This window comes from Streptomyces caeni (genome assembly GCF_042678285.1).
In the GTDB taxonomy this organism is placed as follows: domain Bacteria; phylum Actinomycetota; class Actinomycetes; order Streptomycetales; family Streptomycetaceae; genus Streptomyces; species Streptomyces caeni.
In genome coordinates this window covers 1-43,166 of the sequence record NZ_JBHUDX010000070.1, presented here as the reverse complement: position 1 = coordinate 43,166, position 43,166 = coordinate 1, and the positions used below count along the sequence as shown (strand labels likewise).

The 43,166-nt window shown below is 71.2% G+C and carries 36 protein-coding genes; 11 read left to right on the top strand and 25 right to left on the bottom strand.

Annotation, left to right across the window (positions count from 1 at the left end; translation table 11 throughout):
* Positions 1–293: 293 nt before the first annotated feature.
* From ACFSL4_RS24030 to ACFSL4_RS37705, 4 genes are all read left to right on the top strand, one after another.
* Positions 294–1,874, top strand: coding sequence for an oxidoreductase (locus tag ACFSL4_RS24030; RefSeq protein WP_381086604.1), 1,581 nt, complete (start codon positions 294–296; stop codon positions 1,872–1,874).
* A 280-nt stretch (positions 1,875–2,154) separates the two neighbouring features.
* Complete coding sequence (locus ACFSL4_RS24025; RefSeq protein ID WP_381086601.1) at positions 2,155–2,895, top strand: LON peptidase substrate-binding domain-containing protein; 741 nt, start codon at positions 2,155–2,157, stop codon at positions 2,893–2,895.
* A 25-nt stretch (positions 2,896–2,920) separates the two neighbouring features.
* Positions 2,921–3,421, top strand: a complete 501-nt coding sequence (gene ybaK, locus ACFSL4_RS24020; RefSeq protein ID WP_381086599.1) for a Cys-tRNA(Pro) deacylase — start codon at positions 2,921–2,923, stop codon at positions 3,419–3,421.
* A 65-nt stretch (positions 3,422–3,486) separates the two neighbouring features.
* Positions 3,487–3,561 carry a hypothetical protein gene (locus ACFSL4_RS37705; RefSeq protein ID WP_465269763.1) on the top strand — a complete coding sequence of 25 codons (75 nt, stop codon included), beginning with the start codon at positions 3,487–3,489 and terminating at the stop codon, positions 3,559–3,561.
* A gap of 177 nt (positions 3,562–3,738) precedes the next feature.
* Here ACFSL4_RS37705 and ACFSL4_RS24015 read toward each other — a convergent pair whose 3' ends face one another.
* The 4 genes from ACFSL4_RS24015 to ACFSL4_RS24000 all read right to left on the bottom strand — a co-directional run bounded on the left by ACFSL4_RS24015 (position 3,739) and on the right by ACFSL4_RS24000 (position 7,748).
* Positions 3,739–4,428, bottom strand: coding sequence for an AAA family ATPase (locus ACFSL4_RS24015; protein ID WP_381086596.1), 690 nt, complete (start codon positions 4,426–4,428; stop codon positions 3,739–3,741).
* Between the two features lie 34 nt (positions 4,429–4,462).
* Complete coding sequence (locus ACFSL4_RS24010) at positions 4,463–5,278, bottom strand: ABC transporter permease (RefSeq protein ID WP_381086593.1); 816 nt, start codon at positions 5,276–5,278, stop codon at positions 4,463–4,465.
* A gap of 91 nt (positions 5,279–5,369) precedes the next feature.
* Positions 5,370–6,386 (bottom strand): ABC transporter ATP-binding protein, encoded by a 1,017-nt coding sequence (locus tag ACFSL4_RS24005; RefSeq protein ID WP_381086590.1) that lies wholly within the window; start codon positions 6,384–6,386, stop codon positions 5,370–5,372.
* Between the two features lie 150 nt (positions 6,387–6,536).
* Positions 6,537–7,748 carry an NYN domain-containing protein gene (locus tag ACFSL4_RS24000; RefSeq protein ID WP_381086588.1) on the bottom strand — a complete coding sequence of 404 codons (1,212 nt, stop codon included), beginning with the start codon at positions 7,746–7,748 and terminating at the stop codon, positions 6,537–6,539.
* Between the two features lie 225 nt (positions 7,749–7,973).
* Here ACFSL4_RS24000 and ACFSL4_RS23995 point away from each other — a divergent pair, with 225 nt between their 5' ends.
* Complete coding sequence (locus ACFSL4_RS23995; RefSeq protein ID WP_381086585.1) at positions 7,974–8,171, top strand: hypothetical protein; 198 nt, start codon at positions 7,974–7,976, stop codon at positions 8,169–8,171.
* Positions 8,172–8,241: 70 nt separating this feature from the next.
* On the opposite strand, the gene dnaE is transcribed toward ACFSL4_RS23995, so the two are convergent.
* Positions 8,242–11,778, bottom strand: a complete 3,537-nt coding sequence (dnaE, locus tag ACFSL4_RS23990) for a DNA polymerase III subunit alpha (RefSeq protein WP_381086582.1) — start codon at positions 11,776–11,778, stop codon at positions 8,242–8,244.
* Between the two features lie 370 nt (positions 11,779–12,148).
* On the opposite strand from dnaE, the gene ACFSL4_RS23985 reads away from it, so the two are divergent.
* The 4 genes from ACFSL4_RS23985 (at position 12,149) to ACFSL4_RS23970 (ending at position 16,905) form a co-directional block, all read left to right on the top strand.
* Entirely contained in the window at positions 12,149–13,474 is a 1,326-nt protein-coding gene (locus tag ACFSL4_RS23985) for a DUF2252 domain-containing protein (protein ID WP_381086579.1), read from the top strand.
* Positions 13,475–13,566: 92 nt separating this feature from the next.
* A complete protein-coding gene (locus tag ACFSL4_RS23980) occupies positions 13,567–14,253 on the top strand; it encodes a hypothetical protein (RefSeq protein ID WP_381086576.1) in 687 nt (228 codons plus the stop codon).
* Between the two features lie 74 nt (positions 14,254–14,327).
* Positions 14,328–15,140 carry a DsbA family protein gene (locus ACFSL4_RS23975; protein WP_381086573.1) on the top strand — a complete coding sequence of 271 codons (813 nt, stop codon included), beginning with the start codon at positions 14,328–14,330 and terminating at the stop codon, positions 15,138–15,140.
* A 103-nt stretch (positions 15,141–15,243) separates the two neighbouring features.
* The gene (locus ACFSL4_RS23970) at positions 15,244–16,905 is read left to right on the top strand and encodes an alkaline phosphatase D family protein (RefSeq protein ID WP_381086570.1); all 1,662 of its coding nucleotides are present in this window, start codon (positions 15,244–15,246) and stop codon (positions 16,903–16,905) included.
* 7 nt (positions 16,906–16,912) lie between these two features.
* Here the strand turns inward: ACFSL4_RS23970 and ACFSL4_RS23965 are convergent, their stop codons facing one another.
* On the bottom strand, positions 16,913–17,482 hold the full coding sequence (locus tag ACFSL4_RS23965; protein ID WP_381086567.1) for a dienelactone hydrolase family protein: 570 nt from the start codon (positions 17,480–17,482) through the stop codon (positions 16,913–16,915).
* Positions 17,483–17,593: 111 nt separating this feature from the next.
* Here ACFSL4_RS23965 and ACFSL4_RS23960 point away from each other — a divergent pair, with 111 nt between their 5' ends.
* A complete protein-coding gene (locus tag ACFSL4_RS23960) occupies positions 17,594–18,703 on the top strand; it encodes a mechanosensitive ion channel family protein (RefSeq protein WP_381086564.1) in 1,110 nt (369 codons plus the stop codon).
* A gap of 10 nt (positions 18,704–18,713) precedes the next feature.
* Here ACFSL4_RS23960 and ACFSL4_RS23955 read toward each other — a convergent pair whose 3' ends face one another.
* The 5 genes from ACFSL4_RS23955 to ACFSL4_RS23935 form a co-directional block, all read right to left on the bottom strand.
* On the bottom strand, positions 18,714–19,451 hold the full coding sequence (locus ACFSL4_RS23955; protein WP_381086562.1) for an SDR family NAD(P)-dependent oxidoreductase: 738 nt from the start codon (positions 19,449–19,451) through the stop codon (positions 18,714–18,716).
* 73 nt (positions 19,452–19,524) lie between these two features.
* The gene (locus ACFSL4_RS23950) at positions 19,525–19,992 is read right to left on the bottom strand and encodes a GNAT family N-acetyltransferase (protein WP_381086559.1); all 468 of its coding nucleotides are present in this window, start codon (positions 19,990–19,992) and stop codon (positions 19,525–19,527) included.
* A complete protein-coding gene (locus tag ACFSL4_RS23945) occupies positions 19,989–20,933 on the bottom strand; it encodes an RluA family pseudouridine synthase (RefSeq protein ID WP_381086556.1) in 945 nt (314 codons plus the stop codon). Before ACFSL4_RS23945 ends, ACFSL4_RS23950 begins: the two co-directional genes overlap by 4 nt.
* Before the next feature lie 51 nt (positions 20,934–20,984).
* On the bottom strand, positions 20,985–21,605 hold the full coding sequence (lspA, locus tag ACFSL4_RS23940) for a signal peptidase II (RefSeq protein WP_381086553.1): 621 nt from the start codon (positions 21,603–21,605) through the stop codon (positions 20,985–20,987).
* Positions 21,606–21,686: 81 nt separating this feature from the next.
* Complete coding sequence (locus ACFSL4_RS23935) at positions 21,687–22,916, bottom strand: TraR/DksA C4-type zinc finger protein (RefSeq protein ID WP_381086550.1); 1,230 nt, start codon at positions 22,914–22,916, stop codon at positions 21,687–21,689.
* Between the two features lie 622 nt (positions 22,917–23,538).
* Between ACFSL4_RS23935 and ileS the strand changes: the two genes are divergently transcribed.
* Positions 23,539–26,676, top strand: a complete 3,138-nt coding sequence (gene ileS / locus ACFSL4_RS23930; RefSeq protein WP_381086547.1) for an isoleucine--tRNA ligase — start codon at positions 23,539–23,541, stop codon at positions 26,674–26,676.
* 197 nt (positions 26,677–26,873) lie between these two features.
* Here ileS and ACFSL4_RS23925 read toward each other — a convergent pair whose 3' ends face one another.
* From ACFSL4_RS23925 to ACFSL4_RS23860, 14 genes are all read right to left on the bottom strand, one after another.
* Positions 26,874–28,064 (bottom strand): DivIVA domain-containing protein, encoded by a 1,191-nt coding sequence (locus ACFSL4_RS23925; protein ID WP_381086544.1) that lies wholly within the window; start codon positions 28,062–28,064, stop codon positions 26,874–26,876.
* Positions 28,065–28,116: 52 nt separating this feature from the next.
* Positions 28,117–28,407: a YggT family protein gene (locus ACFSL4_RS23920; protein WP_381086541.1), complete on the bottom strand. Its 291-nt coding sequence runs from the start codon at positions 28,405–28,407 to the stop codon at positions 28,117–28,119.
* A 50-nt stretch (positions 28,408–28,457) separates the two neighbouring features.
* The gene (locus tag ACFSL4_RS23915) at positions 28,458–29,099 is read right to left on the bottom strand and encodes a cell division protein SepF (protein WP_381086538.1); all 642 of its coding nucleotides are present in this window, start codon (positions 29,097–29,099) and stop codon (positions 28,458–28,460) included.
* A gap of 129 nt (positions 29,100–29,228) precedes the next feature.
* Positions 29,229–29,948 carry a YggS family pyridoxal phosphate-dependent enzyme gene (locus ACFSL4_RS23910; RefSeq protein ID WP_381086536.1) on the bottom strand — a complete coding sequence of 240 codons (720 nt, stop codon included), beginning with the start codon at positions 29,946–29,948 and terminating at the stop codon, positions 29,229–29,231.
* Positions 29,949–29,954: 6 nt separating this feature from the next.
* On the bottom strand, positions 29,955–30,683 hold the full coding sequence (gene pgeF, locus ACFSL4_RS23905) for a peptidoglycan editing factor PgeF (protein ID WP_381086533.1): 729 nt from the start codon (positions 30,681–30,683) through the stop codon (positions 29,955–29,957).
* Positions 30,680–31,864, bottom strand: a complete 1,185-nt coding sequence (ftsZ, locus tag ACFSL4_RS23900; protein WP_381086531.1) for a cell division protein FtsZ — start codon at positions 31,862–31,864, stop codon at positions 30,680–30,682. Before ftsZ ends, pgeF begins: the two co-directional genes overlap by 4 nt.
* A 279-nt stretch (positions 31,865–32,143) precedes the next feature.
* Positions 32,144–32,929 carry a cell division protein FtsQ/DivIB gene (locus ACFSL4_RS23895; RefSeq protein WP_381086528.1) on the bottom strand — a complete coding sequence of 262 codons (786 nt, stop codon included), beginning with the start codon at positions 32,927–32,929 and terminating at the stop codon, positions 32,144–32,146.
* 139 nt (positions 32,930–33,068) lie between these two features.
* A complete protein-coding gene (gene murG, locus ACFSL4_RS23890; protein WP_381086525.1) occupies positions 33,069–34,163 on the bottom strand; it encodes an undecaprenyldiphospho-muramoylpentapeptide beta-N-acetylglucosaminyltransferase in 1,095 nt (364 codons plus the stop codon).
* Between the two features lie 6 nt (positions 34,164–34,169).
* Entirely contained in the window at positions 34,170–35,519 is a 1,350-nt protein-coding gene (gene ftsW / locus ACFSL4_RS23885; protein ID WP_381086522.1) for a putative lipid II flippase FtsW, read from the bottom strand.
* Positions 35,520–35,654: 135 nt separating this feature from the next.
* Positions 35,655–37,079 (bottom strand): UDP-N-acetylmuramoyl-L-alanine--D-glutamate ligase, encoded by a 1,425-nt coding sequence (gene murD, locus ACFSL4_RS23880; RefSeq protein ID WP_381086519.1) that lies wholly within the window; start codon positions 37,077–37,079, stop codon positions 35,655–35,657.
* Positions 37,061–38,134, bottom strand: coding sequence for a phospho-N-acetylmuramoyl-pentapeptide-transferase (gene mraY / locus ACFSL4_RS23875; protein WP_381086516.1), 1,074 nt, complete (start codon positions 38,132–38,134; stop codon positions 37,061–37,063). The genes murD and mraY overlap by 19 nt, the downstream gene beginning before the upstream one ends.
* The gene (locus ACFSL4_RS23870) at positions 38,131–39,561 is read right to left on the bottom strand and encodes a UDP-N-acetylmuramoyl-tripeptide--D-alanyl-D-alanine ligase (protein WP_381086513.1); all 1,431 of its coding nucleotides are present in this window, start codon (positions 39,559–39,561) and stop codon (positions 38,131–38,133) included. Before ACFSL4_RS23870 ends, mraY begins: the two co-directional genes overlap by 4 nt.
* 4 nt (positions 39,562–39,565) lie before the next feature.
* Entirely contained in the window at positions 39,566–41,086 is a 1,521-nt protein-coding gene (locus tag ACFSL4_RS23865; RefSeq protein WP_381086606.1) for a UDP-N-acetylmuramoyl-L-alanyl-D-glutamate--2,6-diaminopimelate ligase, read from the bottom strand.
* Positions 41,087–41,305: 219 nt separating this feature from the next.
* A partial coding sequence (locus ACFSL4_RS23860) for a peptidoglycan D,D-transpeptidase FtsI family protein (RefSeq protein WP_381086510.1) occupies positions 41,306–43,166 on the bottom strand: 1,861 nt, incomplete at its 5' end.

The following is a 43,166-nucleotide window of genomic DNA, read 5'->3' as shown; positions in this document are numbered from 1 at the left end:
GGACCCTTACGGGCGCCCCCGGGGCCGTCCCTGCGCGGCGGCTGGGCGGGCGCCTCGCGAACCGCCGGGGGCCCGCGGCGGGTGGTGCGCGGCGGGTGACGGCCCGCGGCGGGTGACGCGCCTGGGTGCCGGCCCGCGGCGGGTGGTGCGCGGCGGGTGCCGGCGCACGGTGGCCGGATCCGGTGGCTGATACCGGACCCGGAAGATCACCTTCACCGGTAGCGTTCGGGCCGTCACTCAGCGGGCATGACGGTCGTACGAACCCGCGAGTAGCCGGGGAGGGAGGAAGAGCCGTGACCGAGGGTGCCGCCTTCCGCGCCGGAGACCTGCCGGAGGAACTGACCGCCGCCGAGGCCGGGATGTGGCAGGCGTTCCGCAGCGGCAGCCCGTACGACCTGCGCAGCGGGGACGCCTCCGTGGACGATCCGCACGGCGGGCATCCCTGGGGTCCCGAGCGCAGCGTGCGGGCGCGGATCGTGGCGTGGGTGCTGCTGGACGGGCCGCCCGCGCTGGCGGGGCGCGTCTCGTCGCTGAAACTGGCCGGTGTGCAGATCACCGGCACGCTGGATCTGGCCGGCGGCACGATCGTGCCGTACATGGAGCTGAGGGGCTGCCGGTTCGAGCAGGAGATCCTGCTGCCGGAGGCCCACCTCACGACCCTACGGCTGGTGGACTGCTCCGTGCCGCGGCTGGAGGCGGCGCGCGTGCACACCGAGGGCGATCTGCATCTCCCGCGCTGTCGCTTCCACAACGGGGTACGGCTCACCGACGCCCACATCGGCACGGACCTGCTGCTCAACCAGGCCGTCGTCTACCGGGACCGGCGCGGCCGTTCGATCACCGCGGACGGGATGACGGTCGGCCAGGACCTGCAGGCCGAGATGCTGGAGTCGCACGGCGAGCTGAGCCTGCGCGGCGCCAAGGTCGGGGTCTCACTGAGCCTTCGCGGCGCCCGGCTGAACAACCCCTACACCCGGCTGGCTCTCAACGCGCCGCAGATGACGGTCGAGCGGACGCTGTACCTGACGCCGGCGGGCCTCGGCAATCCGTTGCTGACCAGCGGCACCACGCCCGCGCGTGGCACGCGGGTGCAGCGGTTCGAGTGCCGGGGCGGAATCCGGCTGGACGACGGGCGGTTCGGGGACGCGGTCGACCTGGAGCAGGCCCGGTTCGTGCTCGACGAGGACCACGAACTGTCCCTGCGCCGGGTCCAGACCCCCGAGCTGCGTTTCCTGTGCGAGCGGCCCGAGCGCGGCAAGGTGACCCTTTCGGGCGCGCGCGTCGTGAACCTGGTCGACCGGTGGGCGAGCTGGCCGGGCCTCGGCGACCTGCACATGGGAGGCTTCGGCTACGAGAACCTCGTCCCCCAGGACGCCTTCCCGCTCGCCCGGCGTCTGGAGTGGGTCGCGGCGGCGACCGCCGAGTACAACCCGGAGCCGTACGAGCGCCTCGCGGCCGTGCTGCGCAGCTCCGGGGAGGACGAGGACGCGCGCGAGGTGCTGCTCGCCAAACAGCGGCGGCGCCGGGAGACACTGCCGCTCGCGGCGAAGCTGTGGGGCTACGCGCAGGACTGGACCGTCGCCTACGGGTACCGGCCCGGCCGTGCGGCGGTGTGGATGGCGGTGCTCTGGGCGGCGGCGTCGATCGCGCTCTCGCATGCGAGCCATCCGCCGGTCAACAAGGACGCGCATCCGCCGTGGAACCCCTCGCTGCTCGCCCTGGACCTGCTGCTGCCGGTCATCGATCTCGGCCAGGCCGGCCAGTGGCAGCTGAGCGGGGGCTGGCAGTGGCTGTCGGCGGTGGTGATCCTGCTGGGGTGGATCCTGGCGACCACGGTCGCGGCGGGGGCGACGAGACTGCTGCGGCGCGGCTGACGCGGAGGTCCGCAACCTCCTCGCGTACGTCCTGGTAGAACTGGAGCGCCGACAAGGCCCGTTGACGCAACTGCGGATGACCGTGGATGACCGGACGGTATGCCACGCCGTTCTCCTGGGACCGGATCCCGGACGGTCCGCTCGGCGTGTTCTTGACCGTGCGGGGCGGCGTGCGGCGAAACGCGGTGTCGCCCGGACCGCCGCCTTCCGTGCGGCTTCTTCTCCCCCGCGGGGGGCAGGCCGGACGCGTGCGCTCCCGCTCCCATTAGGCTTTCCCGTCGTGACCACCGTCCGGCTCCCGCTCTTCCCGCTGAACTCGGTGCTGTTCCCGGGGCTCGTGCTCCCGCTGAACGTCTTCGAGGAGCGCTATCGCGCCCTGATGCGCGACCTGCTGAAGATCCCCGAGGACGAATCGCGCCGCTTCGCCGTCGTGGCCATCCGCGACGGCCACGAGGTGGCGCCGAGCGCGCCGGGGATGCCGGACCCGACGGCCCTGCCCGCGCGCGGCCCCGCGGCGGGCTTCGGACCCGACCCGGCCGAGGCGTTCCACACGGTGGGGTGCATCGCGGACGCGGCGACGATCCGGGAGCGGGCCGACGGCTCGTTCGAGGTCCTGGCGACGGGCACGACACGCGTCCGGCTGCTGTCCGTGGACGCGTCGGGCGCGTATCTGACGGCCGAGCTGGAGGAGCTGCCGGAGCAGCAGGGCGACGAGGCCGGCGCGCTCGCCGAGGGGGTGCTGCGGGCGTTCCGCCAGTACCAGAAGCGGCTGGCGGGCGCGCGGGAGAGATCCCTGTCGACGGGCGCGGAGCTGCCGGACGAACCGGCCGTGGTGTCGTACCTGGTCGCGGCCGCGGTCATGCTGGACACGCCGACGAAGCAGCGGCTGCTGCAGGCCCCGGACACCGCCTCCCGCCTGCGTGACGAGCTGAAACTGCTTCGCTCGGAGACGGCGATCATCCGTAGTCTGCCGTCGTTGCCCGCGTCGGACCTGACGCGGGCTCCGACGAGCCTGAACTGAAGCGCGACGTGTGGGGAACGGCCGGATGGCGAAGAAATCGAAGAAGCAGCAGCCGGGCGGTACGCCGGCGACGGTGGCGCTGACGGCGGCCGGGGTGGGGTTCACGGTCCACTCCTACGACCACGATCCGTCGCACCCTTCCTACGGCGAGGAGGCGGCGGAGGCGATGGGGGTGTCCCCGGAACGGGTCTTCAAGACCCTGGTGGCGGACGTGGACGGCGCGCTGGTGGTCGGGGTGGTCCCGGTGGCGGGCTCGCTGGATCTGAAGGCGCTGGCGACAGCGGTGGGCGGGAAGCGGGCGGCGATGGCGGACCCGGCGCTCGCCGAACGCACCACGGGATATGTGCGCGGCGGCATCTCCCCGCTCGGCCAGCGCAGGAAGCTGCGTACGGTCCTGGACGCGTCGGCGTCGTCGCACGGCACGGTCTGCGTCTCGGCGGGCCGCCGGGGCCTGGAGGTGGAAGTGGCCCCCGAGGACCTGGCGAAGCTGACGGACGCGACGCTGGCCCCGATCGCCCGCGCCTGAGCACTGCGACGACCGCCCGCGCCTGAGCACTCGACGAACGGCCCATCCTCGGCTAATACGGAAATATGTCGAAGAGGACGCGCAAGCGCAAATGGCGCATGAAGAAGGGCCACGCGAACCACGGCCACCGTCCGGCGTAACCACGCCCCTCACCTCGGCGCCGGGCAGCCTCGCACCGGCCGTTCCGGCTGTTCCGGCTGTTCCGGCTGTTCCGGCTGTTCCGGCTGTTCCGGCTGTTCCGGCTGTTCCGGCGCTCAAGGAGGTCTCCGAGGGGCACGCGCGAACGGGCCTGCGCGGGTACCCGTGCGGGGCCGGTCCTACGCCGGTGGCGCCGCCGGCCCGCCGTAGGGGGTCGCGTAGGGGTCCGGATCCCGGGGCCCGAACAGCGCCGTCAGCCCGAGGTGCATCACCAGTGCGGCCACCGACCACGCGAGCAGCGCCCCCTTCGCCCCGAGCCTCAGCGGCGCGGGGAACGTCACCCCCTTGCCCACGGCCTGTGCGTGCGCGATCACATCCTGTGTGGGACCCAGCCACACGCCCACACGCCACGCGAGCAGTGACCCGAGCACCCCGCCCAGGGCGAGCGCCACCACCAGCGGCACCCCGCCCCGCCTGCGCACCAGGAAGACGACCAGCGCACTGAGCACACCGAACCCGAGCGCGAGCAGGGTGAACGTTCCGTCCACCCCGATGGCCTGCTCCCCCTCGGTGTCCTTCAGATACACGACCCAGTTCTTGTCGACCAGGTCGCCCACCAGCGGCACATGGGGGGCCAGCCGCGACCACAGCACGCCGAGCAGCACCCCGGCGAGGGCCACGCCCACCGTGATCACGGCCGCCTCGCGCACCTCGGTCTTCATGCCGGGCCCGTCCGCCCCGTACACGGCGGTGGCACCGTGCGGGGCGGGTCCCATCACCGACGGGGCGGGCACGGATTCCCACGCGGGGTGCGCGGAGCGCGGGGAGGGTTCCTGCGGCGGCGGAGGCGGAGTCAACGGAGCGGTCACCTTCACATCCTGCCAGTCGTGTCCATCGGCCGCGTCATCGCACGGCGGCCCGGCGGTAGGCCCAGGTCGCCAGGGTCAGCGAGGCCACCCCGACGACGGCGCAGACGGCCAGGTCACCGAGGACCAGTGTCCAGTCCGGATGCCCCCCGAAGGTCCGCGCAAACGCCTCGACGCCGTACGTCGACGGCAGTAGGTCCCGTACGACCTGCACGGCCTCCGGCATCCGGTGCGCCGGCAGCACCCCCAGCAGCAGCGCCGCCGACATACCCAACTGTCCTAGCAGCGTAGCCAGTTCGGGTCGCGGCGCAAGTAGTCCGAGCGCGGCGCCGAGCCCGGACAGCGCGGCCCCGGAGAGCGGGATCACCGCGGCCAGCACCCAGAGGTGGGCGAGGGGCAGCCCGAAGATCACACACCCGAAGACGGCGGTCACCACGGTGCCGGGCACGGTGAAGGACGCGTAGGCCCCCGCCGCCCCCAGCACCACCGCGGCCGCCGGCACCGGGAGGGTGGCGTAGTGGTCGAGTCCGCCGCTGCCCCGCAGCTGGCCGAAGTACTGGGCGAGCAGGTTCAGGCCGACATAGGCGACCACCAGCACCGAGGACCCGGAGACCACGGACCAGGCGTCACCGCCGCCGTCCACGACCCCGCGCATCATGATCATGATCCCGATCGACTGGAACGTCGCCACGAACAGCAGCGGGATCCGCGCGACCCGGGCCCGGGACAGCTGTGCCCGGTACACCGCGGCCAACGACGGCCACAGCCGCGCCCGGGGGCCCAGCGCGGCGGTGTCCCCGGCGCCGCCCTCCGCCCCGGCGCCGCGCAGAACCTCGGCGGGTACGACACTCACGTCGCGCTGCTCCTCTTCGCTCCTGCCGCCACCGCGTCCCCGTCGGACACGGCGCCCCCTGCGCACCCTAGGGGCGCCCCGGCGCGCGCGCTCATGCCTTCACCAGCCCCTGCGCACTGCCGCCGAGTTCCAGATAGACATCCTCAAGGCTCGGCGTGGCCAGTGTGAAGTCGTCGAGGGCGGCGAAGGCGGCGCCCCCGGTCACGGTGGCGACGGCCGCGCGTGCCTCCTCGGGCGCCATCCGCAGCGACCAGCGGCGTCCTGACTCGGCGGCGCGGGCGCGCAGGGCCGCCACCTCGGGCACCTCCAGCGGAGCCCGCTCGCGCCACACGAGTTCGACGCGCACCTCGCCCGCGACCCGCTCCTTGAGTCCGGCCGGGGTGTCACAGGCGATGACGCGGCCCCGGTCGAGGACCGCGACCCGGTCGAGGACGGTCTCCGCCTCGATGACGTTGTGGGTGACCAGCAGGACGGTCGTCCCGCGCTCGGCCCGCCGCCGGTCCACGGCGGCCCACACGGCCCGCCGGGCCACGGGATCCATCCCGGTGGTCGGCTCATCGAGCACGAGCAGCGGCCGCTCCCCCACCAGGGCCGCGGCGAAGCAGGCGAGCCTGCGCTGACCGCCGGAGAGCCTCTTGAGCGGCCGCGAGGCGATCGGCGCGAGCCCGAGTTCGTCGAGGACTGCGTCCCGCTCCTGGCGGGCCTGCCGCAGGCCGAGCCCGCGCAGCCGCCCGGTCGTCTCGGCTGCGAGCGAGACGGTCAGCTCGTCGAGCGCGGTGGACTCCTGGCCGAGGTAGGCGAGGATGCGGGCGGCCCGCTCGGGATGGCGCACGATGTCGTGGCCGAGGATCGCGACGCTGCCGCGGTCGGGCCGCATCAGCCCCGTCAGCTGCCGGACGAAGGTGGACTTCCCGGCGCCGTTCGGCCCGAGCAGCCCGAAGATCTCCCCGCGCCGGATGTCCAGGCGCACGTCGTCGGTGGCCCGCACCTCGGGCGTCCCGGGCGCGCCGCGCCTGCCTCGCACCGCCGGGTAGTTCTTGGTCAGCCCGCGCACGGCGCATACGACATCTCTGCCCTGCGGATCTGCCGGTGCGGTGCGCGTGTTCACAAGGGACGAGGGTACGTGGTGCCGCGCCGAAAGCCACGCTCGGGTCGGCCCGTGCGGGCGAATCCGCCGCCCGGCGCCGCCGCGCGCGCCGGAACGCGGCCGCGGCGCCTTACCCGGCCTCCCGCGTGCCCCTGCCTCCCGCTCCCCGGCCTACTCCGCGGCGGAGGCGTGCTCCGTGACCGTCCGCTGGTCGATCTCACGCCAGAATCCCGCCCGGATCGCGTACCGGTCGTGCTCGTCGATCTGGTCGTCCTTGTGCGCGAGCAGCCCGAAACGCGCCGCGTACCGCAGCAGTTCCCCGTCGATGCGGTGCGGCACCCGCGGGTACATGCCCGACAGCTTCTGCAGATGCGACTGGTCGGCGAGCCGCCCGATCCAGCGCCGCGCGAACACCTGCCCCACCTCGTACGGATCGCCGCCGACCGTGGTGATGTCCTCCTCCCGGTCGGCCCAGCGCTGTTCGGCGGTGGTCAGCTGCGCCAGCGTCGGCAGCGAGGCGGCCTCCGGCGGCTCGGCGGCGACCGGGCGGTCCACCCAGCCCTTGTCGGACGACCACCTCAGCGTCGCCCCGGCGGGCTGCTGCACGGCCTGGGTCCCGGGCGCCCGCAGCGCCGCCAGGTCCTTCGGCGTCGGTACGCCCTTGGAGGGCGGCAGCCGTTCCTGGCCGCCGTTGTGCGCGGTGGCCGCCGAGACGTGCTCCGGCCGGGCGGCGTCCCGGCCCGCCGCCGCGAGCGCGGACTCGGGCAGCGGTGCCGACAGGATCGCCGCGATCTCCGGCCGAGGGGCCGGCGGGGGCGCGCAGACCCCGCCCAGGTCCTTGGCCCGGACGGCCCGGGTGATCCATGCCCGGTCGAGCACTCGCCGCTCGTCGGCCTCGGCGACCAGGTCCTCGGACTGGTTGTAGTCGCCGTCCGCGGCCTGCACGGCCCACAGGTGCACGGCGACCCCGTGCTCCTTCGCGGCCATCATGCCCGGCAGCAGATCCCCGTCCCCCGTGACGAGCACGACGTCCGAGCAGGCGCGGTTGCGGGCCAGCTCGGTCAGCTCGGCGTGCATCGCGGCGTCCACGCCCTTCTGCGCCCACCGCCCGTCGCTGCGGGTCAGGGCGCCCAGGCGCACGGTCACCCGCGGCATCACGCGCAGCCTGCGGTGTTCCGGCTGTGGTACGCGGTCGGGGGCACCGTCGAACCAGTAGATGCGCAGCAGAGGCCGCTCCGTGTCGGACTCGGCGCGCTCCCGCAGCCCCTGGATGAGGGCGGCGTGATCGACGGTGATCCGGGACCTGGAGGGCTCTCCTGCGAGCAGGCTGGCGGCAGCCCCGAGCAGATACCCGGCGTCCACCAGGACGATGCAGCGGTCCACGCGATCCACCCTCTTTCCGGGAGGTTTGCTTCGGGCTTCTTTCGAGTCTGCCCGACCACGGGGAGGTTAACGGCCCGAACTCGATCTTCGGCGTGGCGTATCGGGGCGCGACCCCCCCGACGAGCCTTGTCACGGACGGTAATTGTTCGACATGCAGCTGTGCTCGGCCTGTGTGAATCTGGATCCGGCCCTGGCCCCTAGATCCCCCACAGGAGGCAGATCACCATGGCCAAGAACAAGAACCGCAAGCAGGCCGGCCCGCAGAACCGCTCCTCGCAGGCCACGCAGGCCCCCCACGCCGCGCACGCCCAGGAGCAGGCCCAGGTGTCCGTGGCGGAGGCACAGCCGGCTCCGGCCGCTCACGCCCAGGGCAGCCCCGCGGCTGCTGCCCGTAAGCAGCAGAAGCGCTTCGGCCACAACTGAGGCCCTCGGCGGACTTCGAGGGGCGCACCCGTGACCGGGTGCGCCCCTCGCGTGCGTGTCACACCGGTGATCAGCCCGCCAGGCAGGACGGACCGAGCAGCACCTTCAAGTCGCCGTAGAGCGCCGGGTCCGGCTTCACCCGGTGCCGGTCCAGTCGCAGTACGGTCGTCTTGCGCGGTCCCTGGAGCTTGATGCGCACCTCGCTGTCGCCCTTGTGCTGGCTGAGGATCTCGCCGAGCCGGCTCACCATCGGCGGGGTCACCTTCACCACCGGGATGGTGAGCACCACGGGCGCGTTGGCACCTGCGGTCGACAGGTCGGGGACCGTCAGCTCCATCGCGACCAGCCGCGGCACGTCCTCGCGCTTGTCGAGGCGGCCCTTGACGAACACCACGGCGTCCTCGACGAGTTGGGTGGACACCAGCTGGTAGGTGGCCGGGAAGAACATGCACTCGATCGAGCCGGCGAGGTCCTCGACCGTGGCGATGGCCCACGCGTTGCCCTGCTTGGTCATCTTGCGCTGCAGGCCCGAGATGATACCGCCGATGGTGACGACCGCGCCGTCCGCGTGCTCGCCCCCCGTGAGCTGGGCGATGCCCGCGTCGGCCTTGTCGGACAGCACGTGCTCCAGGCCGAAGAGCGGGTGGTCGGAGACGTACAGGCCGAGCATCTCCCGCTCCTGGGCGAGCAGATAGGCCTTGTCCCATTCCTCGTCGGTGAAGGTGACGTCGAGACCGAAGCCCGGCTCGGCGCTGTCCTCCTCCGCGCCGCCGAAGAGGTCGAACTGCCCCTCGGCCTCCTTGCGCTTGACCGCGACCACGTTGTCGATCATCGGTTCGTACTGCGCGGTGAGGCCCTTGCGGGTGTGCCCCATCGAGTCGAAGGCGCCCGCCTTGATCAGGGATTCGGTGGTGCGCTTGTTGCAGACCACCGCCTCGACCTTGTCGAGGTAGTCCGGGAAGGACGCGTACTTCCCCTTGGACTTGCGGGTCTTGATGATCGACTCGACGACGTTGGTGCCGACGTTGCGGACGGCGGAGAGGCCGAAGAGGATCACGTCGTCGCCCTGCGCGGCGAAGTTCGACTCCGACTCGTTGACGTTGGGCGGGAGCACCCTGATGCCCATGCGGCGGCACTCGTTGAGGTAGACGGCCGACTTGTCCTTGTCGTCCTTGACGGAGGTGAGCAGCGCGGCCATGTACTCGGCGGGGTGGTTCGCCTTCAGGTAGGCGGTCCAGTACGAGACCAGGCCGTACGCGGCGGAGTGGGCCTTGTTGAAGGCGTAGCCGGCGAACGGGACCAGCACGTCCCACAGGGCCTGGACGGCCTCGTCACTGTAGCCGTTCTTGCGGGCGCCCTCCTGGAAGATGGTGAAGTTCTTCGCCAGTTCCTCGGGCTTCTTCTTGCCCATCACGCGGCGGAGGATGTCGGCCTCGCCGAGCGAGTAGCCGGCGATGATCTGGGCGGCCTTCTGCACCTGCTCCTGGTAGACGATCAGGCCGTAGGTGACGTCCAGGACCTCCTTGAGCGGCGCCTCCAACTCCGGGTGGATGGGCGTGATCTCCTGCTGCCCGTTCTTGCGCAGCGCGTAGTTGGTGTGGGAGTTCATGCCCATGGGGCCCGGGCGGTACAGGGCCGACACGGCGGAGATGTCCTCGAAGTTGTCCGGCTTCATCAGCCGCAGCAGCGAGCGCATGGGGCCGCCGTCGAACTGGAAGACGCCGAGCGTGTCGCCACGCTGGAGCAGTTCGAAGGTCGTGGGGTCGTCCAGCGGGAGCCCCAGCAGGTCGATGTCGACGCCCTTGTTGGACTTCACCATCTTGACGGCGTCGTCCATGATCGTCAGGTTGCGCAGGCCGAGGAAGTCCATCTTCAGCAGGCCGAGCGACTCACAGCTCGGGTAGTCCCACTGGGTGATGGTCACGCCGTCGGTGTGGCGGACCCAGACGGGCACGTGCTCGGTGATGGTCTCGCTGGACATGATCACGCCGGCGGCGTGCACGCCCATCTGCCGGACCAGGCCCTCCACGCCGCGCGCGGTGTCGATGACCTTCTTCACGTCCGGCTCGTTCTCGTACATCCCGCGGACCTCGCCCGCCTCCGAGTAGCGGGGGTGGCTCGGGTCGGTGATGCCGGACAGCGGGATGCCCTTGCCGAGGACGTCGGCGGGCATGGCCTTGGTGATGCGGTCGCCCATCGCGTACGGGTAGCCCAGCACGCGCGCGGAGTCCTTGATCGCGTTCTTGGCCTTGATGGTGCCGTAGGTGCCGATCATGGCGACCTTGTCGGCGCCGTATTTCTCGGTCACGTACCTGATCACCTCGACGCGCCTGCGCTCGTCGAAGTCGATGTCGACGTCGGGCATCGAGATGCGCTCGGGATTGAGGAACCGCTCGAAGATCAGGCCGTGCGGGATCGGGTCGAGGTCGGTGATGCCGAGCGCGTAGGCGACGATCGAGCCGGCGGCGGAACCCCGTCCGGGGCCGACGGCGATGCCGTTCTTCTTGGCCCACATGATGAAGTCGGCGACCACGAGGAAGTAGCCCGGGAACCCCATCTGGATGATGACGTCCATCTCGTACTCGGCCTGCTTCTGGCGGTCCTCGGGGACGCCGCCCGGGTAGCGGCGCTCCATGCCCCGGCGGACCTCCTCCTGGAACCAGGTGACCTCGGTGTAGCCCTCGGGGATGTCGAACTTCGGCATGAGGTCGCGCTTCTCGAACATGCCCGTGGTGTCGACCTGCTCCGCCACCAGGAGGGTGTTGCGGCAGCCCTCCTGCCAGGCGTCCGAGGAGTCGATGGCGTACATCTCCTCCGTGGACTTCAGGTAGTAGCCGGTGCCGTCGAACTTGAAACGGTCCGGGTCGGAGAGGTTCTTGCCGGTCTGGATGCACAGCAGGGCGTCGTGGGCGCCCGCCTCGTGCGCGTACGTGTAGTGGGAGTCGTTCGTGACCAGCGGGGGGATGCCGAGCTTCCGGCCGATCTCCAGCAGACCGTCACGGACCCGGTGCTCGATGTCGATGCCGTGGTCCATCAGCTCCAGGAAGTAGCGGTCCCTGCCGAAGATGTCCTGGTAGTCGGCGGCCGCCTTGAGGGCCTCGTCGAACTGGCCGAGCCGCAGCCGGGTCTGCACCTCGCCGGAGGGGCAGCCGGTGGAGGCGATCAGCCCCTCGGACCACTGGGCGATGGTCTCCTTGTCCATGCGCGGCCACTTCTGCAGCCAGCCCTCGGCGTACGCGTCCGAGGAGAGCCGGAAGAGGTTGTGCAGGCCCGTCCTGTTCACCGCCCAGATCGTCTTGTGGGTGTAGCCGCCGGAACCGGAGACGTCGTCCCGCTTCTGGTGCGGCTGGCCCCACGTGATCTTGCGCTTGTTGCGCCGCGACTCCGGGGCGACGTACGCCTCGATGCCGATGATCGGAGTGATCCCGGCCTTCTTCGCAGAGTGGAAGAAGTCGTAGGCCCCGTGGAGGTTGCCGTGGTCGGACATGGCGATGTGCGTCATGCCCATCTCGTTGCACGCGTTGAACATGTCCTTCAGCCGCGCGGCACCGTCCAGCAGGGAGTACTGGGTGTGGACGTGCAGGTGCGTGAACGGCGGCTTCGACACGGTTTCGGCCTCCAAATGGGCGGTCGGGTGACGCGCGGGGGGACGGACGTCGACGGGGCCCGACGGGCTGCGGACAGTCTGGGGGACAGCGTCGAAGTCTATGCCCCGGCACTGACACCGCAGGCGCATACTGTGGCGCGAACGCCCCGACGGGGGCGGCGGTCGGGTGACGCACGGGCCGCTTCCACGCGTACCTTCGTCCGGGGGACGCGGTCCGCGCACCCGTGCCCTCGCGCGACGGACACGGGTGCCGGCATCCGTGTCCGCGAGCGGGGAGCGAGGGCACTCCCGCGTACCGTCGTCCGTTGGAAGGGAACGGGCGCTCCGTCCCCACACACCACGCACCACCTGCACCTGGAGGCACCCAGCGATGTCGGTTCCGCAGCTCAGCGCCGAGCAACGCGGCGAGGAGATCCTCGCCGTCTTCGACACCGCCTTCGGCGAGCTGCTCGCCGCCGACCCGGCCGCGTTCCGCGTGAAGTTCCGCAAGATGGCGGCCTCCGCCTTCGCGTTCTACCGGGGCACGGCGTGCCTCTTCTACCACGACCTCGACACCGAGAAGCGGGGCGGTCCCTACCTGGACGACCGCACGTCCCGCGTGTGGATCCACGGCGACCTGCACGCCGAGAACTTCGGCACCTACATGGACTCCACGGGCCGTCTGATCTTCAACGTGAACGACTTCGACGAGGCGTACGTCGGCCCCTTCACCTGGGACCTGAAGCGCTTCGCCGCCTCCATGGCGCTGATCGGGTACGCGAAGGCGCTGAGCGACGAGCAGATCACCGAGCTGGTCAGGGTCTACGCGGCGGCCTACCGGGAGCGCGTGCACGCCCTGGCGACCGGCGCCAAGAGCGACGAGGTGCCGCCCTTCACCCTGGACACCGCGCAGGGCCCGCTGCTGGACGCGCTGCGCGACGCCCGCTCGCTGACCCGCTTCGGGCTGCTGGACTCGATGACGGAGATCCGCGACTTCGAGCGCCGCTTCGCACCGGGCGGCGGCGCCATCGAACTGGACGCGGCCACCCGCTACAAGGTGCTCGCCGCCTTCGACGGCTATCTGGAGACGCTGCCCGAGTCCTCCCTGGCCCGCCCGGACTCCTACCGGGTCAAGGACGTGGTCGGCCGCCGCGGCATCGGCATCGGCTCGGCGGGACTGCCGTCGTACAACATCCTTCTCGAGGGCCACAGCGACGCCCTGGAGAACGACGTGGTGATCTACATCAAGCAGGCCCAGACCCCGGCCGCCTCCCGGCACATCACGGACCCGGTGATCCGCGACTACTTCCGGCACGAGGGCCACCGCACGGTGATCTCCCAGCGTGCCCTGCAGGCACACGCCGACCCGTGGCTGGGGTGGACGGAACTGGACGGCGCGGGCCAGCTGGTGGCCGAGGTGTCGCCGTACGCGGTGGACCTGGACTGGGGCGAGATCGACGACCCGGAGGAGATCGCGGCGGTCGTCGCCGACCTGGGCCGGGCCACGGCCACGATGCACGGGGCGGCGGACGACCAGTCCGGCGAGTCCCTGGTGCCCTTCTCCACGGAGCGGGCCATCGACGCGGCGATCGCGGCCGACGAGTCCGGCTTCGAGGACCTGCTGGTGGACTTCGCGCACGGGTACGGGGCACGCGCGCGCGGCGACCACCAGATCTTCCTGGACCTGTTCCGCAACGGCCGGATCCCCGGTCTGTGAGCCGCCCGGGCCGCTCCCCCACAACGCTCCCGTAACGCATGGCCCCCCTTTAGGGGGCCCTTACGGGAGCGCGTGGGACACTCTCCCCTGCTATGGACATATCCGGGACCCAGCTCAGAGCCGTACGGGCGGCGCTGTTCACGGCGATGGTCGTGACGCTCAGCACCGCCTCGCACGTGCTGCTGTCCGAGGTCCCCCTCCCGATGGGCACGGTGGCGGCGATCGCCGCCACCGTCTTCGTCGTCGCGTACGCGCTGGCGGGCCGCGAGCGTGGCTGCGGGAAGATCGCCGGCCTGCTGGTTCCGCTGGAACTGACCGCGGACACCGTGTTCACCACGGGCCAGCACGCCTGCTACGGACAGGCGGGCGGCCCGGTCACCGGCCCGCTGCGCTCGGTCGGCCTGGACGTCCTGTGCAGCGGCGGCAGCGTCGGCACCCCGCTCAGCCGGGTCACCGGCCCCGGCACCGACCGGGTCGCGGCGCTCCTCGCCCATGCCGACCCTGCGACTGCCTGGCTGCTGCTCGCCGCCCACGTGGGCGTGGGCCTCCTCGCGGCGGCCTGGCTACGCCGGGGCGAGCGGGCGCTGGCCCAGTTGCTGGGCGCCGTGGTCGCGACCACCTTCCGGCCGCTGCTGATCGCGGTCGCGGCGGTGACGGTGCGGCTCGCCCCCGTCCGCCGGGCGCCGCGTCCGGTACGGCACGTCACCACGACCCGTACCCGTCTGTTCGTGCACTCCCTGGGGCGGCGGGGGCCGCCGCGCTCGGCCGCCTTCGCCTGAAGCACCCGAGCACCAAAAGCCCCCATGTACACCCCGCGTACCGCACGTACGCGCATCCCCATGGAGATCACCCAATGAGCAAGCGGAACAGCCAGGCGGCGAAGACGGCGGCCCGTGAGCGGCTGCGCCTGGAGCGCGAGCGGCAGGCCAAGCGCGACAAGGTCAAGCGGCAGCTGGTCGTCGTCGGCGCGATCGTGGCCGTCCTCGCCGCCGCCGGCGGCATCGGCTATGCCGTCGTGCAGAACAACAAGCCCGGTTACTGGGAGGCCGCGAAGGACGACAAGCTCGTCAAGCCGGCCAACACGACCGGCGCGAACGGCACCACCGTCGTCATCGGCAAGAGCAGTGCCAAGAAGACCCTGGTCATGTACGAGGACCCGCGCTGCCCGATCTGCGCCCAGTTCGAGCAGTCTCTCGGCGAGACCATCAAGAAGGACGTCGACACCGGCAAGTTCAAGCTGCAGTACGTCGGCGCGTCGTTCATCGACAGCAACACGCAGGGCGAGGGCTCGAAGAACGCGCTGAGCGCGATGGGCGCCGCGCTGAACGTCAGCCCCGAGGCGTTCCTGGAGTACAAGGCCGCGCTCTACTCGGCGAAGTGGCACCCTGAGGAGACCGATGACAAGTTCAAGGACGACAGCTACCTGATCAAGGTCGCGGACACCGTGCCGGCCCTGAAGGGCAACGCGGCGTTCCGTAAGGCCGTGCAGGACGGCACCTACGACAAGTGGGCGCTGGAGATGTCCGCCCAGTTCAACAAGAGCGGGGTGCAGGGCACGCCGACCCTGAAGATGGACGGCAAGACGATCACCGGGTCCGACGGCCAGAACGCGCCGATGACGGTGGCCGAGTTCGGCACGGCGATCGACAAGGCGCTCAAGGCCTGACCCGGCGGCGGCCGGGAATACCGGGCGACCCGCGGCCGAAGAGCGGGCGAACTTTCCGCGTTCGCCCGCTCTTAGCGTGTACGCGTCAGTAATCTGATCGGCCGTGACCAGTCGATACAGATCATCCGAGAGCGCGGACACCCTCTTCCCGCGCCGTCGTACGGTCGTCAAGGCCGCCGCCGCCACCGCGGTCCTCGGCGCCCCGCTCGCGGCCGCCCTCCCGGCCCGCGCCGCCACCGACACCCCCGCCTTCCTGCACGGCGTCGCCTCTGGAGACCCGCTGCCCGACGGCGTCCTGCTGTGGACGCGGGTGACACCCACCGCCGAGGCCGTACCCGGTTCCGGGACGGGGCCGGACACCGAGGTGAGGTGGACCGTCGCCAGGGACAGGGCCCTGACGGACGTCGTCGCCACCGGGTCCCTCACCGCGACCGCCGCCTCCGACCACACCGTCAAGGCGGACATACGGGGCCTGGAGCCGGCCACCGACTACTGGTTCCGCTTCTCCGCCGGCGGCACCGACTCCCCGGTCGCCCGCACCCGCACGGCCCCGGCCGCCGACGCGGCCGTCACCGGCCTGCGGTTCGGCGTCGTCTCCTGTGCCAACTGGGAGGCGGGCTACTTCGCGTCGTACCGCCATCTCGCGGCCCGCGGCGATCTGGACGCCTGGCTGCACCTCGGCGACTACATCTACGAGTACGGGACCGGCGACTACGGGACGCGCGGCACCGTCGTACGACCGCACGCACCGGCCCACGAGATCCTCACACTGGCCGACTACCGCACCCGGCACGGACGGTACAAGACGGACCCCGACCTGCAGGCCCTGCACGCGAAGGCGCCGGTCATCGCGATCTGGGACGACCACGAGTTCGCCAACGACACCTGGTCGGGCGGCGCCCAGAACCACACCGAGGGCGCGGAGGGAAGCTGGTCCGCGCGCCAGGCCGCGGCACGGCAGGCGTACTTCGAGTGGATGCCGGTCCGCCCGGCGATCGAGGGCACCACCTACCGCCGGCTGCGCTTCGGCAAGCTCGCCGATCTCTCCCTGCTGGACCTGCGCTCCTTCCGCTCGCAGCAGGCGTCCCTGGGCAGCGGGTCGGTCGACGACCCAAACCGCACGATCACCGGCCGCGCCCAACTCGACTGGCTGAAGGCGGGCTTGAAGGCGTCCGACACCTCCTGGAGGCTGGTCGGCAACTCGGTGATGATCTCGCCCTTCGTCATCGGCTCGCTCACCGCCGATCTGCTGGGGCCGCTGGCCGAGCTGCTGGGCCTGCCGCAGGGCGGCCTCGCCGTCAACACCGACCAGTGGGACGGCTACACCGACGACCGCCGGGAACTGCTGGCCCATCTGCGCTCCAACGCCATCCGCAACACCGTCTTCCTCACCGGGGACATCCATATGGCCTGGGCCAACGACGTGCCGGTGGACGCCGGGACGTACCCGCTCTCCGCGTCGGCCGCCACCGAGTTCGTGGTCACCTCGGTGACCTCGGACAACCTCGACGACATCGTCGAGGTCCCCGAGGGCACGGTCTCTGCGCTGGCCTCGCCGCTCATCCGCGCCGCCAACCGGCACGTCCACTGGGTGGACACCGACCGCCACGGCTACGGCGTCCTGGACATCACCGCCGACCGCGCGCAGATGGACTACTACGTGCTGTCCGACCGCACGGACCCGAACGCGACCTCCGCCTGGGCCCGTTCGTACCGCACGCGCAGCGGCACGCAGAAGGTGGAGCGGACGTACAGCCCGGTGTAGCCGCCGACTACAGACTGTCGAGGAAGCCGAGCGCCACCCGCCAGGTGGCCTCGGCCGCCTCCTCGTCGTAGTCCGGCAGGCCCGGGTCGGTGTAGAGGTGGCCGGCGCCCGCGTACCGGTAGATCTCCACCTCCGCGCCCGCCCGGCCCATCTGCAGGTACCAGGCGCTCAGCCAGTCGTCCGGCTCGAACGGATCCGGCTCGGCCACGTGCAGCTGGACCGGCAGCCCGTCCGCCGAGGCGTTCGCCGCGATGTCCGACGTGCCGTGCAGCAGCAGGAGTCCGCGGGCCCTCTTGTCACCGAGCGCCAGGGTCTGCGCGATGGCCGCGCCGAGCGAGAACCCCGCGTACACCAGCCCTCGCTCCGAGTAGGGCGCGGCGGCCAGGACGGCCCGTCTGAGCAGCTCGTCCTTGCCCGTCTCGTCCTTGAAGGCCATGCCCTCCTCGACCGTCTCGAAGGTGCGCCCGTCGAACAGGTCGGGGGTCCACACCCCATGTCCGGCGGCCCGGAGCCGGTCGGCGGCGGCCCGGACAGCGGGCCGCAGACCGTACGTCGAGTGGAAGAGCATGATGTCCATGAGGCCATGGTGCCAGCCGTCGCCGACAACGCCGGACGGACGACGCAGCGGGTTCCGGGGCGGATCCGGGCCGTGCGTTCATCATGCCGTCGGCTGGTTACGTTCCAGGGCATGGAGAACGTACTGCGCCCGGTGATCGTCGTCGGCGGCTCGGTCGCGCTCACCCTGCTCATGGGATGGGCCACGGACCTTCTGCTGCGCAAGGCGAACGGCACGCACCCCGAGACGCCCCTGTGGGGCCTGCTCCGGCGCGGCCGCATCCCCTACCAGTTCCTGCTGTGCGCGGCCCTGCTGAGAGGCTCGTACGACCAGGCGGAGCTTCTCCAGGCGCACCGGACCGGGGTGGGACGGGCCCTGACGCTGGTGCTGATCGGTGCCGCCGCCTGGCTGGTGGTCCGTATCGCGGCCGCGGTCGTCGAGACGACGTACACCCGTTACGCCCGCGCCCACCACGATCCGGCCCGGGTCCGGCGTGTGCGCACCCAGGTGACGCTGATCATGCGGGTGGTGGCGGCGGTCGTCGGCGTGGTGGCGGTCGCCGCCATGCTGCTGACGTTCCCGGCGATGCGGGCGGCCGGAGCCTCGCTGCTGGCCTCCGCCGGCATCCTCGGCATCGTCGCCGGTGTCGCCGCCCAGTCCACGCTGTCCAATCTCTTCGCCGGGCTGCAGATCGCGTTCGGCGACATGGTCCGGCTCGGCGACACGGTCGTCGTGGACGGCGAGTGGGGCACCGTCGACGAGATCACGCTGACGTTCCTCACGGTGCGCACCTGGGACGAGCGCCGGATCACCATGCCGGTGTCGTACTTCACCTCGAAGCCGTTCGAGAACTGGTCCCGCGGCGGCGCCCAGATGACGGGCATCGTCTACTTCCACGTCGACCACTCCGCGCCCGTGGAGGCCATGCGCGACAGGCTCCGCGACATCCTGCGCGCGTGCCCCGCGTGGGACGGCCGCGCCTACGGCCTCCAGGTCACCGACTCGACGCCCACCACCATGGAGGTGCGGGCGCTGGTGACCGCCAAGGACGCGAACGACATCTGGACGGTGCGCGTCACGGTCCGCGAGCGGATGATCCGCTGGCTGACCGACGAACACCCCTACGCGCTGCCGCGGGTCAACACGGCCGACGCGGTCCGGCCGCCCCGCGTGGACGGCCGCACACGGCACGACGGAGCGGCGCGCAGGACGCACGAACCGCCGCGGACCGGCCGGGGCTGAGCCGCGGCCGTCAGTGCCCCCGCTCCGCCCCGCCGTTGACCTGGATCACCTGCGCGGTGATGTGACGGGCGCCGGGGGACGCCAGCCAGTGCAGGGTCTGGGCGATGTCACCGGGCGTACCGGCCCGGCCGGTCGACGTCTCCGCGACGAGCCGCTCGCGTCGCGCCGGGTCCATGGCGTCGCCGAAGAACTCGGTGTCCTCCACGTAGCCGGGCGCGACCACGTTCACCGTGACGCCCCTCGGCCCCAACTGCCGGGCGAGATCGAACGCGTACGGGTGCAGCGCGGCCTTGGCCGCGGCGTAGGCGCCGCTGCCGGACCCGCGGTAGGCGGCGATGGAACTGATGAACAGCACGCGCCCGCCGGGCGAGGCGAGCCGTTCCCGCAGCGCCTCCGTGAGCAGGGCCGCGGTGAGCACGTTCAGCCGGAAGTTGACGGTCCAGGTGTGCGCGACGGCTTCGAGCGGGTCGTCGGTGGCGGCGGGCTCCAGGTTCCCGGCGCCGCCCGCGCTGTTGACGAGGACATCCACGGTCCCGAACTCCTCCGCCACGAACCGGGCGGCCCCGCGCACCGCGCGAGGGTCGCTCAGGTCCGCCGCGTAGGTCAGTGCCCCTGGCACCCCGGCCTTCTCCAGCACCTCCGCCCGCCGCCCGAGGAGCATCACCCGGTCACCGTCCGCGGCGAAGGCCCGTGCGGCCGCCAGCCCGATTCCCGTACCACCGCCGCTGATCACCACGTTGCGTGCCATGGCCCGATCGTACAAAGGCGGATGACCGCCCGCCCGGCGCCCACCGCGGATGTCGGCCGCGCACCGCGCCGGCCTACAGGGGGCGGCGCATCGCCCGGTGCGGTATGCCGGCGTCCGGGAACTTTGGTCCGTAGGTCTGGTAGCCCAGCCGCTCGTAGAACCCGAGCGCGTGCGTCTGCGCATGCAGGTCCACCGCCGCCAGCCCACGCACGCGTGCCGCGTCCTCGATCGCCGCCACCAGCGCCGCCCCGACGCCCAGCCCACGCGCCTGACGGGTCACGGCGAGCCTCCCCAGGGAGCCCACGGCCGGGTCGCCGCCGTTCTTGGAGGCGGCCGCCTCGCCGTACAGCAGCCGGCCCGTCCCGAGCGGCACGCCGTCCTCGCGCACCGCCAGGACGTGCACGGCGCCGGCGTCGTACGCGTCGTACTCGATGTCCTCCGGGACGCCCTGCTCGACGACGAAGACCTCCTTGCGGACGGCGAAGCACGCCTCCCGGTCGGCGAGGTCCTCGGCGACCCGCACCACGTACGCGGTGCTCATACCCAGCTCTCCTCGCGCACCGTGTCGAGCGCCTTCTGCAGGTCGGCCGGGTAGCCGCTCTCGAACTCCACCCACTGCCCGTCCGCGGGGTGCTCGAAGCCCAGGCGTACGGCGTGCAGCCACTGGCGGGTCAGGCCGAGCCTCTTGGCGAGCGTGGGGTCCGCGCCGTACGTCAGGTCACCGACGCACGGGTGGCGGTGGGCGGCCATGTGGACGCGGATCTGGTGGGTGCGCCCGGTCTCCAGCTTCACCTCCAGCAGGGAGGCCGAGCGGAACGCCTCGATCAGGTCGTAGTGCGTGACGGAGGGCTTGCCGTCGGCCGTGACCGCCCACTTGTAGTCGTGGTTCGGGTGGCGGCCGATGGGCGCGTCGATGGTGCCGCTGGTCGGGTCGGGGTGTCCCTGCACGAGCGTGTGGTAGCGCTTGTCGACCGTGCGCTCCTTGAACTGGCGCTTGAGCGACGTGTAGGCGTACTCCGACTTGGCGACGACCATGAGACCCGACGTGCCCACGTCGAGGCGGTGCACGATGCCCTGGCGCTCGGCGGCACCGGAGGTCGAGATGCGGTAGCCGGCGGCGGCGAGACCGCCGATCACGGTGGGGCCCGACCAGCCGGGCGAGGGGTGCGCGGCCACGCCGACCGGCTTGACGATCACGACCACGTCCTCGTCGTCGTGCACGATCTCCATGCCCTCGACCGGCTCGGCGACCACCCGCACCGGCGCGGGCGCCTGCGGCATCTCGACCTCCAGCCAGGCGCCGCCGCGCACCCGCTCGGACTTGCCGACCGCCGTGCCGTCGACCAGCACCTTGCCCGCCGCGGCCAGCTCCGCCGCCTTCGTACGGGAGAAGCCGAACATGCGGGAGATGGCGGCGTCGACGCGCTCGCCCTCCAGGCCGTCGGGCACGGGCAGGGTACGGATCTCGGGAAGGCTGCTCACCCGTCGAGTATGCCGGACTCCCCGGACAGCGCCGCAGCGGAGTCCCGGGGCTCAGCCCCGGTGGACGGTTCCGTCCGGGTCGAGGCCGCGGAAGGACAGCAGCACGATCAGGATGCCGCCGCAGACGATCGCCGAGTCCGCCAGGTTGAAGACGGCGAAGTGCTTGGGCGCGATGAAGTCGACGACCGCGCCCTCGAAGACGCCCGGCGAGCGGAAGATCCGGTCGGTGAGGTTGCCCAGGGCGCCGCCGAGCAGCAGGCCCAGCGCAATCGCCCAGGGCAGGCTGTACAGCTTGCGCGCCAGCCGGGCGATCACCACGATCACGGCGGCCGCGATCACCGTGAAGATCACGGTGAACGCCTCACCGAAGCCGAAGGCGGCACCCGCGTTGCGGATGGCCTCCAGCTGCAGCCAGTCCCCGATGATCCGGATCGGCGCGTGGTGCTCCAGCCTGGCGACCACCAGCAGCTTGCTGCCAAGGTCGAGGACGTAGGCGAAGGCGGCGACCGCGAACAGAACCGCGATCCGCCGCCGGCCCCGGGCCGGGGGCGCGGTGTCGGTGTCCGGGGCGGTTCGCTCGCCGGACGGGACCCGCCCGCCGGACCCCTCCGGCCCGGTCCCCGCCGCTCCTGGAGTTTCCGGCGTACCGATGATGCGCTCCGCCTCTGCCACGTGAGTCCCTCAACCTAGGTTCCTGACTGAGGACGAGACTACGACACGACCCCGCCGGTCCATGTGCTCAGGACGGGATCATTAACGGCGTTCCTGTTTCTGCTTGCACTCCACGCACAGCGTGGCGCGCGGAAACGCCTGCATACGGGCCTTGCCGATGGGGTTGCCGCAGTTCTCGCACAGGCCGTAGGTGCCGGCGTCGAGGCGTTCCAGGGCGCGTTCGGTCTGTTCGAGCATCTCGCGGGCGTTGGCGGCGAGCGCCATCTCGTGCTCGCGCGTGATGTTCTTGGTGCCGGTGTCCGCCTGGTCGTCGCCGGCCCCGTCCCCGGAGTCCCGCATCAAGCCGGCCAGCGCCCGCTCCGACGCGTCGATCTCACCTCGCAGCCGCACCGCGTCGGCCTGCAGTTCCGCGCGCGCCTCGGTCACCTCTTGGGGGGTCCACGGCTCCTCGCCGGGGCGCACCGCCAGTTCACCCGGCTCCACGGCGGCGACCCGCGCCTTGGGGACCGCGGTGGAGTCGTCCTCTGCTGTGGCCGTTCCAGGGGTCTTCTTCGCAACCACGGTCGTGGCTCCCGTCTGCTTCGCGGCCTCGACCGTGCCCGCCGTCGTGGCGGTACCCTTCTCGGCCGCACTCTGTGGGGGGGTGCTCCTGGTGGCGCCCTTCACGGCGCCGCTCCGTCCGGCGGCGGCCCTGGCAGGGGCCGCCTTCCTGGCGACCGCCTTCTTCGCGACCGCCTTCTTGGGTGCCGCCTTGCGGGGGACGGTCTTCTTCGCCGCCTTTTTCCCGGTGACGGGCCTCTCCGCCGCCTTCTCGGCAACAGCGCCGGTCGCCGCCGCCTTCCTGCCTGCCGCCGCCTTCCTCGCCGCCGGCCGCTCGGGACCGCCCTTCTCCTCGGCCGCCTTCTTCGAGGGGACCGCTTTCCCGGCCGTCCTCTTCGGGGGCGCCGCCCGGGACACCGCCGCCTTCTTGTCGGCGGACCTCTTACCGGCGGAGGTCCCGGCCGAGGAGGGCTTGGCCGAGGTTGTCACGGACGTCGCCTTCTCGACGGCCGCCTTCGCTGTGGACTTCTTCCCCGTGGACTTCTTCCCCGTGGACTTCTTCCGGGGGGCTGCCTCGGCAGACTCCGTACGGGCCGCCTTCTTGGCGGCCGAGGCCGTGCCGGCCCTCTTCGTGGCCGCCGTCTTCTTCGCCGATGCCGCACGGGTGCTCTTCTCGCCGTTCACGTCCTTGGCCGCCACACCGCCGGAGGCAGCCGCACCCGTGGGTCTGCCGGACGCCGACTGCTGTACGGCGGTCTTCTTCGCCACCATGACCGCGGCCCCTTCACATATTGTGATCTTGCGCGCAAATCGTGCTGGGACGATAAATCGACTTCTGGCCCGCGGCAACGGGGCACGCCAACGAATCGCCCGCCGCACGAGCGCCGCACGGTGAGCCTGCATCCGTTGTGCCCAGCTCTCCGCCCGGTAATCCGCCAGGATCCGTGTCACTGGATCCGGACGCCGCGGCCCTCGCCATTCGGGTCACCCGCCGCCCCGCACACCCCCTGCCGCGGGACCCGGAAAACCGGTCGGCCGCGGTCCGTGCGGCGCCGTACACTGGGCGGAGCGAAAAGCGTGGATGGGGACGAGTAGCGGCGTACGCAGCCATGAGCGATCCGGGGACGGTGGAAGCCCGGAGGCGAGCGCGACGTGAAGATCACCCCGGAGCCGCCGGAAGAAAGCCTTGGACAGTGGCTGCGCCCACGGCCCAGGGCCGGTAGAACCGGCATCGCGACCCCAATGAGGGGGCTCACCGGCGCGTACGGCGCACCGGGGAGCCAAGGAGGGTGGTACCGCGGGAGCGCGCCGCACACGGCGTACGGAGGATTCACGGAATTCCCCGGCTCTCGTCCCTCCGACGGAAGGCAGTACGTCCGCCGGAGGAAGATCCATGACGCAGTACCGCCAGGTGCCCGCCCAGATCGACCTGCCCGCTCTCGAGCACGCGGTGCTCGACTTCTGGCGCGAGCAGAAGATCTTCGCCAAGAGCCTGGAGCAGTCCGAGGGCCGCCCCGAGTGGGTGTTCTACGAGGGCCCGCCCACGGCCAACGGCATGCCGGGCGCCCACCACATCGAGGCCCGCGTCTTCAAGGACGTCTTCCCCCGCTTCCGCACCATGCGCGGCTACCACGTGGCCCGCAAGGCCGGCTGGGACTGCCACGGCCTGCCCGTCGAGCTGGCGGTGGAGAAGGAGCTGGGCTTCTCCGGCAAGCAGGACATCGAGGCGTACGGCATCGCCGAGTTCAACGCCAAGTGCCGAGAGTCCGTGACCCGGCACACCGACGCCTTCGCCGAGCTGACCACCCGCATGGGCTACTGGGTCGACCTGGACGACGCCTACCGGACCATGGACCCCGAGTACGTGGACTCCGTCTGGTGGTCGCTGAAGGAGATCTTCACCAAGGGCCTGCTGGTCCAGGACCACCGCGTCGCCCCCTGGTGCCCCCGCTGCGGCACCGGCCTGTCCGACCACGAGCTGGCGCAGGGCTACGAGACGGTCGTCGACCCCTCGGTCTACGTCCGCTTCCCGCTCACCTCCGGTCCACTCGCCGGCGACGCCGCACTCCTGGTGTGGACGACGACCCCGTGGACGCTGGTCTCCAACACCGCGGTCGCCGCCCACCCCGACGTCACCTACGTCGTCGCGACGAACGGCGAGGAGAAACTCGTCGTCGCCGAGCCGCTGCTCGGCAAGGCACTCGGCGAGGGCTGGAAGTCCACGGGGCAAACCTTCACGGGCACCGAGATGGAGCGCTGGACGTACCGGCGTCCCTTCGAACTGGTCGACTTCCCGGCGGACGCGGAGACCCACTACGTGGTGAACGCCGAGTACGTCACGACGGAGGACGGTACGGGCCTGGTACACCAGTCCCCCGCCTTCGGTGAGGAGGACCTCAAGGTCTGCCGTGCCTACGGCCTGCCCGTGGTCAACCCCGTGCGCCCCGACGGCACCTTCGAGGAGGACGTCCCGCTGGTCGGGGGCGTCTTCTTCAAGAAGGCGGACGAAAAGCTCACGGAGGACCTCCGGCAGCGCGGTCTGCTCTTCCGGCACATCCCGTACGAGCACAGCTATCCGCACTGCTGGCGTTGCCACACCGCGCTGCTCTACTACGCGCAGCCGTCCTGGTACATCCGCACCACGGCCGTCAAGCACCGGCTGCTGCGGGAGAACGAGAAGACCAACTGGTTCCCTGAGACGGTCAAGCACGGCCGCTTCGGTGACTGGCTGAACAACAACATCGACTGGGCGCTGTCCCGCAGCCGCTACTGGGGCACCCCGCTGCCGGTCTGGCGCTGCGAGGACGGCCACCTCACCTGCGTGGGCTCCCGCGCGGAGCTGAGCGGGCTGACGGGCACCGACCAGTCGGGGCTGGACCCGCACCGCCCGTTCATCGACGAGGTCACCTTCGCGTGCCCGCAGTGTGCGAGGACGGCCACGCGCGTGCCCGAGGTCATCGACGCCTGGTACGACTCGGGCTCGATGCCGTTCGCGCAGTGGGGCTACCCGTACAAGAACAAGGAGCTGTTCGAGTCCCGCTACCCCGCGCAGTTCATCTCGGAGGCCATCGACCAGACCCGGGGCTGGTTCTACACCCTGATGGCGGTCGGCACACTGGTCTTCGACAAGTCGTCGTACGAGAACGTGGTGTGCCTGGGCCACATCCTCGCCGAGGACGGCCGCAAGATGTCCAAGCACCTGGGCAACATCCTGCAGCCGATCCCGCTCATGGACCAGCACGGCGCGGACGCGGTCCGCTGGTTCATGGCGGCCGGCGGCTCCCCCTGGGCGGCCCGCCGCGTCGGCCACGGCACCATCCAGGAAGTCGTCCGCAAGACCCTGCTGACGTACTGGAACACGGTCGCCTTCCAGGCGCTGTACGCGCGCACGTCGGCCTGGGCGCCGAGCGAGGCCGACCCTGCCCCGGCCGAGCGCCCCGTCCTCGACCGCTGGCTGCTGTCGGAGCTCCACGCGCTCACCGACCAGGTGAGCGGGGCGCTGGAGTCGTACGACACCCAGCGCGCCGGCAAGCTCCTGTCGGCGTTCGTCGACGATCTGTCCAACTGGTACGTGCGCCGCTCGCGGCGCCGCTTCTGGCAGGGCGACAAGGCGGCGCTGCGCACGCTGCACGAGGTCCTGGAGACGGTCACGAAGCTGATGGCGCCCATCACCCCGTTCATCACCGAGCGGGTGTGGCAGGACCTGATCGTCCCGGTCACCCCTGGCGCCCCCGAATCCGTGCACCTGGCCTCCTGGCCGCAGGCCGACCTGGCCGCGATCGACCCGCAGCTGTCCAGGCAGATGGTGCTGGTGCGCCGGCTGGTCGAGCTGGGCCGCGCCACACGCGCCGAGTCGGGTGTCAAGACGCGTCAGCCGCTGCGGCGGGCGCTGGTCGCGGCGACCGGGTTCGAGACGCTGGACCGGGAGCTGCACACGCAGATCACCGAGGAGCTGAACGTCGAGGCGCTGGCGTCGCTGTCCGAGGTCGGCGGCTCGCTCGTCGACACCACGGCGAAGGCGAACTTCCGCGCGCTGGGCAAGCGTTTCGGCAAGCGCGTCCAGGAAGTGGCCAAGGCCATCGCTGACACCGATGCGGCGGCACTGTCCCTGGCACTGCGCGAGGGCACCGCGTCAATCGAGGTGGACGGCGAGACGATCGCCCTGGCCCCCGACGAGGTGATCATCACGGAGACCCCGCGCGAGGGCTGGTCGGTGGCGTCCGACTCCGGCGCCACGGTCGCCCTCGACCTGGAGATCACCGAACAGCTGCGCCGCGCGGGCCTGGCCCGTGACGCGATCCGCCTGATCCAGGAGGCCCGCAAGAACAGCGGCCTCGACGTCGCCGACCGGATCGCACTCCGCTGGACCGCGACGGACCCGGCGGTCATCGCGGCCCTGACCGAGCACTCCGGCCTGATCGCCGACGAGGTCCTCGCCACGGACCTCGCCCAGGGAGAGGCGGACGGCACGTATGGCGAGCCGTTCACCGACGAGCCACTGACCCTGACCTTCCGCCTGCGCAAGGTCTGACGGCCCACACGAAGGCCGGGCCCCGCCGAAAAATCTTGGCGGGGCCCGGCCTTCGGCGTTGTGTGCGCACGTACAACCGCTCCCCCACCCGAACACACGGCGCACGAACCGGACCGCACACACAAGGGCGGGGCCCCGGATCGGAATCCGGGGCCCCGCCCTAGAGGCTGCCGACGCCTACGGCGTACGCGTCACGGTCAGTTGTCGTCCTCGTCGATGAGGAACCCACGCATCGGCGAGGGGGCCTGGCCCATCGGCGACGGTCCCTGCGGGCGCACCGGCGCCATCGGCTGCGTCATCGCCGGGGACATCTGCTGCTGACCGCCGTAGGACGGGCCGGAAGGACCCGGGCCACCGCCCATGGTCTGGTTGCCCCCGTAAGACGGGGCACCCGCACCCGCACCCGCGGGAGCCATCGACGGCGCGGACGGCGACGGCAGAGAGGGCGCGGCCGGGGTGCGCGGCGGGGCCAGCGAGTCGTCCGCCTGGGTCTCCAGCTGGCGCAGCTGGGACTCCAGGTAGGACTTCAGCCTCGTGCGGTACTCGCGCTCGAAGCCGCGCAGGTCCTCGACCTTGCGCTCCAGCGTGGCGCGGGCGGACTCCAGGGAGCCCATCGCGACACGATGCTTCTCCTGCGCGTCCCGCTCCAGGGCGTCGGCCTTGGCCCGGGCGTCGCGCTCCAGCCCCTCGGCGCGGCTGCGGGCCTCGCCGACGATCTTGTTGGCCTCGGCACGGGCCTCGGCGATCGCCTGGTCGGCGGTCTGCTGAGCCAGCGAGAGGACACGGGCGGCACTGTCGCCGCCGGGGCCCTGACCGGGCATCCCCGGACCGCCCATGGGGCCGCCCATAGGACCGCCCATGGGGCCACCCATCTGCTGCATCGGGGGCTGGCCCATCGGACCGTGACCCTGGCCCATCGGACCGTGACCCTGGCCCATCGGCCCCGGCCCCTGACCCATCGGCCCCTGACCCTGACCCTGGCCCTGACCCTGACCCATCGGGCCGGGACCCTGAGGACCGCCCTGCCCGCTGGGGCCCGCGGGCAGCTGCGGGGCACCGCTCGGCAGCTGGGGCGGGCCACCCATGGGGCCGCCCATCTGCTGCTGCGGCGGGCCCGATATCCCGGCGGGCACGGGGGCACCCGGACCTCGCATACCCTGCTGCTGGTCCTGTGGCTCCGGGGGTTTGCGCATGTTCTGCTGGTTCTGCGCGGCGGCACGCGTGGCGGCGGCCAGCTTGGCGCGCAGATCCTCGTTCTCCCGGAGCAGACGGGTCAGTTCGGCTTCGACCTCGTCGAGGAAGGCATCGACCTCGTCCTCGTCATAGCCTTCTCGGAGGCGGACGGTCGTGAACTGCTTGTTCCGCACGTCCTCGGGGGTCAACGGCATCTCTTCACCTCAACGTAGTCATCGGCAGTCGGCAAGACCGTATCGTCCACAGTCACCTCGCGAGGTTGCCCACGATGGAGATCAGGATGTAGACGATGATCATCAGTACGAAGAAGGACAGGTCGAGCGCCACGCCCCCGAGACGCAGCGGCGGGATGAACCGCCGCAAAAGCTTCAACGGTGGATCGGTGACAGTGTAGGTGGCCTCCAGAACGACCACCATCGCCTTGCCGGGTTGCCATGAGCGGGCGAACTGGAAGACGTAGTCCATGACCAACCGGAAAATCAGCACGATGAGGAAACACATCAGCGCGATGTAGAGAACCTCCAAGACCACGCCCATGATCCGTGCTTCCCTCTCCCCTGTTCCGTACGGCTTTCCGGTGGTACGTCTCAGCTCTGGTTGAAGAACCCGCCCTCTGCGATGCGGGCCTTGTCCTCCGCCGTGACATCGACGTTAGCAGGAGACAGCAGGAACACCTTCTGCGTCACCCGCTCGATACTGCCGTGAAGACCAAACACCAAACCGGCCGCAAAGTCGACAAGTCGCTTCGCATCTGTGTCATCCATCTCAGTCAGATTCATGATCACCGGGGTGCCCTCACGGAAGTGTTCCCCGATGGTACGGGCCTCGTTGTACGTCCGGGGGTGCAGTGTGGTGATCCGGTACGGCTCTCGTTCGGACACGACCTTGGGCATGATCACCGGTGCGTTCTTCTCCAGACTCTGACGTTCTTGTGTGATGGACGCCACGGGCGCGATGCGCGCCGGACGTCCGGATTCCGCGGGGAGCGAAGCAGAACGGGACACCGGGTCACGCTGCACCGGCGGCTGCACCACTCGCACCGGTTCATCCCTTTGGGACTGAAGTGCCTGGTGCGACTGGCGAGACGGCTCGTGCCGCCTGCGGTCCCGCTCCGGCTCCGGGTCGAGCTCGGGCTCAAAGTCGTCGTCGGGGTCGAACCCCCTGCCGTCGTACCCATCGTCCTCCACGAGGCCGAGGTAGACCGCCATCTTGCGCATCGCGCCGGCCATGCTCTGAGTCCTCCGCTCTGTGGTGGATCGACTGATGACTGCCAAGTGCCCGCGATCCACGAGGCCGTTATGCCCGCCTTTCGGCGGTAATGACCATATTTTCTGCTGTGGTCCGACTTCTTGGCGACGTTACCCGAGCCTGGGGCGGACTCCGAGTACCGCAGTGCCGACGCGCACATGTGTCGCCCCGGCGGCCACGGCCTGTTCGAGGTCCGCACTCATCCCTGCCGAGACCATGGTTGCAGCCGGATGGGCTCGGCGCAGGTCAGTCGACAAATCCATCAACCGCTCGAACGCCGCCTGTTGACGGCCCGCGTACTCTCCGGTGAGCGGCGCCACGGTCATCAGGCCGTCCAGCCGCAACCCGGGGGCCTGTGCGACGAGGTCGCCCAACTCTTCGATTCCCCCCGGCGCCACGCCCCCGCGCTCCCCCCGCCCGCCCTCGCCCGCGTCGAGCGCGACCTGCAGGAGACAGCCCACCTCGCGCCCGGCCCGTGCGGCCTCCCTCGACAGCGCCGCCACGAGCCTGGGGCGATCGACGGACTGCACGAGATCCGCATAACCGACCACCGAGCGCACCTTGTTGGTCTGCAATTGACCGACAAAATGCCATGTGAGCGGCAGGTCCGAGCATGCGGCCGCCTTGGGGGCCGCGTCCTGGTCGCGGTTCTCGGCCACGTCACGCACACCGAGTTCCGACAGAATCCGCACATCGCTCGCGGGATAGGTCTTGGTGACCACGATCAGTGTCACCTCTTCCCGCTTGCGCCCCGCGGCCCGGCACGCGACCGCGATACGCCCCTCCACTTTCGCCAGGTTTGCGGCGATTTGCTGCTTACGATCCGTCATTCCTCATCAGTCCAGCCAGACATAGCCCGCGAGCCGTCCGGTGGCACGGTCGCGGCGGTACGAGAAGTGATCACGCGATTCACGCGTGCACACCGGCGACTGCGCCCGGTCGCGCACCCCGAGCCGTTCGAGCTGGGCGTGCACGCCGGCGGTCACGTCGACCGCGGGAGTGCCCCAGCTCGTCTCGGCGTGCGCCGCCGGTTCGACGGCGGACACCTCGGCGCGCATCGCCTCCGGCACCTCGTAACACCGGCCGCAGACGGCCGGCCCCGTGCGGGCGACGATCCGGGACGGTTCGGCGCCCAGTTCCATCATCGCGCGGACGGCGGCGGGGACGACCCCGGCGACCATGCCGGGGCGGCCCGCGTGGACGGCGGCCGCGACCCCGGCGGCCGGGTCGGCGAGCAGGACGGGCGTGCAGTCCGCCGTGAGCACGGCGAGGGCGAGACCGCGCCGTGCGGTGACGATCGCGTCCACCTCGGGTACGGCCGCGGCACCCCACGGCTCGTCGACCACGGCCACGTCCGCCCCGTGCACCTGGTTCATCCAGACCACGCGGGCCGGGTCGAGGCCCAGCGCCCCCGCGGCCAGCTCCCGGTTGGTCCGTACCGCCCCGGGATCGTCGCCGACCGCTCCGCCGAGATTGAGCTCCTCGTACGGAGCGGCGCTCACCCCGCCCCACCGGTCGGTGAAGGCGAAGTGCGCGCCGCTCACGGTGTCGCGCTGTCCTATCACTTCAGGAAGTCCGGCACATCCAGCTCCTCGGCCGCGCTGTCCGAGTAGGTCCGCGACGGCGGCACCGACGGGGTGACCGGGAGATCGCCCACCGGCTCCGGGGCCGGTTCCGGCGCTTCCTTCGGTGTGACGCTGCCGAGCGAGCCGAAGGAGGGGCGGCTTTCCACGGGGCGGACCGGCTCCTCGCGCTTGACCGAGGACGCGCCGAGGACGTTGTCCCGCTTGGCGGGGGGCTGCCCGCCGTCGAAGCCGGCCGCGATGACCGTCACCCGCACCTCGTCGCCGAGGGCGTCGTCGATGACCGCGCCAAAGATGATGTTGGCCTCGGGGTGCGCGGCCTCGCTCACCAGCTGGGCGGCCTCGTTGATCTCGAAGAGGCCGAGGTCCGAGCCGCCGGAGATGGACAGCAGCACGCCCCGGGCACCGTCGATGGACGCCTCCAGCAGCGGGGAGGAGATCGCCATCTCGGCCGCGGCCACCGCGCGGTCGTCACCGCGGGCCGAGCCGATACCCATGAGGGCCGAACCGGCTTCGGACATCACGGACTTGACGTCAGCGAAGTCGAGGTTGATGAGACCGGGGGTGGTGATGAGGTCGGTGATGCCCTGGACACCGGAGAGCAGGACCTGGTCGGCCGACTTGAAGGCGTCGAGGACGGAGACCTGGCGGTCCGAGATGGACAGCAGCCGGTCGTTCGGGATGACGATGAGGGTGTCGACCTCTTCGCGCAGTTCGGCGATGCCGTCCTCGGCCTGGTTGGCGCGGCGCCGCCCCTCGAAGGTGAACGGGCGCGTGACCACGCCGATGGTGAGGGCGCCCAGCGAGCGCGCGATGTTGGCCACGACGGGCGCGCCGCCGGTACCGGTGCCGCCGCCTTCACCGGCCGTCACGAAGACCATGTCGGCCCCCTTGAGGACCTCCTCGATCTCCTCGCGGTGGTCCTCGGCGGCCTTGCGGCCCACGGCCGGGTTGGCGCCGGCGCCGAGTCCGCGGGTGAGTTCGCGGCCGACGTCGAGCTTGACGTCGGCGTCGCTCATCAACAGAGCTTGCGCGTCGGTGTTGATGGCGATGAACTCGACGCCCTTGAGGCCGACCTCGATCATCCGGTTGATGGCATTGACACCACCGCCGCCGACACCGATGACCTTGATGACTGCGAGGTAGTTCTGCGGTGCTGCCACGTCGAAGGCCTCTCGCCTCGAATTACGTCGCCGTCGTTCCGCGGGTGCCCCGCGAGGCGACGGCTGATGCCGAATGGGACGGTCCGAACGCCGACCCGAACCCTAACCCTGAAGTTTAGGGTTACCAGTGCGCCTGTTCCTTGGACTCTTCCGAACAGGACACTAAGTCGACAAGCGGCGCCCGTTCAACGAACACGCCGAACCTCCCGTTTTTCTTTTCACCCTATGTGATCAGCCGTAGCGCTGCCCAACCAGGGTGCTGGCCTGCGCTGATGTGCGTCAACTCCCCGATGACGCGGGGGCGGTGGGGGAACTCACGTCGAAGTGCCGGGCACGGGGCGCGGCTTTCATCAGCGCGGTCAGCGCGGCCGCCTTGGCCCGTCCCATCTCCCCGCTGCCCCACATCACGCCGCGGCCACCCGTCAACTCCAGCGAGATGGAGTCGTAGGAACGGACCTTGACGGTCCGGGTGTCGCGGGCGACGGCGGCCGGAATGTCCTGGGCGACCCGCACCGCCTCGCGGATCAGCCGGTCGGTGCCGAAGCGGCGCGTGCCGGGCGACGGGATCGGCGTCAACTCCAGTACGGGAACCGCCTTGGGTGGCTCCGGAACCGTGGCGAACCGCACCCCCTCCTTGTCCACTTCGTCGAATTTCCCCCTGTTTCCGACCAAGAGAACCGGAGTGCGTTCGGTCACGTTCAGCCGGATTCCACGGGGCCAGGAACGGACGACGTCGACCGAGGCGATTCGGGGCAGTTTCCGGCGCACACGCGCCTCGATCGCATCGGTGTCGAGGGAAATCAGGGGCGATCCGAGCGACACGTCGGCCGCCTCGCGCACCTGCGCCCCCGTCAGGACCCGTGTCCCGGAGACGGAGACATGCCGCACGCGCAGATACGGTGAGCCGTACAGCAGCCAGCCAAAGCCGCCGGCCGCCAACACCACTCCCAGCAAAAGGATGATGACCATACGAGGGCGGCGCAGCCGGCCACGCCGAGGCGGCCGGGGCGGGCCGGACTCCCGTTGCTGCCGCTTGCCGCGCTCTGCGGTCGTCGGTCCGGCCACGCGCACTCCCCTTCCCTGGCCGGGCTCACCTCCAGGGCGCTCCGGCCGGCGCCGGGAGCCGACCGCGCTCAGCCCTTCGGGCCTGCGTCTGCTCGGCCTCTCGGCACCGGCGCGTCCCTTCGGCTCACCCGCCGATGTGTCACTGGTGGTGGCGCGAGGCGATCGCCTCGTACACCATGCCGACGAGCAGGTCGTCGGCGTCCCGGCGCCCGAACTCCGCGGCGGCGCGGGACATCTCGTACAGCCGGTGCGGATCGGCGAGCACGGGCAGGACATTGCGCTGGAGCCATTCGGGCGTCAGTTCCGCGTCGTCGACCAGCAGCCCGCCTCCGGCCTTGACCACCGGCTGGGCGTTCAGCCGCTGTTCGCCGTTGCCGATGGGCAGCGGAACGTAGGCGGCCGGGAGCCCGACGGCGGAGAGTTCGGCGACGGTCATCGCGCCCGCACGGCAGAGCATCATGTCGGCTGCGGCGTACGCGAGATCCATCCGGTCCAGGTAGGGTACCGGGATATAGGGGGGCATTCCCGGCATCTGATGCACCTGCGGCAGTTCGTTCTTCGGACCGACCGCGTGCAGGATCTGGATGCCGGACTGCTGCAGGTACGGGGCGACCTGCTGGATCACCTCGTTGAGCCGGCGCGCGCCCTGTGAGCCGCCGGAGACCAGCAGCGTCGGCAGGTTCGGGTCCAGCCCGAAGGCGGCGCGGGCCTCGGGACGCATGGCGGCGCGGTCCAGGGTGGCGATGGAGCGGCGCAGCGGGATGCCGATGTAGCGGGCGCCCCGCAGCTTGCTGTCCGGGGTGGAGACGGCGACCTGGGCCGCGTACCGCGAACCGATCTTGTTGGCGAGGCCGGGGCGGGCGTTGGCCTCGTGGATGACGATCGGCACGCCGAGGCGCTTGGCGGCCAGATAGCCGGGCAGGGCCACATAGCCGCCGAAGCCGACGACGACATCGGCCTTGGTGCGCTCGAGGATCTGTTCGGCCGCCTTGATCGTGCCGCGCAGCCGCCCGGGGACCGTGATCAGCTCGGGGGTCGGCTTCCGCGGCAGGGGGACGGCGGGGATCAGCGCGAGTTCATAGCCCCGCTCGGGTACGAGCCGGGTCTCCAGGCCGCGCTCCGTGCCCAGGGCCGTGATCCCCACGGTCGGGTCCTGCCTGCGCAGGGCGTCCGCGAGGGCGAGCGCGGGCTCGATGTGGCCGGCGGTCCCCCCACCGGCGAGTACGACATGCACCGAAATTCACCGCTCTCCGGACGAGCGCGCCGCCGAGGCGCGCCGTCGCATCGTGTTCCGTCTCCGAGGTCCCGCAGGGCCTCCCGCCCGCTTTCTACCAAAGCGGGGTTGCCGCATCGCAAGCGCCGCCCGCGCAGCGGGCTCGTCGCGTGCGAAGGCGATCAGCAGCCCGATGGCGAACATGGTCGGCAGCAGGGCGGATCCTCCGTAGGAGAACAGCGGGAGGGGGACGCCGGCGATCGGCAGCAGGCCGAGCACCGCACCGATGTTGATCACCGCCTGAGCGATGATCCAGGTCGTCACGCCTCCCGCGGCGTACCTCACGAAGGGGTCCTCCGTGCGTCCGGCCACGCGGATACCCGCATAGCCTAGAGCCGTGAAGAGGGCGAGCACCGACAGCGTCCCCGCGAGGCCCAGTTCCTCACCGGCGACGGCGAAGATGAAGTCGGTGTGCGCTTCGGGAAGTTGACCCCATTTCTCCACGCTCGCGCCGAGGCCGGAACCGAACAGTCCGCCGGACGCCAGCGCGTAGATCCCGTGCACGGCCTGCCAGCACTGGTCGTTCGGGCCGGGGTCGGCGGCACCGATGCAGGCGAGACGGGCCATGCGGTTCGGGCTGGTCTTGATCAGGACGACGCCTATGGCCGCGGCGATCGCCAGCACCCCGACGAACAGCCTGGTCGGCGCCCCGGCCAGCCACAGCAGCCCGAACAGGATCGCGGTCAAAATGATCGCCGTGCCCATGTCGCCGCCCAGCATGATCAGCCCGAGCAGCAGGAACGCCACCGGAACGAGCGGCACCAGCATGTGCTTCCACTGCGTGAGCAGCCGCTTCTCCTGCTTGCGCGCGATCAGGTCGGCGCCCCACAGCACAAGCGCCAGCTTGCCGAACTCGCTGGGCTGGATCTGGAAGGAACCGCCGAGTGCGATCCAGTTCTGGTTGCCGTTGACCGCCATCCCTATCCCCGGCACCTGCACCAGGACCATCAGGAAGACGGCGCCCGCCAGGATCGGGTACGCCAGCGCCCGGTGCAGCTTCACGGGCATCCGCGAGGCGACGAGCAGCAGCAGGGTCCCGATCGACGCCGCGAGGAACTGCTTCCGGAAGAAGTACGACCCCGGCAGCGACATCTGCAGCGCGGTGATCTGAGAGGCCGAGTAGACCATCACCAGGCCGAGCACGGTGATCAGCAGACTGCCGCCGAGGATCAGGTAGTACGCGGTGAGGGGCCGGTCCCAGGCCCGCCGGGTCCGCGTGAGCAGGCGTGCCACGGGGTTGTCGCGCGGGAAACGGAACATATCGGGCCGCTTTGCGGCCCGCTGGACGGGAGGACGGCCGGTACGGCTGCCGGGCACGCCGCTCACCCCGCCACGACGCGCCGGCACGGCGCCGTGCCACCGGCGGAAAGCCGCCGACGAGACACCAACCACATCCCTGTCACGCGTCCCTCCCAGGGGTCCGGGCGCGCCCGGACTGACCGAGACCCGCCGTCAGGCGCTCGCGCCGAGTTCGCGAACCGCTTCCGCGAAGGCGTCGCCGCGCTTGTTGTAGTTCGCGAACATGTCCATGGAGGCGCAGGCCGGTGCCAGCAGCACCGTGTCGCCCGCGCGAGCGAGCCTCCGCGCCTCCCGCACAGCCGCGGGCATCGCCCCAGTGTCGGTCCGCTCGAGGTCGACGACGGGCACTTCCGGCGCGTGTCGCGCAAGGGCTTCACGGATCAGCGCCCGATCCGCCCCGATGAGCACCACGCCCCGCAGCCGCGGTGCCGACCTGGCGACCAGCTCGTCGAAGGCCGCGCCCTTGGCGAGCCCGCCCGCGATCCACACGATCGACTCGTACGCCGCCAACGACGCCTGCGCCGCATGCGTGTTGGTGGCCTTGGAGTCGTCGATGTAGGCCACCCCGTCCACGTCCGCCACGTGCGCGATGCGGTGGGCGTCCGGGGTGAAGGCCCGCAGCCCGTCCCGCACGGCCTCCGGGGGCACCCCGAAGGCACGCGCGAGGGCCGCCGCGGCAAGGGCGTTGGCGATGTTGTGCGGTGCCGGCGGGGTGACGTCGGAGACCTCCGCCAGTTCCTGGGCGTTCCGCTGCCGGTTCTCGACGAAGGCCCGGTCGACCAGGACGCCGTCCACGACACCGAGTTGGGAGGGCGCGGGGGTGCCGAGCGTGAAGCCGACGGCCCTGCAGCCCTCCTCGACGTCCGCCTCGCGCACCAGGTCCTCGGTGGCCTTGTCGTCGGCGTTGTAGACGCAGGCGACCCGATTGCCTTCGTAGATGCGGCCCTTGTCGGCCGCGTACGCCTCCATGGAGCCGTGCCAGTCGAGGTGGTCGGGCGCCAGGTTGAGCACGGCGGCGGAGTGGGCGCGCGGCGACGGCGCCCAGTGGAGCTGATAACTCGACAGCTCCACCGCCAGGACGTCGTACCGCTCCTCGCCGAGGACGGCATCCAGCAGCGAGACCCCGATGTTGCCGACGGCGGCCGTGCGCAGGCCCGCCGCCTCCAGGATGGAGGCGAGCATCTGCACGGTCGTGGTCTTGCCGTTGGTGCCGGTCACGGCGAGCCAGGCGGCCGCGTCGGGGCCCCGTAGCCGCCAGGCCAGCTCGACGTCGCCCCAGACCGGGACGCCCGCCTCGGCCGCGGCGGCGAACAGCGGCTTGTCGGGCCGCCAGCCGGGCGCGGTGACGATCAGCTCGGTGCCCTCCGGCAGGGTGGCCCCGTCCCCCAGCCGGACCGTGACGCCGAGCGCCTCCAGCTCCGCGGCCTGCGCCCGGGCCCGCTCGTCGTCGCCGTCGTTGACGACCGTCACGATCGCGCCGAGGCCGTGCAGCGCCTTGGCCGCCGGGACGCCCGAGACGCCGAGGCCGGCGACGGTGACGTGCTTGCCCTGCCAGTCGGTCACTTTTCCGCTGCCCATCCCGCGTAGAAGATGCCCAGTCCGACGATCACGCAGATGCCCTGAATGATCCAGAAGCGGACCACGACGAGGACCTCGGACCAGCCCTTGAGTTCGAAGTGGTGCTGGAGCGGTGCCATCCGGAAGACCCGCTTGCCGGTCAGGCGGAACGAGCCGACCTGGATGACGACGGACAGGGTGATCAGGACGAAGAGGCCGCCGAGCAGCGCGAGCAGCATCTCGGTGCGGGAGCAGATCGCGAGCCCGGCGAGGGCGCCGCCCAGGGCCAGGGAACCGGTGTCGCCCATGAAGATCTTGGCGGGCGAGGTGTTCCACCACAGGAAGCCGAGGCAGGCGCCCATCAGCGCGGAGGCGACCACGGCCAGGTCGAGCGGGTCGCGGACCTCGTAGCAGGCGGCCGGGTTGGTCAGGGTTGCCGCGTTGGCGCAGGACTCCTGGAACTGCCAGACGCCGATGAAGGTGTACGCGCCGAAGACCAGCACGGAGGCACCGGTGGCGAGGCCGTCGAGGCCGTCGGTGAGGTTCACGCCGTTCGACATCGCGAGGATCATGAACAGCGCCCAGATCACGAACAGCACCGGGCCGATGGTCCAGCCGAAGTCCTGCACGAAGGAGAGCTTGGTGGACGCCGGGGTGTTGCCCCGGGCGTCGGCGAACTGCAGCGCGAGCACGGCGAAGGCGATGCCGACGATCAGCTGGCCGGCCATCTTCGCCTTGGCCCGCAGACCGAGCGAGCGCCGCTTGACGATCTTGATGTAGTCGTCCAGGAAGCCGACCAGGCCCATGCCGCCCATCAGACCGAGCACCAGCAGCCCGGAGAAGGTCGGCGTGTAGCCCGTGATCACCTTGGACAGGAAGTACGCGGCGATCGTCGCCAGGATGAAGGCGATGCCGCCCATCGTCGGCGTACCGCGCTTGCTGTGGTGCTCGCGCGGGCCGTCGTCGCGGATGTACTGACCGTAGCCCTTGCGGGCCAGCAGCTTGATCAGCAGCGGGGTGCCGATCAAGGTCAGGAAGAGGCCAATGACTCCTGCGAACAGGATCTGCTTCATCATCGGGCGGCAACCTCACCCTCGGCACCGGCCTCGAGCAGCGCCTGCGCCACGCTCTCGAGCCCGACCGACCGGGACGCCTTCACGAGTACGACGTCTCCCGGGCGCAATTCGCTGCGCAACAGGTCGACCGCCGCCTGTGCGTCGGACACGTGCACCGACTCCTCACCCCACGAACCCTCGTTATATGCGCCCAGTTGCAGCCAGGACGCTTCCCTGCCCCCGACCGCGACGAGCTTGCTGACGTTGAGCCGGACGGCGAGCCGTCCGACGGCGTCGTGCTCGGCGAGCGCCTCGTCCCCGAGCTCGGCCATCTTGCCGAGCACCGCCCACGTACGCCCCCCTTGTGCCCGTGCGGCCTTGCCCATCGCCGCGAGCGCGCGCAGTGCGGCCCTCATGGACTCGGGGTTCGCGTTGTAGGCGTCGTTGACGACGGTCACGCCGTCCGGGCGCTCGGTGACCTCCATCCGCCAGTGGGAGAGGGAGCCCGCCTCGGAGAGCGCGAGGGCGATCTCGTCTGCGGACATGCCCAGCTCATGGGCGACGGCGGCCGCGGCGAGCGCGTTCGACACGTGGTGCTCACCGTACAGGCGCATGGTCACATCGCTGCACCCGGAGGGTGTGTGAAGGATGAAAGAGGGCTGTCCGCTGTCCGTGAGTCTCACGTTCTCGGCGCGTACGTCCGCTTCGCCGGACTCTCCGAAAAGGAGGACCTTCGCCTGAGTACGGGAGGCCATGGCGCGTACGAGCGGATCGTCGGCGTTGAGGACCGCGACGCCGCCGGCGTCCGCCGCGGGCAGGCTCTCGACGAGTTCGCCCTTCGCCTGGGCGATCTTCTCGCGGCTGCCGAACTCGCCGATGTGGGCGGTGCCGACGTTGAGCACCAGGCCGACCCTCGGCGGGGTCAGGCCGGTGAGGTAGCGGATGTGGCCGATGCCGCGGGCGCCCATCTCCAGGACGAGGAACCTCGTCTCCTCGGTGGCGCTGAGGGCGGTGAGCGGCAGCCCGATCTCGTTGTTGAGCGAGCCGGGCGTCCACATGGTCGGTGCCTTGCGCTGGAGCACCTGGGCGATGAGGTCCTTGGTACTGGTCTTGCCCGCGGAGCCGGTGAGGGCCACGAGGGTGGCTCCCAGCCGCCCGACGACGTGGCGGGCGAGGGCGCCGAGGGCCGCCTGGACATCGTCCACGACGATCGCGGGCACGCCGACGGGGCGGGACGCCAGCACGGCGGCGGCACCCGCCTCCACGACCGCCTGCGCGAAGTCGTGTCCGTCCACGCGCTCGCCGGCGAAGGCGACGAAGAGGCTGCCGGGCTCCACTTCGCGGGAGTCCCGGACGACCGGTCCGGTCACCTGGACGGACGGGTCCGGTATGTCGTGCGTCTGCCCGCCGACGACTGAGGCGATCTCGGCGAGGGAGAGGGCGATCACAAGTTCATCCCTGGGTCTTCTGGATAGCTTCGCGGAGCACCTGGCGGTCGTCGAAGGGACGGACCACTCCGGCGATGTCCTGGCCCTGCTCGTGGCCCTTGCCCGCGACCAGCACGGTGTCCCCGGGCCGCGCACGGGCGACGGCCGCGGCGATGGCGGCGGCCCTGTCCTCGAAGACCTGCACCTCGCCGCGTTCGTGGGCGGGCACGGAGGCCGCGCCTTCGAGCATGGCCGCGAGGATCGCGAGGGGGTCCTCGGAGCGGGGGTTGTCTGAGGTCAGCACTGCCGTGTCGGCGAGCCGGGCCGCGGCGGCGCCCATCGGCGCGCGCTTGGTCCGGTCCCGGTCGCCGCCGCAGCCGAGCACCACGTGCAGCCTGCCCTCGGTCACCTTGCGCAGGGCGCGCAGCACCGACTCGACCGCGTCGGTCTTGTGCGCGTAGTCGACGACCGCGAGGTACGGCTGCCCGGCGTCCACGCGCTCCAGCCGTCCCGGTACGCCCGGTACGGCGGCGATGCCGTCGGCGGCTGTCTGCGGGTCGAGACCGGCGGTGGCCAGGGCGGCGATCGCGGCGAGGGTGTTGGCGACGTTGAAGGGGCCCGGCAGCGGCGACCTGGCGGCGATCCGCTCCCCCTTGGGGCCGGTCACGGTGAACGTCGCGTCCACCGGGCCGATCCGGACGTCCTCGGCGCGCCAGTCGGCGTCGGGACTGCCTTCTGCGGAGAAGGTGACGACGGGCACGCCGGCCTCCTTGGCGAGCCTGCGGCCGTACTCGTCGTCCTGGTTGACGACACCGACCCGGCTGCGTTTCTCCGTGAACAGCTGCGCCTTGGCCCGGTAGTAGTCCTCCATGTCGGAGTGGAACTCCATGTGTTCCGGGCTCAGGTTGGTGAAGACCGCGACGTCGAAGACGCAGCCGTCGACCCGGCCCAGCACCAGGGCGTGGCTGGAGACCTCCATGGCGACCGCCTCGACCCCGCGCTCGCGCATGACGGCGAACAGTGCCTGCAGGTCGGTGGCTTCGGGCGTGGTGCGCTCGGACTTGACGCGCTCCTCACCGATCCGCATCTCGACGGTGCCGACGAGCCCGGTGCTGAGGGAGGTCCGCAGGCCCCCCTCGACGAGGTACGCGGTCGTGGTCTTGCCGGAGGTGCCGGTGATGCCGATCTGGAGCAGACTGCGCCCGGGGTGGCCGTAGATCCTGGCCGCCAGCTCGCCCATCCGCCCGCGCGGATCGTCGACCACCAGGACCGGGATCCCCGTCGCGGCGGCGCGCTCGGCGCCCGTGGGGTCGGTCAGCACCGCGACGGCGCCGAGGCCGGCCGCCTGGGCGGCGAAGTCGGCGCCGTGCAGCCGGGCGCCGGGCAGAGCGGCGTACAGGTCGCCGGGGCGGACCGCGCGCGAGTCGTGGGTGATGCCCGTGACCTCGGCGGCGCTCTCCTGCGCGGTGACTCCCAGCCGGTCGGCCAGCTCCGCGAGGGGTACGGCGGAGACATGGACCGGTCGCGGCGGTCCCGGATAGGTCACGGAGGCGCTCTCCTGGGGGGTGGGGGACTGATCAGCGTGTGGCACGGCGGTGAGCGTACCGGGCCCACCCCCGCCCGGGCTAAAACGGAGGCCGGGGGCAGGACGCTCCGGCGAGGGTGGCGGTGGGAGACGGGTGGGCGCGGGCGGGGGCTGGTTCCCGGGATCGGGGGTGATCGTTGTCACGAGCTGGTTCCTGGTCGGTCTTTCCCGTAGTGCTGATCATGGCGTGAACGTGACGGGGAGGTTCGCCGCCCCGGCGCCGGTGGGCGGCACCTGGAGGGTCTTCAGGGCGAACTCCATGACCTGCTTGAAGATCGGACCGCAGATCTGGCCGCCGAAGTAGCTTCCCTTGGTGGGGTTCTGGATCGCACAGTAGACGGTGACCCGGGGCTTGTCGGCGGGTGCGAACCCGGCGAAGGAGGACGTGTAGCCGCGGTACCTGCCGGTGGCCGGATCCACGCGGTTGGCCGTACCCGTCTTCCCCGCGACCCGGTAGCCGGGGATGCGCGCCTTGACGCCCGTTCCCTGCTCGTCGTCCACGACGGACTCCAGCATCTGGGCCAGGGCCTTCGCCGTCTTCTCGCTGACGACCCGGGTCTCTTTGGGCTTCGGGACGGGCGTGAAGCGTCCGTCCGCCCCCTTGGCGCCGCGCACGAGTGTGGGTTCGATCCGGACGCCGCCGTTGGCGACGGTCGAGTAGACCGACGCGGCCTGCACCGCGTTGATCGACAGGCCCTGGCCGAAAGGAATCGTGTACTGCTGCGACGTCGACCAACTGCCGGGGGGCGCGAGGATGCCCTTCGTCTCGCCGGGGAACCCGAGCCCGGTCGGACTGCCGATGCCGAACTTGCGCAGGTACGAGTAGAGGACCCGGTTGGCCTCCGCCTGCGTCGTGCCGAGCTGGCCGGCCGCCAGGATGGTGCCGATGTTGCTGGACTTGGCGAGGACGCCGTTGAGCGTCAGATACCAGGTCAGGTGGTCGATGTCGTCCTGGAACATCCGGTCGCCCCGGTGCAGCCGGTTGGGCACGGTGACGTGCGTCATCGGCGTGGCGACGTTCTCCTGGAGCACGGCCGCCATCGACATGACCTTGGCGGTGGAGCCGGGCTCGTACGCGTCCTGGAGGGCCGCGTTGCCCAGGGCCGCCGGATCGGCCTTCGACAGGTCGTTGGGGTCGAAGCCGGGCGAGTTCGCCATGGCCAGGATCTGGCCGGTCCGCGTGTCCTGCACGACCACGTAGCCGCGGTCCGCCTTCGACTTCTTCACCTGCTCGGTGATCGCGTTCTGGGCGGCCCACTGAATGTCGCGGTCGATGGTCAGCTCGATGTCGGATCCGGCCACCGCGGGCGTCTCGGTGGAGCCAGCGGTCGGGACCAGACGGCCCCCGGACTGGGCGTAGCGGATCCTGCCGTCCTGGCCGGCCAGCTCCTTGTTCAGCAGTTGCTCGATGCCTCCGCCGCCCTTGCCCTCGGCGTTGACCCAGCCCAGTATCCCGGCGGCGAGGCCGCCGTTCGGGTAGACGCGCTTGCTGGTGGGCTCGGCAAGGACGCCCGCGAGGACGCCGACCCCGTCCCTCTCGCTCTCGGCCTTGGCCGCCAGCGTGTTCTTCAGGTCCTTGATCTGCTTCCAGACCTGGGGGGTCCGGCGGCGCGCCAGCAGGACGTAGCGGGTGTGCGGGGTCCTGAGCTTCTTGGCGATCGCGGCGGTGTCCTGGCCCAGGATCGGGGCGAGAAGCTCGGCCGCCTGCTCGGGCGCGTCCGACGTCTTGGTGACCTCCTCGGTGAACAGCGTGGGATCGGCCGTGATGTCGTACGCGTCCACGCTGGTCGCCAGCTTGATGCCGTTGCGGTCCGTGATCTCGCCGCGCACGGCGGCCAGGGTGCGGCCGACGTACCGGTTCTGGTCGGCCTTGGCGGCGTACGCGCTCGCGTCCACGGCCTGCACCTGCAGCAGCCGTGCGACGAAGGCGAGCATGACCAGGGTCAGGGCGAGGCCGACCATGCGCAGCCGGGGACGAGGGCTGCCGAGCCGGACGGTCCGGGGCGCGGGACCGCCGCGGGCCGGGGCCGGACGGGGGGCG

Bases quoted from the DNA above. Each gene is read 5' to 3' on its own strand.
- ybaK (WP_381086599.1), top strand. From the start codon at position 2,921: ATGGCGAAGAAATCGAAGAAGCAGCAGCCGGGCGGTACGCCGGCGACG.
- ACFSL4_RS23995 (WP_381086585.1), top strand. From the start codon at position 7,974: ATGGCCAAGAACAAGAACCGCAAGCAGGCCGGCCCGCAGAACCGCTCC.
- ACFSL4_RS23985 (WP_381086579.1), top strand. From the start codon at position 12,149: ATGTCGGTTCCGCAGCTCAGCGCCGAGCAACGCGGCGAGGAGATCCTC.
- ACFSL4_RS23980 (WP_381086576.1), top strand. From the start codon at position 13,567: ATGGACATATCCGGGACCCAGCTCAGAGCCGTACGGGCGGCGCTGTTC.
- ACFSL4_RS23975 (WP_381086573.1), top strand. From the start codon at position 14,328: ATGAGCAAGCGGAACAGCCAGGCGGCGAAGACGGCGGCCCGTGAGCGG.
- ACFSL4_RS23965 (WP_381086567.1), bottom strand. From the start codon at position 17,482: ATGGACATCATGCTCTTCCACTCGACGTACGGTCTGCGGCCCGCTGTC.
- ACFSL4_RS23960 (WP_381086564.1), top strand. From the start codon at position 17,594: ATGGAGAACGTACTGCGCCCGGTGATCGTCGTCGGCGGCTCGGTCGCG.
- ACFSL4_RS23955 (WP_381086562.1), bottom strand. From the start codon at position 19,451: ATGGCACGCAACGTGGTGATCAGCGGCGGTGGTACGGGAATCGGGCTG.
- ACFSL4_RS23950 (WP_381086559.1), bottom strand. From the start codon at position 19,992: ATGAGCACCGCGTACGTGGTGCGGGTCGCCGAGGACCTCGCCGACCGG.
- ACFSL4_RS23935 (WP_381086550.1), bottom strand. From the start codon at position 22,916: ATGGTGGCGAAGAAGACCGCCGTACAGCAGTCGGCGTCCGGCAGACCC.
- ileS (WP_381086547.1), top strand. From the start codon at position 23,539: ATGACGCAGTACCGCCAGGTGCCCGCCCAGATCGACCTGCCCGCTCTC.
- ACFSL4_RS23925 (WP_381086544.1), bottom strand. From the start codon at position 28,064: ATGCCGTTGACCCCCGAGGACGTGCGGAACAAGCAGTTCACGACCGTC.
- ACFSL4_RS23920 (WP_381086541.1), bottom strand. From the start codon at position 28,407: ATGGGCGTGGTCTTGGAGGTTCTCTACATCGCGCTGATGTGTTTCCTC.
- ACFSL4_RS23915 (WP_381086538.1), bottom strand. From the start codon at position 29,099: ATGGCCGGCGCGATGCGCAAGATGGCGGTCTACCTCGGCCTCGTGGAG.
- ACFSL4_RS23910 (WP_381086536.1), bottom strand. From the start codon at position 29,948: ATGACGGATCGTAAGCAGCAAATCGCCGCAAACCTGGCGAAAGTGGAG.
- murD (WP_381086519.1), bottom strand. From the start codon at position 37,079: ATGGGCAGCGGAAAAGTGACCGACTGGCAGGGCAAGCACGTCACCGTC.
- mraY (WP_381086516.1), bottom strand. From the start codon at position 38,134: ATGATGAAGCAGATCCTGTTCGCAGGAGTCATTGGCCTCTTCCTGACC.